The sequence below is a fragment of the Streptomyces sp. NPDC043812 genome (assembly GCF_056436245.1).
In genome coordinates this window covers 424,629-482,299 of record NZ_JBWKCY010000001.1, presented here as the reverse complement: position 1 = coordinate 482,299, position 57,671 = coordinate 424,629, and the positions used below count along the sequence as shown (strand labels likewise).

General features: G+C 71.1%; 47 protein-coding genes (2 of these 47 cut by a window edge). 17 read left to right on the top strand and 30 right to left on the bottom strand.

Annotation, left to right across the window (positions count from 1 at the left end; translation table 11 throughout):
* Window positions 1–2,882, bottom strand: partial view of an alpha-N-acetylglucosaminidase gene (locus AC067Z_RS02210; protein WP_478787492.1) — the 5' portion only. 238 nt of this gene lie to the left of the window's left edge; only the first 2,882 of its 3,120 coding nucleotides appear in the window; the start codon lies at window positions 2,880–2,882; the stop codon falls past the left edge of the window.
* Between the two features lie 103 nt (window positions 2,883–2,985).
* Between AC067Z_RS02210 and AC067Z_RS02205 the strand changes: the two genes are divergently transcribed.
* Window positions 2,986–3,507: a hypothetical protein gene (locus AC067Z_RS02205; RefSeq protein ID WP_478787491.1), complete on the top strand. Its 522-nt coding sequence runs from the start codon at window positions 2,986–2,988 to the stop codon at window positions 3,505–3,507.
* Between the two features lie 154 nt (window positions 3,508–3,661).
* On the opposite strand, the gene AC067Z_RS02200 is transcribed toward AC067Z_RS02205, so the two are convergent.
* From AC067Z_RS02200 to AC067Z_RS02190, 3 genes are all read right to left on the bottom strand, one after another.
* On the bottom strand, window positions 3,662–5,236 hold the full coding sequence (locus AC067Z_RS02200; protein WP_478787490.1) for a DUF1996 domain-containing protein: 1,575 nt from the start codon (window positions 5,234–5,236) through the stop codon (window positions 3,662–3,664).
* 234 nt (window positions 5,237–5,470) lie between these two features.
* Window positions 5,471–6,118, bottom strand: coding sequence for a LuxR C-terminal-related transcriptional regulator (locus tag AC067Z_RS02195; RefSeq protein WP_478787489.1), 648 nt, complete (start codon window positions 6,116–6,118; stop codon window positions 5,471–5,473).
* Window positions 6,103–7,368 carry a sensor histidine kinase gene (locus AC067Z_RS02190; protein WP_478787488.1) on the bottom strand — a complete coding sequence of 422 codons (1,266 nt, stop codon included), beginning with the start codon at window positions 7,366–7,368 and terminating at the stop codon, window positions 6,103–6,105. Before AC067Z_RS02190 ends, AC067Z_RS02195 begins: the two co-directional genes overlap by 16 nt.
* A 226-nt stretch (window positions 7,369–7,594) precedes the next feature.
* Between AC067Z_RS02190 and AC067Z_RS02185 the strand changes: the two genes are divergently transcribed.
* Window positions 7,595–9,709: an MMPL family transporter gene (locus AC067Z_RS02185; RefSeq protein ID WP_478787487.1), complete on the top strand. Its 2,115-nt coding sequence runs from the start codon at window positions 7,595–7,597 to the stop codon at window positions 9,707–9,709.
* A 504-nt stretch (window positions 9,710–10,213) separates the two neighbouring features.
* Here the strand turns inward: AC067Z_RS02185 and AC067Z_RS02180 are convergent.
* Window positions 10,214–11,209, bottom strand: coding sequence for an NAD-dependent epimerase/dehydratase family protein (locus AC067Z_RS02180; protein WP_478787486.1), 996 nt, complete (start codon window positions 11,207–11,209; stop codon window positions 10,214–10,216).
* A gap of 204 nt (window positions 11,210–11,413) precedes the next feature.
* Here AC067Z_RS02180 and AC067Z_RS02175 point away from each other — a divergent pair, with 204 nt between their 5' ends.
* A complete protein-coding gene (locus AC067Z_RS02175) occupies window positions 11,414–11,956 on the top strand; it encodes a hypothetical protein (RefSeq protein ID WP_478787485.1) in 543 nt (180 codons plus the stop codon).
* 46 nt (window positions 11,957–12,002) lie between these two features.
* Window positions 12,003–13,418: a PepSY-associated TM helix domain-containing protein gene (locus AC067Z_RS02170; protein ID WP_478787484.1), complete on the top strand. Its 1,416-nt coding sequence runs from the start codon at window positions 12,003–12,005 to the stop codon at window positions 13,416–13,418.
* 25 nt (window positions 13,419–13,443) lie between these two features.
* Here the strand turns inward: AC067Z_RS02170 and AC067Z_RS02165 are convergent, their stop codons facing one another.
* The 3 genes from AC067Z_RS02165 to glnII all read right to left on the bottom strand — a co-directional run bounded on the left by AC067Z_RS02165 (window position 13,444) and on the right by glnII (window position 16,543).
* Window positions 13,444–14,001, bottom strand: a complete 558-nt coding sequence (locus AC067Z_RS02165) for a winged helix-turn-helix domain-containing protein (protein ID WP_478787483.1) — start codon at window positions 13,999–14,001, stop codon at window positions 13,444–13,446.
* Window positions 14,002–14,265: 264 nt separating this feature from the next.
* Window positions 14,266–15,261, bottom strand: coding sequence for a DUF6891 domain-containing protein (locus AC067Z_RS02160; protein ID WP_478787482.1), 996 nt, complete (start codon window positions 15,259–15,261; stop codon window positions 14,266–14,268).
* Window positions 15,262–15,523: 262 nt separating this feature from the next.
* Window positions 15,524–16,543 (bottom strand): glutamine synthetase, encoded by a 1,020-nt coding sequence (gene glnII, locus AC067Z_RS02155; RefSeq protein WP_478787481.1) that lies wholly within the window; start codon window positions 16,541–16,543, stop codon window positions 15,524–15,526.
* Between the two features lie 273 nt (window positions 16,544–16,816).
* Between glnII and AC067Z_RS02150 the strand changes: the two genes are divergently transcribed.
* Entirely contained in the window at window positions 16,817–17,728 is a 912-nt protein-coding gene (locus AC067Z_RS02150; RefSeq protein ID WP_478787480.1) for a Gfo/Idh/MocA family protein, read from the top strand.
* Between the two features lie 183 nt (window positions 17,729–17,911).
* On the opposite strand, the gene AC067Z_RS02145 is transcribed toward AC067Z_RS02150, so the two are convergent.
* Both AC067Z_RS02145 and pdxR read right to left on the bottom strand, forming a co-directional pair.
* Window positions 17,912–18,598 carry an RlpA-like double-psi beta-barrel domain-containing protein gene (locus AC067Z_RS02145; protein WP_478787479.1) on the bottom strand — a complete coding sequence of 229 codons (687 nt, stop codon included), beginning with the start codon at window positions 18,596–18,598 and terminating at the stop codon, window positions 17,912–17,914.
* Window positions 18,599–18,773: 175 nt separating this feature from the next.
* Entirely contained in the window at window positions 18,774–20,174 is a 1,401-nt protein-coding gene (pdxR, locus tag AC067Z_RS02140; RefSeq protein WP_478787478.1) for a MocR-like pyridoxine biosynthesis transcription factor PdxR, read from the bottom strand.
* Between the two features lie 47 nt (window positions 20,175–20,221).
* Between pdxR and AC067Z_RS02135 the strand changes: the two genes are divergently transcribed.
* Entirely contained in the window at window positions 20,222–20,704 is a 483-nt protein-coding gene (locus tag AC067Z_RS02135; RefSeq protein WP_478787477.1) for a carboxymuconolactone decarboxylase family protein, read from the top strand.
* A gap of 45 nt (window positions 20,705–20,749) precedes the next feature.
* Here AC067Z_RS02135 and AC067Z_RS02130 read toward each other — a convergent pair whose 3' ends face one another.
* Window positions 20,750–21,112: an arsenate reductase family protein gene (locus tag AC067Z_RS02130; RefSeq protein WP_478787476.1), complete on the bottom strand. Its 363-nt coding sequence runs from the start codon at window positions 21,110–21,112 to the stop codon at window positions 20,750–20,752.
* Between the two features lie 122 nt (window positions 21,113–21,234).
* On the opposite strand from AC067Z_RS02130, the gene AC067Z_RS02125 reads away from it, so the two are divergent.
* Complete coding sequence (locus AC067Z_RS02125; protein ID WP_478787475.1) at window positions 21,235–21,501, top strand: hypothetical protein; 267 nt, start codon at window positions 21,235–21,237, stop codon at window positions 21,499–21,501.
* Here the strand turns inward: AC067Z_RS02125 and AC067Z_RS02120 are convergent.
* Both AC067Z_RS02120 and AC067Z_RS02115 read right to left on the bottom strand, forming a co-directional pair.
* Window positions 21,489–22,358 (bottom strand): MOSC domain-containing protein, encoded by an 870-nt coding sequence (locus AC067Z_RS02120; protein ID WP_478787474.1) that lies wholly within the window; start codon window positions 22,356–22,358, stop codon window positions 21,489–21,491. The two genes, AC067Z_RS02125 and AC067Z_RS02120, sit on opposite strands and share 13 nt — an antisense overlap.
* A gap of 32 nt (window positions 22,359–22,390) precedes the next feature.
* Window positions 22,391–22,846 (bottom strand): hypothetical protein, encoded by a 456-nt coding sequence (locus tag AC067Z_RS02115; RefSeq protein ID WP_478787473.1) that lies wholly within the window; start codon window positions 22,844–22,846, stop codon window positions 22,391–22,393.
* Between the two features lie 220 nt (window positions 22,847–23,066).
* Between AC067Z_RS02115 and AC067Z_RS02110 the strand changes: the two genes are divergently transcribed.
* The 4 genes from AC067Z_RS02110 to AC067Z_RS02095 all read left to right on the top strand — a co-directional run bounded on the left by AC067Z_RS02110 (window position 23,067) and on the right by AC067Z_RS02095 (window position 27,568).
* Entirely contained in the window at window positions 23,067–23,816 is a 750-nt protein-coding gene (locus AC067Z_RS02110) for an ankyrin repeat domain-containing protein (protein ID WP_478787472.1), read from the top strand.
* Between the two features lie 146 nt (window positions 23,817–23,962).
* Window positions 23,963–24,832 carry a HalD/BesD family halogenase gene (locus tag AC067Z_RS02105; protein ID WP_478787471.1) on the top strand — a complete coding sequence of 290 codons (870 nt, stop codon included), beginning with the start codon at window positions 23,963–23,965 and terminating at the stop codon, window positions 24,830–24,832.
* A gap of 64 nt (window positions 24,833–24,896) precedes the next feature.
* The gene (locus AC067Z_RS02100; protein WP_478787470.1) at window positions 24,897–25,742 is read left to right on the top strand and encodes a class I SAM-dependent methyltransferase; all 846 of its coding nucleotides are present in this window, start codon (window positions 24,897–24,899) and stop codon (window positions 25,740–25,742) included.
* 20 nt (window positions 25,743–25,762) lie between these two features.
* Window positions 25,763–27,568 carry a choline/carnitine O-acyltransferase gene (locus AC067Z_RS02095; protein ID WP_478787469.1) on the top strand — a complete coding sequence of 602 codons (1,806 nt, stop codon included), beginning with the start codon at window positions 25,763–25,765 and terminating at the stop codon, window positions 27,566–27,568.
* A gap of 238 nt (window positions 27,569–27,806) precedes the next feature.
* Here AC067Z_RS02095 and glnA read toward each other — a convergent pair whose 3' ends face one another.
* Window positions 27,807–29,216 (bottom strand): type I glutamate--ammonia ligase, encoded by a 1,410-nt coding sequence (gene glnA, locus AC067Z_RS02090; protein WP_478787468.1) that lies wholly within the window; start codon window positions 29,214–29,216, stop codon window positions 27,807–27,809.
* Window positions 29,217–29,436: 220 nt separating this feature from the next.
* Here glnA and AC067Z_RS02085 point away from each other — a divergent pair, with 220 nt between their 5' ends.
* On the top strand, window positions 29,437–29,904 hold the full coding sequence (locus AC067Z_RS02085; protein ID WP_478787467.1) for an RDD family protein: 468 nt from the start codon (window positions 29,437–29,439) through the stop codon (window positions 29,902–29,904).
* Window positions 29,905–29,986: 82 nt separating this feature from the next.
* On the opposite strand, the gene AC067Z_RS02080 is transcribed toward AC067Z_RS02085, so the two are convergent.
* The 4 genes from AC067Z_RS02080 to lipB all read right to left on the bottom strand — a co-directional run bounded on the left by AC067Z_RS02080 (window position 29,987) and on the right by lipB (window position 33,116).
* On the bottom strand, window positions 29,987–30,694 hold the full coding sequence (locus AC067Z_RS02080; RefSeq protein WP_478787466.1) for a DUF4191 domain-containing protein: 708 nt from the start codon (window positions 30,692–30,694) through the stop codon (window positions 29,987–29,989).
* A gap of 18 nt (window positions 30,695–30,712) precedes the next feature.
* The gene (locus AC067Z_RS02075) at window positions 30,713–30,922 is read right to left on the bottom strand and encodes an SCO2195 family GlnR-regulated protein (RefSeq protein ID WP_478787594.1); all 210 of its coding nucleotides are present in this window, start codon (window positions 30,920–30,922) and stop codon (window positions 30,713–30,715) included.
* Between the two features lie 259 nt (window positions 30,923–31,181).
* Window positions 31,182–32,183, bottom strand: coding sequence for a lipoyl synthase (lipA, locus tag AC067Z_RS02070; RefSeq protein WP_478787465.1), 1,002 nt, complete (start codon window positions 32,181–32,183; stop codon window positions 31,182–31,184).
* A 123-nt stretch (window positions 32,184–32,306) separates the two neighbouring features.
* Window positions 32,307–33,116: a lipoyl(octanoyl) transferase LipB gene (lipB, locus tag AC067Z_RS02065; protein WP_478787464.1), complete on the bottom strand. Its 810-nt coding sequence runs from the start codon at window positions 33,114–33,116 to the stop codon at window positions 32,307–32,309.
* Window positions 33,117–33,356: 240 nt separating this feature from the next.
* Between lipB and AC067Z_RS02060 the strand changes: the two genes are divergently transcribed.
* Window positions 33,357–34,805, top strand: coding sequence for a regulator (locus tag AC067Z_RS02060; RefSeq protein WP_478787463.1), 1,449 nt, complete (start codon window positions 33,357–33,359; stop codon window positions 34,803–34,805).
* A gap of 73 nt (window positions 34,806–34,878) precedes the next feature.
* Here AC067Z_RS02060 and AC067Z_RS02055 read toward each other — a convergent pair whose 3' ends face one another.
* The 4 genes from AC067Z_RS02055 to AC067Z_RS02040 form a co-directional block, all read right to left on the bottom strand.
* A complete protein-coding gene (locus tag AC067Z_RS02055) occupies window positions 34,879–37,095 on the bottom strand; it encodes an alpha-L-fucosidase (protein ID WP_478787462.1) in 2,217 nt (738 codons plus the stop codon).
* Entirely contained in the window at window positions 37,092–39,350 is a 2,259-nt protein-coding gene (locus AC067Z_RS02050) for a family 20 glycosylhydrolase (protein WP_478787461.1), read from the bottom strand. Before AC067Z_RS02050 ends, AC067Z_RS02055 begins: the two co-directional genes overlap by 4 nt.
* Before the next feature lie 191 nt (window positions 39,351–39,541).
* On the bottom strand, window positions 39,542–40,888 hold the full coding sequence (locus tag AC067Z_RS02045; RefSeq protein WP_478787460.1) for an NAD(P)/FAD-dependent oxidoreductase: 1,347 nt from the start codon (window positions 40,886–40,888) through the stop codon (window positions 39,542–39,544).
* A 202-nt stretch (window positions 40,889–41,090) separates the two neighbouring features.
* A complete protein-coding gene (locus AC067Z_RS02040; RefSeq protein ID WP_478787459.1) occupies window positions 41,091–41,990 on the bottom strand; it encodes a TIGR01777 family oxidoreductase in 900 nt (299 codons plus the stop codon).
* A 35-nt stretch (window positions 41,991–42,025) separates the two neighbouring features.
* Between AC067Z_RS02040 and AC067Z_RS02035 the strand changes: the two genes are divergently transcribed.
* Window positions 42,026–42,520: an N-acetyltransferase family protein gene (locus AC067Z_RS02035; protein ID WP_478787458.1), complete on the top strand. Its 495-nt coding sequence runs from the start codon at window positions 42,026–42,028 to the stop codon at window positions 42,518–42,520.
* 15 nt (window positions 42,521–42,535) lie between these two features.
* Here AC067Z_RS02035 and AC067Z_RS02030 read toward each other — a convergent pair whose 3' ends face one another.
* Window positions 42,536–43,057, bottom strand: coding sequence for a DUF4240 domain-containing protein (locus tag AC067Z_RS02030; RefSeq protein ID WP_478787593.1), 522 nt, complete (start codon window positions 43,055–43,057; stop codon window positions 42,536–42,538).
* A 140-nt stretch (window positions 43,058–43,197) separates the two neighbouring features.
* Between AC067Z_RS02030 and AC067Z_RS02025 the strand changes: the two genes are divergently transcribed.
* Window positions 43,198–44,115 carry an SDR family oxidoreductase gene (locus AC067Z_RS02025; RefSeq protein WP_478787457.1) on the top strand — a complete coding sequence of 306 codons (918 nt, stop codon included), beginning with the start codon at window positions 43,198–43,200 and terminating at the stop codon, window positions 44,113–44,115.
* On the opposite strand, the gene AC067Z_RS02020 is transcribed toward AC067Z_RS02025, so the two are convergent.
* The 7 genes from AC067Z_RS02020 to AC067Z_RS01990 form a co-directional block, all read right to left on the bottom strand.
* Entirely contained in the window at window positions 44,106–45,098 is a 993-nt protein-coding gene (locus tag AC067Z_RS02020; protein WP_478787456.1) for a helix-turn-helix transcriptional regulator, read from the bottom strand. The genes AC067Z_RS02025 and AC067Z_RS02020 overlap by 10 nt on opposite strands.
* Before the next feature lie 19 nt (window positions 45,099–45,117).
* Window positions 45,118–45,936: a MerR family transcriptional regulator gene (locus AC067Z_RS02015; RefSeq protein WP_478787455.1), complete on the bottom strand. Its 819-nt coding sequence runs from the start codon at window positions 45,934–45,936 to the stop codon at window positions 45,118–45,120.
* Window positions 45,937–46,038: 102 nt separating this feature from the next.
* Window positions 46,039–48,705, bottom strand: coding sequence for a pyruvate dehydrogenase (acetyl-transferring), homodimeric type (aceE, locus tag AC067Z_RS02010; RefSeq protein ID WP_478787454.1), 2,667 nt, complete (start codon window positions 48,703–48,705; stop codon window positions 46,039–46,041).
* Window positions 48,706–49,255: 550 nt separating this feature from the next.
* A complete protein-coding gene (locus AC067Z_RS02005; RefSeq protein WP_478787453.1) occupies window positions 49,256–49,879 on the bottom strand; it encodes a GntR family transcriptional regulator in 624 nt (207 codons plus the stop codon).
* Window positions 49,880–49,994: 115 nt separating this feature from the next.
* The gene (gene sucB / locus AC067Z_RS02000) at window positions 49,995–51,728 is read right to left on the bottom strand and encodes a 2-oxoglutarate dehydrogenase, E2 component, dihydrolipoamide succinyltransferase (protein WP_478787452.1); all 1,734 of its coding nucleotides are present in this window, start codon (window positions 51,726–51,728) and stop codon (window positions 49,995–49,997) included.
* A gap of 54 nt (window positions 51,729–51,782) precedes the next feature.
* Window positions 51,783–53,171: a dihydrolipoyl dehydrogenase gene (gene lpdA / locus AC067Z_RS01995; RefSeq protein WP_478787451.1), complete on the bottom strand. Its 1,389-nt coding sequence runs from the start codon at window positions 53,169–53,171 to the stop codon at window positions 51,783–51,785.
* Window positions 53,172–53,488: 317 nt separating this feature from the next.
* A complete protein-coding gene (locus tag AC067Z_RS01990; RefSeq protein ID WP_478787450.1) occupies window positions 53,489–55,003 on the bottom strand; it encodes a leucyl aminopeptidase in 1,515 nt (504 codons plus the stop codon).
* A 323-nt stretch (window positions 55,004–55,326) separates the two neighbouring features.
* Here AC067Z_RS01990 and AC067Z_RS01985 point away from each other — a divergent pair, with 323 nt between their 5' ends.
* Both AC067Z_RS01985 and pelF read left to right on the top strand, forming a co-directional pair.
* Window positions 55,327–57,369 (top strand): hypothetical protein, encoded by a 2,043-nt coding sequence (locus AC067Z_RS01985; RefSeq protein ID WP_478787449.1) that lies wholly within the window; start codon window positions 55,327–55,329, stop codon window positions 57,367–57,369.
* A gap of 89 nt (window positions 57,370–57,458) precedes the next feature.
* On the top strand, window positions 57,459–57,671 hold the 5' portion of the coding sequence (gene pelF / locus AC067Z_RS01980) for a GT4 family glycosyltransferase PelF (protein WP_478787448.1). The gene runs 1,254 nt beyond the window's last position; only the first 213 of its 1,467 coding nucleotides appear in the window; it begins with the start codon at window positions 57,459–57,461; its stop codon lies beyond the right edge, outside the window.

The following is a 57,671-nucleotide window of genomic DNA, read 5'->3' as shown; positions in this document are numbered from 1 at the left end:
CCCGTGATGCGCCGGTAGGTGTCGAGCGTGCCGTCGCCGTTCGTGTCGTACGACAGCACCACACCCTGGCCCGGCGTCACCGCCAGGTTCAGGAAGCCCGCGTCCCCGGGCTTCGCGAGCGAGTTGCGCACCACGATGCCCGAACGCGCCCAGGAACCCGTGTTGTCCTGCGCGTCCACGCGCAGGAGCACACTCGTGCCCGCGCGCAGAGCGCCCTCGCGGTAGGCGGTGCCGAAGTGCGTGGTGCCCCGCCACAGGTCGTTGCCCGCGCCGTTGATCGCGAGGCGATCGCCCACCTGCCCGAACACGGCCGAGTTGGACGTGAACGTGCGCCACTCGGGATCCAGCGGCGAGGCCAGATGCACACTGCTGCGCTGCCTGACCGCCACCCGCTCCGCACCCTGGGGCCCGTACTGGGTGCGCAGGGCGTAGGGCATCGCCACCAGTGGTTCGGTCAGCGGCTCGTCCGGCGCCGTCACCCGCCAGGAGATCTCGCCGCTCCCGCCGGCCGCCACACTCGGCAGATACGTCGCCCCCTGCGCCTCGGCGTCCAGCCCGGTCAGCTCGAAGTCCACCCGGCCCGTGGCCCGCAGGCCGTTGAAGTTGCGGAACGTGGCCGTCACCGTGCCCGTGCTCCCCGGCGTGAAGGCGGGCGGCTCCACACGTACGGACACGAAGCCCTGGTACGGCGCGGACGCCAGGGTGTCGTACACCCGCCGGGCCGTGCGGTACGCGTCACCGATGGGCCGCACCGGATAGGCACGCCGGTCCTTCGTCCACGCCTCCTCCACCGGGTACCAGTCGAAGGACTTCGGCGCCCGGCCCTCGGCCAGCGCGGCGGCCTGCTCGGCCAGATACGCCTCCCACTGCGGGACATGGACGTCCGCCAGGAGCCCCTGCCAGTCCCGGTTGGCGTAGTTGCTGAGCTCGTTCGCCGCCGGACGGTCCGCCCAGGTGGTGACCAGCGCACGGGCCGTGCGCTCCAGCTCCACCGCCTCGTCGGGGCTCGTGGCCAGCCGCTTCGCGTCCTCCAGCCACGGCCCCAGCAGGAACGAGCGGTGGCAGCCGGCCATCGTGTCGCTGAGCCGCATCAGCTTCAGCCACAGCGTCGTGATCGCGCGGAACGTGTCCACGTCCTTGTCGAGGTGCGCCGCCCGCAGCGGCAGTTGCAGCGTACGGGAGCGGTTGGCGAGCGCCTGGCGCGCCAGATCGGTCAGATCGTGGAGATACGCGTCGGAGTCCCGCAGCGGCGGCCGCACGTCCAGCAGGGCGGCGAAGGCCTTGTCGAAACCCGCCGGGTCGAAGGCCGTGCCGATCGCCGACGTGAGACTCGGACGTCGGGAGAATAGGGAGTCGTACGGGCGGCCGTCGGTGCTGGTCAGCCTGTACGCGGTCGCCGCCAGCGCGGCGAAGGCAGCGCGCGCCGAGCGGTCGTCGGCGCCGTAGCGGACGTGTGCGTACTCGGCGAACCAGGCGTCCCGGTCGATCTTCTCCTCCCGCCAGGCCAGTTCGCTGAAGAGCTCCAGCGCCGCGGGGTCCCGCTCGGCGGCCTCCGGCATGTACGCGGTGCCCACCAGCGCACTGCCCGGCTTGTCGCGCCACGCCGTGAACTTCTCCGTCCACCGGTCCGTGTTCGCACCGATCGTCGTACGGCCGCCGAAGTTGGGGATCGTGCCGAACGCGTACGGTGCGCCGCCCCACTCGGTCTCCCGGTCGGTGACCGTGTCCAGATCGGACAGACCGTCGACGATCAGGATCCTGTCCGTGTCGATGGCATCCAGCAGCGCCGGGCGCGGATTGGACTGCCACCCGAGGATCACCCACGTCGCACCCGGACGGGCCTTGTGCAGGGATGTCTCCACCGCGCGGGCCGCGTCAGGGACCGGCACGTCGCCGGCCGTGCCGCCCTCGTGCAGCAGGTCCATCTTGAAGTGGTCGATCTCGCCGAACAGGTCCGCCTGGTGCCGGTAGAAGGCTGCGGCGACATCGGCGAAGGACTGCGTGCGGGGGTCGAGCCAGTCGGGGCGGCGCAGACCGTTCCAGGTGCCCTGCGGGATCACCCGGGCATCGCCCGGATTGCGGGCGACGAATCCGTCCGGGACGGTGCCGAAGTAGCCCGGCAGCACCGGATGCATGCCCAGCTCGCGCATCCGGTCCGCGATGCGGCGGCCGAGATCCGTGCGCCGCTCGATCAGCGCCGTGGACATCGGGCCGCCGTACTCGCTCATGTTCTGAAGCAGCCACCACGGCTGGTGCGAAGGCGCGGGCAGCCAGGTGCGGGCCTCGGTGTCCGAGTAGCCGAAGTCCATCAGCAGCCGGTGGTAGACGGCCTCCTGGCCCGGTGTCACCAGCACCTCGTTGCAGCCGTGCAGGGCCAGCACGTCGAGCAGCCGTTCCCAGCGCGGCCAGTCCGCGTACGGGGCGGTGTAGCCGTCGTGCGTGTCGTTGTACGCGAACCGGTGGGCGACCGTCGCCGCACGCTCCAGCGCCGTCCGGGGCTTGGGCAGCCGGTTCGGCAGGTCGAGCTGGGAACCGGACCAGGAGATGTGTGCCCGGCAGACGTACTTGAGGTACCAGTGCACCCCGGTCAGCAGGACCGCGGCACTCGTGCCCGCCACCTCGATCCGGCCGGTGGAACCGGTGACCCGGAACCGCTCGGCGCCGGTAAGCGTCCGCAGCGTGAACTGGTCGGCGTGCCCCGGCAGAAGCCGCCGCAGCGCCGCCCGGGCGGCAGCGGTGGCTTCGGCGGCGGCGGGCGCCTGAGGCGCGGCTGCGGGGGCGGGGACCGCGGCGAACGCCGCGGTGGAGGGTCCGGCGAGAGCCGCACCGGCTCCGACGGCTCCTGCGGTGCCCAGCAGCGAACGTCTCGACAGCTCGGTCATCAGCGCTCCTTCGTGTTGCTCCAGCGACAACAGGTGAGTGCGGAGCGCACGTTACTAGCGGTTCGGGGTTCACGAAGAGGGGGCGGGAGGGCACCATGGCCGGATGCGGACGAGTAACAAGACCAGCACGTGGCGGGCGGCCCGGACAGGATTGGCAGTTGTGGTCCTGACCCTGGCGGCGGCCTGCGGTTCCGGCGCAGACGACGACGGGCGTGTCGAGGACGGCAAGGGCGCGAAGGCGCCGAAGACCGCGACCGGGAGCCTGGAGGACATCGCGCGCCAGGCGGAGTGCGAACCGAACATCCAGACGGACGCGGCCGAGCTGCGCCAGGCGAACTGCAAGACCGGGGACGGGAGGTACGTCCTGGCGACCTTCAGCACCGACCGCGGTCAGCGCGAGTGGATCAACGAGGCCAACGACTACGGCGGCACCTACCTCGTCGGGCGCAAGTGGGTCGCGGTCGGCGACGCAAAGGTGGTCGACGCGCTGCGGGGCCGCCTCGGCGGCACGGTGGAGACCGGCGCCGACCACCACTCGGGCGGCGGTGCAGGGACCGAGGAAGGCTCCGAGCACGACGGTTCCGAGCACGACGGCGAGAACCACGAAGGGCACCACGAGGGCTGAGCACACCTGACCGAAGGACCCGCAGGGCCGGTCCCGGGAAACCGGGCCGGCCCGGAAGGGGCCCTGCACCACGCGCGTCCGCATGCGACGGGGCCGTGGCCCCCTGGAATCTCCAGGGGGCCACGGCCCCGTCCGCGCCCGTGGCCTCAGCGGCTCACTGGCACTGGCGTCCCTCGTTGATGCAGTCAACGACCTCGTTCATCAGGTTCTCGTCGAAGACGTTGATGAAGTCACCGTGGTCGGTGATCGGCTTGTGCAGCTGCTCGGGGAACGAGTCCACTGCGAACACCGAGGAGTTCTGCCCGTCGAAGACCGGCGGCGGCACGTCGTAGACGATGCGCTGCACGAGCTGCGGAATGGCCTGGAAGCCGTTCCCGCAGTTGCCGTTCTCGTCGGCGAAGGCGACATGTGTGCGGTGGTTGGCGCTGTCCGTGTTCTGGCCGTCCCAGCAGCTCTGGAACTTGAAGGACCGCACCACCTGGCTGCCCTGCGGGCAGATCGGGTACTTGTCCTTCAGCTGACGGTCCTCGAATCCGGTGCAGCTCCACGACGCGTTCGCGTTCGCGTCACCGTTGACGAACGCCTTCGCGTCGCCGGTGATGATGCGCAGGAACTTCGGCATCGCCGTGACCTGGCTCTGGGGATTGCCGACGAACTGCAGCGTGACCTCGGACGGCGTCTGGATCTCGCCGACGTTCTGGTCGTTGCCGCCGCCGTCCGCATTGGCGTCGTTCTCGTCCTGGCCGTTCTGCAGGCGCAGCACGGGCCAGTAGTAGGTCGACTGGTCACCCTGGTTCTGGCAGGTGGTCTCGCCGTTGGCAAGGTCGTCGTCGCTGGCGAAGGCGTCATTGGCCTGGTTGCCCACGTAGTCGTGCATGTGGTGCGCGCCGTTGGCCACGCCGGGGGCGACGATGACGTTGTCCGGGTTGAACTTGCCGTTCTCGTTCACGCCGCAGTTCGTCGTGAACGTTCCCTGGGAGCCACCGTTGCCGTTGTCCTGACCGTCGACATTCGGCTGGACGTCCTCGATGTTGACGAAGTCGCCCTGCTCGGGGCCGTTGCCGGCCTGACCGCCGTTGCCGTTCTGGTCCCCGCCGTTGTCCCCGTTGTCCTGACCGTCGCCGTTGTCCTGGCCGCCGTCCTGGTTCTGACCGCCGTCCTGGTTCTGGCCGTCGTTGTCGCCGTTCTGGTCGCCTCCGTTCTGGTCCCCGCCGTTGTCGCCGTTGTCCTGACCGTCGCCGTTGTTGTCATCGGCGCGGAGGGCGCACGGTGCCATCTGTTCGAGGCCCTGAGGGCGGTCGCCGGACCGGTCGAGCATGGCGACGATCCGCTGGATGATGACCGTACGTTCATTCTTCAGCGGGGTGAGGATCTGGTTCTCGCCGAAGGTCCGGTCGGCCTCGATCCGCTCCTTGTTGTCGGCGAACCGCTGATAGGCCGTCGTGATCTGGCTGTCCAGCGTGGCGAGTTCACGGTCGACCGCGAACCGCTCCTGATCGGGGACCTGCTGAAGCGAATTGCCCACGTCGGGACAGTCGATGGTGGACATCGACTGGCCCGCCGCACGGGTCTGGTTCTGCTGTCCGTCTTGCCCGCCCGGCCACCAGCCTTCGCCTGCGGAGGCGTACGTATTGGCCGCTACCAGCCCGCCCCCGCCCAGGATCAATGCGGCCGAGGCGGCAATCGCCCTGTTGGCCAGCGTCGAGCGTTTTCTCGTATTGCGTCCCATGGAACTCCTCTGCTTCGTTGCCGGGGGAGTGGTGGGTTGCGGGGGTGTCCGGCAGATCCTGGCCGCGGAGGCCCTGATCCGCCGAACGCCTCCTTAGGGGGGTCCCGGCAGAGGGAGAAGCGCGTCGTTCCATACGGGAGTGGCTCGTGGGACGTTCAAACCGCGCAATGATTCGTAGAATTATCCAGCGGCAAAACGGTGTGATGCGGCGGAAGCCGGACGGAGCATGTGTGGTCAGCCGTGGTCCAGGTAGGCCAGCACCGCAAGCACCCGGCGGTTGTCGTCGTCCGACACCGGCAGGCCCAACTTGGCGAAGATGTTCGACGTGTGCTTGGCCACCGCCCGCTCCGTGACCACCAGTTGCGTGGCTATCGCCGTGTTCGAACGGCCCTGGGCCATCAGCTCCATGACCTCCCGCTCGCGTGGCGTCAGCCCGCCCATCGGCTTGTCCTGGGAGCGGCGCGTCAGCAGCTGGGAGATCACCTGCGGGTCCATCGCCGTGCCACCCGCCGCGACGCGGCGCACCGCGTCGACGAACTGCTCCGCGTCGAAGACCCGGTCCTTCAGCAGATAGCCGACCCCGCCGTTGCCGTCCGCCAGCAGTTCGCGTGCGTACAGCTGCTCCACATGCTGGGAGAGCACCAGCACCGGCAGCCCCGGCCGCGCCCGCCGCGCCGCCAGGGCGCACTGCAGGCCCTCGTCCGTGTGCGACGGCGGGAGCCGGACATCGACCACGGCGACGTCCGGCTCCAACTCGGCGAGAGCTCTGGTCAGTTCCGGGCCGCTCTCCACGGCCGCGAGGATCTCGCAGCCGAAGGCCTCGAGCATGCGCACGAGACCGTCGCGCAGCAGGAACAGATCTTCGGCTAGGACAACGCGCAAGGGATCTCCATGGTGACCATGGTGGGACCGCCCGCGGGGCTGCTGACGGCCAGGACGCCGTCGAATGTACCCAGTCGCCGTTCGATACCGCTCAGCCCCGAGCCCGCACCGACGGCCGCACCGCCGTTGCCGTTGTCCGTGACCGAGATGCGCACCGCGCCGGCCGCGTAGCTGATGTCGACCCAGATGCGATCCGCCCCCGCGTGCTTGACCGCGTTCGTCAGGGACTCGCTGACCGCGAAGTACGCGGCCGACTCGACCGGTGCGTCCGCACGGCCCGGCAGCTCCACGTCCACCTCGGTCGCCACCGGCAGCCGCAGTGCCAGCGCCTTCACCGCGTCCCCGAGACCGCGCTCGGCAAGCACCGGCGGGTGGATGCCGCGCACCAGGTCCCGCAGCTCCGTCAGCGCCTCCGCCGACGACTCCCGCGCCGTGGCGACCAGCTGCTTGGCCTGCGCCGGGTCCTTCTCGATCAACGCCTCGATCGTGCCCAGGCTCATGCCCATCGCCACCAGCCGCGCCTGCGCTCCGTCGTGCAGATCCCGTTCGATGCGGCGAAGTTCGGCGGCCGAGGAGTCCACGGCGTCGTGCCGGGTCTCGGTCAGTCGGTCGATGCGCTGCTCCAGCTCCTCCGCACGGCCGGAGTCGAGGACGGCGGCCGCGATACGGAAGTGGGTGCGGACGAGGAGCGGGTTGACGTGGAGCGCGAGAACCATCCAGGCCACGCCGAGGCCGGCGGCCAGGTTCGCCGTGGTGTCGCTGCTGACCGGCAGGAAGGTGTACCAGTAGGTGCCGCCGGCGTCGACGATCGGCTCCCAGAGCCCGGCGGCGAGCAGCAGGCCGAAGATCCCCTCCAGGATCAGCGACGGCGCGAGCAGCGCCACGATCGCACCCGCGGTCATGTCGGCGAACAGCCACTGCATGTCCCGCCAGGTCGCCGGATCCTTCAGCATCAGCGAGCAGCGCTCAACCTGCCCGGTGATGCCGCCCCGCATGTCCTTCGGAAATGGCCGGTAGCGGACGGGAATGCGTACCTCCGACCATTGCGCCGCCAGCAGCCGACGGCGGTTGGCGTGTGCCCGCACCAGGGTCAGCAGATGAGGCGTGGTGAACACACCCACACCGATGACGATGAGTGCGATCGACACCGTCGTCAGGACGAAGAGCACGATCGAACCGATCAGTGCCGTCAGCGCCAGCGCCATGCCTTGTGCGCCGGCCGCTATCGATGCGCGCGCCTTCGTGATCATCGCGGGTTCCCCTCGTCGTCCTGCCGTCGGTCTCGGGGACCAGTGTGGCGGCCGGTGATCGGCGGCCGCACTGGCTCCGGCCACCGGACAGGGGTGTACCTGGCTACACCCCCTCCCTGTCGCCCTATGGCTCCCGTACAGGGGTGCTCGACGGCTGTGGCGGTGATCCACCGATTCCTAGCGTCGTACTCGACATATTCGGTGCTCACCTCTGGGGGCGAAAGCCATGAGGCACAACCTCGCGGCACGTATTGGTGTGTGGAGCGCACACCATCGCAAGACGGCCATCATCGGTTGGCTTCTGTTCGTCGTGCTGGCCACGACCGTCGGCGGCGCATCCGGCATGGTCGAGATGTCCGAGTCCGAGCAGGGCACGGGCGATTCCGCGCGGGCTGTGAAGATCCTGGACGACGCCGGCCTCGACGAGCCCGCCGGTGAGCTCGTCCTGGTCAGCGCCGATACGGCCGGCGGCTGGAAGGCCGCAGCCCGTGAGTTGACGGCGGCGATCGAGAGGACCGGCGAGACGCAGAGGATCGAACCCCCGCTGCCCTCGAAGGACGGCCGCCAGGGGCTGGTCCGGTTCGAGATCAAGGGCGACTCCGCGACCGCCGCGGACCGGGTGCAGCCCGTGCTCGATGCCGTGAGGGAGACGGACCGGGCGCAGGACGGCGTCGAGGTGCACCAGTTCGGGCAGGCCAGTGCCGAGAAGTGGCTCGGTGACCTGCTCGCCGAGGACTTCAGGAAGGCCGAGTTCACCGCGGTGCCGCTGGCGCTCGGCATCCTGCTGGTCGCCTTCGGCGCGGTCGTCGCCGCCCTGCTGCCGGTCGGTCTCGCCCTCACCGCGTGCATGGCCGCGTTCGGGCTGCTCACGCTCGCCAGCCACCAACTGCACCTGTTCCAGACCACGTACTCCGTGATGTTCCTGATGGGGCTGGCCGTCGGCGTCGACTACTGCCTCTTCTATCTGCGGCGCGAACGCGACGAGCGGGCCGCCGGGCGTGACGCCGAGACGGCGCTTCGGATCGCCGCCGCCACCAGCGGGCGGGCCGTACTGGTCTCCGGCGTGACCGTGATGCTGGCGATGGCAGGCATGTTCCTGTCCGGGCTGATGCTGTTCAAGGGCTTCGCCCTCGCCACGATCCTCGTCGTTCTCATCGCGATGCTCGGTTCGGTGACCGTGCTGCCCGCGCTGCTGGCGTGGCTGGGAGACCGGATCGACGCCGGCCGCATTCCCTTCCTCAACCGCCGCCGCCGGAAGGGCGTCCACGAGAGCGGTGCGGTCGCGGGCGCGGTCCTGCGCCCCGTCCTCGCCCGGCCCCGGCTCTTCGCCTTCGCCTCGCTCGCGGTGCTCGTGGTGCTGGCGGCCCCGGCGGTGGGCATGAAGACCGAACAGCTGGGCATGGAGAAGCAGTTCGGCTCCGACGCGGCGCTGACAGTCGCGTACGAGAAGATCACCGGCGCGTTCCCGGGCGGACCGGAGCCGGCGCGCGTCGTCGTCAGGTCCGACGACATCGACGGCGCCGCGATGCGATCGGCCCTGGGCCGGTTCCCCGACGTCACCGTCCACCGGGCACAGGGCGTCGCGCAGTTCGACGTACGCCTCGCGGGCGACGGAAGCGACGGCCGCTCCCGGGCCGCCCTCACGGACCTGCGGGAACGGCAGCTGCCTGCGGCCTTCGAGGGCACGGGCGCGCAGGTGTACGTGGGCGGTCAGCTCGCCGAGTCGGTCGACTTCAACGACCAGCTGAAGCGTGGCATCGTGCCGGTGTTCGCGTTCATCACCGCCGTGACGTTCCTGCTGATGATGGTCTGCTTCCGTTCGTATGTGATCGCCGTGACGTCGATCCTGCTCAACCTGCTGTCCGTGGCGGCCGCGTACGGAGTGATGGTGGCCGTCTTCCAGCACGGCTGGGGAGCGTCCCTGCTGGGCACGGAGGCGGTCGGGGCGATCGAGAGCTGGATGCCGCTGTTCGTCCTGGTGGTGCTGTTCGGCCTGTCGATGGACTACCACGTGTTCGTGGTCTCCCGGATCCGCGAGGCGCGGCTCCACGGCGCGGACACCCCCGCGGCGATCCGTGAGGGCATCCGCCGCACGGCAGGCGCGGTGACAGGTGCGGCGGCGATCATGGTCGCGGTGTTCGCGGTGTTCGCCACGCTGTCGATGCAGGACATGAAGCAGATGGGCGTGGGCCTCGCGGTGGCGGTCCTGCTGGACGCGACGGTGGTGCGGATGGTTCTGCTGCCGTCGGTGATGGCGCTGCTGGGGGAACGCAACTGGGGCCGGCGTGACCGGCCGACGTCCGCGCCCACGCCGCCGGAGCGGGCACCCTCGTTGGCCTGACGCACGCGGTCCGGCCGGGCGGGGGGGCCGGGGCCTGGGTGGGTGCGGGTGCGGGGGTCTCTGGAGGGGGGTGCCCGGACTGCTTTCCCGTACTTGCGTCGCACCAGACTCACGACGCCTTACGTCCGGGCACCCCCCTCCTGCGACCCCGTCCCCCTCACGCCGGACTCAACCGTTGCGGCCGGTCGTCGCCCCACGGGCAGGAGTGGCTCCCCGTAGGGGGCGGGTGCGGACAGCCGCCCACGGGGAGGGAGCGAGACGACCGGGCCGGGGAGGGGGACGTGCAGGGGGCGTGTTCGGGACGTAAAGCGTCGTGAGTCTGGAGTGACGCAAGTAAGGGAAAGCAGTCCCGGACATGCCCCCGGAGCGGCACCCGGACGCCACACCACCCGGACCCTGTCACGCCCAAGCGCGCACCCGGACGCCGAACCGTCACGCCCTCGCACACGCCCATCACGCCCACGACCCGGCCACGACCGGCGGCGTGACCCGGTCGCCGCCCGCTCAAGAGCCCAGTACAGCCGCCTCCCGCTCCGGCGACAGCCCCACCGACGGTCGATCCGGCCGTTGCGGCGCGGCGCCCGGCAGCGAACGCAGCCACTCCCACGTGTCGCGGACCGTCTCTGCCGAAGGGCGGCATCGCAGACCCGCCGCCACCGCGCGGCCCACGCCCAGACCGTGCAGCGCCCCGTGCATCTCGGGGAGTTCCGCCGCCGGGATCCAGATCGGCAGCTCGTTCCAGGGTTCGACGCCCGCCGCCAGCACCACGTCCGCCGGTGTCCACCGCAGCCGCGCCGCCGATCCCGTCACCGCCACGCAGGCGTCCAGGAGTTCCCCGATCGTCGTGTGGCCCCGCTCGCCGACCACGTTGTACGGGCCGCTCAGGCCGCGTTCCGCCGCGTCCAGTGTCCACTCGGCCAGGTCGCGGACGTCGATGTACTGCAGGGGCGTGTCCCGCGGGCCCGGCGCGAGGACGTCCCCGCCGCGGGCGATGCGGCCCAGCCACCACGGCATGCGGCCGATGTTCTCCCACGGGCCGAGGATCAGACCGGATCGCACCAGCAGCGAGCGTGCCGCGCCGAAAGCGTCGAGCACCGCCAGCTCACCACCCCGCTTCGCCTCCGCGTACGGAACGTCGTCCGCGTCCGGCGACGCCTCCACCAGGGGCGCGCTCTCGTCGTACCCGGCCGCCGGCGGCCAGGCGTACACCGAGCAACTCGACACGTAGACGTAGCGACCCACGCGGCCCGTCAGGAGCCGTGCCGTGTCCCGTACCGCCGACGGCGCGGCCGACCAGGTGTCGACGACCACGTCCCACTCCCCGTCGGCCAGGGCCGCGAGCCCCCCGTCGGCCGTGCGGTCGCCGATCAGATCGGACACGCCGTCCGGTGCCGCATGCCGTCCGCGGTGGAAGACCGTGACATCCCACCCGCGCGCGAGCGCCGACTCCGTCACGGCACGCCCCGCGAACTCCGTCCCACCCAGAATCAGAAGTCTCATGATCGTGACTGTGCCTCACGGCGCCGCGTCCCGGGGGGCGCTTCAGCTGTGCGGTGAAAACGCACGCTCTGGGCGTAACCCCCGGTCACTCTCCCGGACCTGCCACGAGGATGGCAGCATGTGCCGACGATGACGGATGCCCGGTCGCCGATGCGCGCCTTTCGGGCCGCGCTTTTCGCGGCGGTGGCCGTCACGTTGGCCGCGATGGGGCATTCGTCCCTGTCTGCGCATGACATCCCGCCCGCCGCGCTGCTCGCCGCGCTCGGTGCGACCGCCGCGGCCGGGTGGCTGGCGGCCGGCCGACGGCGCCGCGCGGGGTCCATCGGTGCGGGCCTGCTCGCGGTCCAGGGCGTGCTGCACCTGCTGTTCCAGGGTGCGGGTCCGGCCGAGCGGCACCATCACGCGCACCACGACCGGTTCGACACCGCTCAGACCGCGGCAGACACCTTCGGTACCGGTATGACCACCGTCCACCTTCTGGCAGCCGCGGGCTGCGCCCTGTGGCTGGCGCACGGCGAGGCCGCGTTCTTCCGGCTCGCGCGCACCGTGCTCGCCTTCGCGTTCACCCCGCTGCGGCTGCTGCTCGCCGTCGTACGGCTGCCCGAGCAGCAGTCCTCCGTGTGCCGCACGACCGCCGCGTACCCCGCGCGCCGCCCGACCGGAGCCGTCCTCGCGCACACCCTCGTCCGCCGTGGCCCGCCAGGATCCGCCGCCCCCCGTGCCACGGTCCCCGGAGCTGCTGTCTGACCTGGGGCCGAGATCCCCCATGTCGACATCAACTCAGAGGACCGCCATGTCCATTGACGCCCCCAGCAAGGGCACCACACCGGAAGCCGGCGCGAGCACGCCACCCGCCGGACGGGGTGCTCTGCGCCCCCTCCTCCTGCGTCTGCACTTCTACGCGGGCGTGCTCATCGCCCCGCTGCTCCTCGTCGCCGCCGTCAGCGGCCTGCTCTACTCGCTCGCGTTCCAGGCCGAGAAGATCGTCTACGACCACGAGCTGCGCGTCCCCGTCGGGGAGCGTTCCCTGCCGCTCAACGAGCAGGTCGAAGCGGCTCGCAAGGCCAACCCCGACGGCACGGTGACCGCGGTGTGGCCGTCGTACGAGGACGGTGCCACCACCCGCGTCCTGATGGCATCCCCCGAGGTCGAGGAGGACAAGTCCCTCGCCGTCTTCGTGGACCCGTACACCGCGGAGATACGCGGCGAGCTCCCCTCCTACGGCAGCTCCGGCGCGCTCCCGCTGCGCACGTGGCTCTCCGAATTCCACGCCGATCTGCACCTGGGCGAATTCGGCCGCCACTACAGCGAGATGGCCGCCAGCTGGCTGTGGGTCGTCGCACTGGGCGGGCTGGTGCTGTGGTTCGGACGCCGACGCCGTACCCGGCGGGCCCTGATCCTGCCCGACCGCAGTGCGACAGGACGGCGCAGGACGCTGTCCTGGCACGGCTCGGTCGGCCTGTGGGCCGTCACCGGTCTCGTCCTGCTCTCCGCCACCGGCCTGACCTGGTCGCGTTACGCGGGCGAGAACATCGACGCGGTGCAGACCCAGCTCGGTGGCGCCACCCCCACCGTGTCGGCCGCGCTCGAACCGGGCGGCGGCAGCGGCGGCGGGCACGAAGGCCACGGCGACGGCGGCCACGGCACGCAGCACGAGGGCGCGGACATCGGCATCGACAACGCCGTCGCGGCTGCGCGCGGCTACGGCGTCGACGGCAAGGTGGCGGTGACGCTGCCGGCCGACGGCAACGGCTACATCGTCAAGGAGACCGACACCCAGTACCCGGTCCACCTCGACTCGGTCGCCGTGGACCCGGCCGACGCACGCGTCATCGGCGAACTCCGCTTCGAGGACTACCCGTTGCTCGCCAAACTGACCCGCTTCGGCATCGACGCCCACATGGGTGTCTTCCTCGGCCTGGTCAACCAGCTCGCGCTCGCCGCGCTCATGGTGGCGCTGATCCTGCTCATCGTGTGGGGCTACCGGATGTGGTGGCAGCGCAGGCCCACGAAGGAGCGCACCCTCACGATGGGCCGCCCGATGCCCCGCGGCGCCTGGCGCAAGGTGCCGCTGACGGCGCTGCTGCCGCTCGCCGCGGCGACCGCGCTGGTGGGCTGGTTCGTGCCGATGCTCGGTATCAGCCTGCTGGTGTTCCTGGCCGGCGATCTCGCGCTCGGCGCACTCGCGAAGGCGCGGGCCCGGACCTGACGCGGATCCGGACCCGCCCGCCGCTTCAGGGCGTGTACTTGTAGCCGACCCGCCGCACGGTCTGGATCGTGCGGCGGTGCTCGGCGCCCAGCTTGCGGCGCAGCCGGGCGACGTGGACGTCGACGGTCCGGCCGTCCCCCACATGCCCGTAGCCCCACACCGTCGTGACCAACTGGTCGCGGGTGTGCACCCGGTGGGGATGCGCCACGAGATGCGCGAGCAGCTCGAACTCCAGATAGGTCAGATCCAGCGTCTGCCCGTTCACCTGAGCCGTGCGCCGCACGGAGTCGATCAGCACGGGGCCGTCGGCGGGCTGTCCCTGCTGCACCTGCGGGACGGCAGCCGCGAGCGGCGGCTGCTGATCCGCAGGAACGAGCACGAGGTACCCGACCATCGGCGGCCGGCCCGGCAGCGTGGGCAGCGTGTGCGGGGGAGCGGGCAGCCACGTGGCACCCGGCGGAAGGAAGTCGGCGACGTCGACGACCTCGTCACGGTCGACAGCACGCAGTCGGTGTCGGCCCGCGGGGACGGGTCCGGGAACGGTCGCAGCGGGTACGGCGGAGAAGGTACGGGTGTTCGCCATGAGAGGTCAGCTCTTTCGCGCGGGAGGCAGTCGGACGTGGAAACGTCGTGCGCGCTGGCCGAAGACCGGGTGGAACGGCTTTAGAGGGCCTGCGCGTTCACCGCGCGGCAACACACCCGGTCGAAGTCGTGATGCTGCCGGGAAGGCCAGAACGGCTCGAGGTCGCTGCGACCTGTCGCTGTGTGCTGATGGATGCTGGCCATGGCCCTATTGAACCAGACCCGCGGCGGCCGCAGGAGGCCCCTCTCGTACCTTGGGACGTGATCAATTCCATGGCCGAGCGCTTTCGGCCACTCGTCCCGGCAACCTTTTGCGCCAGTTCAGCGGCGTGACCTCGATCGCGCAATGTGCGGTGCCGTCCCACTGCGTGCACAGACCGGCCTCCTCCAGCGCCGCCACGACCTCGCGCCCGATGCCCACGGTGACGGCGTCCGGACCGTCGAGTCCCTCGAACCCCCCGAAGTAGAGCACCAGTCCGTGCCCGGCCACCGCCCTGTCCGTGCACTGGCTGTGGAAGTAGACGAAGCCACGCGCCCCCTCCGCCGCCTCGTCGCCGATCTCGGCATTGCCGCACGTGGCACAGCAGGTGAAGTTCTCACGGGCGGTGATGCCGCTTCTCTCCAGCGCCTCGAACGCGCCGGTGAGCCGCTCCGGGTCGGTCGTCCCGGTCCACTCCGCCTGCTCGGCCGACCGCTCGTGCCACAGCCGCTCGACGAACGCATCCACGTAGCCGTCGGGGACGGACAGCCCTTCCCCGTGCTCGACCCACTCGTCGGCGGCATCGAAGACGTCGGGGTAGGAGTGGTATCCGCTGTCGACCAGCCCGCGGACGTACTCCTCGAACCTCTCCAGCACGTCATCGGGCAGCGCGGCGAGCCGCTGCGCCCCATCAGCGGGCCCTGAGCCCGGGGCGGCCGCCGGCTCCGGCCCGGCGTCCAGGTCGACCGGGACCCACTCCAGCCCGGCGTCCCACCCCGCTTGCTGCCGCGCCCAGCGCGCCATCACATCCGCGGCCTGCTGCGCATCGGCGACCCGCACCCCGAAGTGCCGCTCGGGCGAACCGTCCCGGTGCTCCAGTCGGTAGTCCCCGCCGCGCTCGTGCCACACCTGGATGTACCGGTCCGCCTCGCCGGTGATCGGCTGGACGACCAGGAAGCGGTTCCCCTTCGCGCCTATCTCCTGCGTCAGCGCGGCGAGGCGCTCCGCCGTGATCCGGGCATGGCTCTGCCCGGTCTCCGTGTCCACCGTGATCGCAAGCATGACGTCACCGTGCCACAGGCCACCGACAACGCTCCCGGTCCATCCCCGCCGGCGACTCCCGGCGAGCGCCCTCGCCCCGCCGCCCCCGTCTCGCGGCTTCGGGACGTCAACAGCGGTTCGAGGCCCGGCAGGAGCGCCGACTCCGCAGCCCCGAGCTCGCCCGCGCAGCGCAGCACCCGAAGCACCCGCCGCCGCGGGCGCCCCACGGCAAAGGGGGCGTCCGCCTCTTCGGCGGACACCCCCTTCACGGAGCAGTCGGTGCTCAGACCTGGCCGGCCTTCTCCAGCGCCGAGCAGCAGGTGTCCACCAGCAGGCGGGTCACCACGTACGGGTCGACGTTCGCGTTGGGACGGCGGTCCTCGATGTAGCCCTTGCCGTCCTGCTCGACCTGCCACGGGATACGGACCGAGGCGCCGCGGTCGGAGACGCCGTAGCTGTACTCGTTCCACGGGGCGGTCTCGTGCAGACCGGTCAGACGGTCGTCGATGCCGGCGCCGTAATTCTTGACGTGGTCGAGCGGCTTGGAGCCCTCGCCCAGCGACTCGCACGCGGTGATGATCGCGTCGTAGCCCTCGCGCATCGCCCTGGTGGAGAAGTTGGTGTGCGCGCCGGCGCCGTTCCAGTCGCCCTTCACCGGCTTCGGGTCCAGCGTCGCGGAGACCTTGAAGTCCTCGGCGGTGCGGTAGAGCAGCCAGCGGGCCACCCACAGCTGGTCCGCGACCTCGAGCGGCGCCAGCGGGCCGACCTGGAACTCCCACTGGCCCGGCATGACCTCGGCGTTGATGCCGGAGATGCCCAGACCCGCCTTGAGGCAGTTCTCCAGGTGCGCCTCGACGACGTCACGGCCGAAGATCTCGTCGGCGCCGACACCGCAGTAGTAGCCGCCCTGCGGAGCCGGGAAGCCACCGGCCGGGAAACCGAGCGGACGCTCGCCGTCGAAGAAGGTGTACTCCTGCTCGATGCCGAAGATCGGCTCCTGCGCGGCGAACTTCTCGTAGACCTCGGCGAGCGCGGCACGCGTGTTGGACTCGTGCGGCGTCATGTCCGTGTTGAGGACCTCGCACATCACGAGGACGTCGTCGCCGCCGCGGATCGGGTCCGGGCAGGAGAAGACCGGCTTGAGCACCCGGTCCGACGCGTGGCCCTTGGCCTGGTTGGTGCTGGACCCGTCGAAGCCCCAGATGGGCAGCTCGGCGCCGTCCGTCAGTATCTTCGTCTTCGAGCGAAGCTTGGCGGTCGGCTCGGTGCCGTCGATCCAGATGTACTCAGCCTTGAAGGTCACGGGGCCTCATCCTTTGCGGGTGCAGCGGTATGCCGCGCAGCTTCGCAATTCACGATTTCCCGGCCGTTGCCCGTTTGTGAACCCCACGTTACGCAGGAAACACCCTGCTCCGGGCCCGCGTGTCAGGTCGGCCGCGAGGACCGTCCGGTCCTCGCCGCCTCCCGCCCCGCCGTGACGCCCCGCGGGCCGGCGGGCGTCGTCGTATACGGCTGTCATGCCCTCGCCGCGGGCGAACGCGGGCCGCGGGCGGGCGTGCCGGGCAGACTGGGGTGCATGACCAAGCACCTGCGTATCGGACTGCTCGGCGCCGGCCCGTGGGCCGGGATGACCCAGGCGCCCGCGCTCGCCGGACATCCGGACGTCGTCTTCGGCGGGGTGTGGGGGCGCCGGCCCGAGGCCGCCGCCGCGCTCGCCGACGCCCATGGCACGACCGCGTTCACCGGCGACGACGGCATCGACGCGCTGTTCGCCTCGAACGACGCCATCGCGTTCGCGGTGCCGCCGGACGTCCAGGCCCCGCTCGCGGCGCGCGCGGCCGCGGCCGGCTGCCACCTGCTGCTGGACAAACCCGTGGCGACGAACGTGGCCGCGGCCCGGGAGGCGGCGCATGCGGCGGAGGAGGCGAAGGTCGCCTCCGTCGTCTTCTGCACGCTGCGCTTCGCTTCCGACACGGCGCCGTGGATCGCCGAACAGACCGCGACGGGCGGCTGGTTCACGGCCCACGCCCAGTGGCTCAACTCGCTGTACGCGCCCGGCGGGGACAACCCGTTCGCCGCGTCACCGTGGCGGCGGGAGAAGGGCGGCCTGTGGGACGTCGGCCCGCACGCGCTCTCGGTGCTGCTGCCCGTGCTCGGCGATGTGGTGGAGGTGACCGCCGCCCGCGGGCCCGCGGACACCACGCATCTGGTGCTGCGGCACACGACCGGGGCGTCCAGCACGGTGACGCTGGGGCTGGGGGCGCCGGTGAAGGCGGCGGGCGTCACGCTGGCGCTGATGGGGGAGCACGGCAGGGCCGAGCTGCCCGAGGGGTGGGGAGATCCGGTGGGCTCGTTCCGCACGGCGGTCAACGAGCTGCTCGGGGTCGTACGGACGGGGCGAACGCATCCGTGCGACGTGCGGTTCGGGCTGCGGATCACCGAGGTCCTGGCCGAGGCGGAGGGCAGGCTCGCCGCGACGGCGCGGTAGCGGTGGAGCAACTGTTTGGGGCACGCAGTGCAGGACGGTGCCGTCGAACGCTTCCGAGTGTGCGGCTCGGAAGCAGCGCTCCACCTGGGACAGAGGGAGGGGAGCGCGGACGGGCACCGTCCTGCATTCACGGCTTCGGCCGGACCGGCGACAGTGGACGGGGCGCCGGTCCGGCCGCGCCGGTCAGCCGACCCGCTCGATCCGCGCGTTGCGGATGAGGAACTTGCCGGCCTCGCGGACCTGCTCGAAGGCCGCGTTGTTCAGCAGGGCGCAGCTGCCGGACACCGAGGTCACTTCGACGGTGGTGGACTTGTTGTTGTCCAGGTTGGTCACCTTCAGCTGGGTGCCGACGGGGAACTCGCTGCTGGAGGCGGCGGGAGCGCCGCCCTCGCCGGACAGGGTGACCGTCGAGCCCGCGCAGACGACCTCGCCCGCGGCGCCGCCGCCCGCGTTGCCGCCGGCCTCCTCACCCGCGCCTGCTTCCTCACCGGCGCCGGCCTCCTCGCCGCCTGCCTGGCCGCCTTCCTCGGCGGGCGGCGCCTGCTCGGCAGGCGGTGCCTGCTCGGCCGGGGGCGCGGCCTGGTCGCCGCCGCCCGCTCCGGCGTCACAGCCGGCCGCCTCCTGCTGGACCTTGATCTGGGCGATCACCGCCTGACGGTTGGCGATGCGCGCTGCCGACTGGGCGTCCGGGTTGGCCTGTTGGCCGGCGATGAAGTTCTCGTTGTTGCGAATCGCCTGGGCGAGCCCGTCACAGGCCACCGATGCATTGCTTGTCCCGGTCATGACAATCGCAGTGCCGCCGACCATGGCCGCAGCGCCGACGAGGAGGGCGATCTTCTTCTTGCCGCTGAGGGTCTTCTTGCGAGACACGTAAGGGCTCCTGTCCCCGGCCGCGGGGGCGACCGGATGGTTCCTTGTGCCCTTACGTACGAGTAGCCATCGGCATCTGCTCACCGGCTTCACGCGCCTCTTCCTTAACTTTCCTTAAGGTGCGCGCAGTTCAGGCACGGTGACCGGTCACTCGGGCTTCAGGCACGGTGACCGGTCACTCGGGCGGCAGGGCGCGGCACAGCGCGTCCAGAGCCCCCGCGTACAGATGCTCGGGCGGGGTCGCGTACCCGACCACGAGCCCGTCCCGCGCCGCACCCCCGTACCCCGGATGCCGGTAGTCGGCCAGTCCCTCCACCCCCAGCCCCTGCCACGCAGCCGCCTTCACCACGGCCCGCTCGCTGCCCTCCGGCAGATCGAGCACCGCATGCAGCCCGGCCGCGATCCCCGACACCCGTACCTGCGGTGCCCGCTCGGCCAGCACCGACACCAGCCGGTCGCGCCGCCGGCGATGCCTCTGCCTCATCCTGCGCACATGGCGGTCGTACGCCCCCGAGGCGATGAAGTCCGCGAGTGTGAGCTGCTCGGTGGCGCTCGCGAACTGCTCGCGTTCGCCCTTGGCCGCCACCACGTCGCCGACGAGCTCCGCGGGCAGCGCCATCCAGCCGATCCGCAGCGTGGGGGACAGGCTCTTGCTCACCGAGCCCATGAAGACGACCCGGTCGGGGGCCAGGCTCTGCAGGGCGCCCACCGGCTGCCGGTCGTAACGGAACTCGCCGTCGTAGTCGTCCTCCAGAACCAGCCCGCCACCGGCGCGGGCCCAGTCCACGACCGCCGCCCGCCGCGCCGCATGCAGCGGCCCGCCGGTCGGGAACTGATGCGCAGGTGTCAGCAGGACGGCATCCTCGTGCCCCAACGCACCGACATCCGCGCCCTGTTCATCCACGGTCAGCGGCACGGTCCGCACTCCCTGACCCGCGAGCAGCCCGCGATGGAACGGCAGCCCGTACGCCTCCACACCCCAACGCCCGCCCACCACCTGTGCCATCAACCGCAGCGCGTGGGCCGTGCCCGAGCAGACGACGATCCGTTCCGGCGCCGTCCGTACCCCGCGCACCCGCGCCAGATACCCGGCCAGCGCTTCCCGGAGCTCCGCCCGGCCGTGCGGATCCCCCGGCCCGAAGGCGTCGTGCGGCGCGTTGTTCAGCGCCCGCCGGGCCGATGCCAGCCACGCGGTCCGCGGGAACGTCGACGGGTCCGGCTGCCCCTGCACCAGGTCGTGGACGGGCCGCTCGGGACGAGCGGGCGTACGCGCCCGGCGCACGGGTGGGACGGACGCCGCCCGCTCGGCCACCCGCGTCCCCGACCCCTGGCGCGCGGTCAGCCGGCCCTCGGCGACCAACTCGGCGTACGCGTCGGCGACGGTGTTGCGGGCGATCCCCAGGTCGGCGGCCAGCGAACGGTACGGCGGCAGCCGGGTCCCCGGCGCGAGCCGCCCGCTCTCGATCGCCTCACGCAGCGCCCGCATGAGCACGGCCCGCCGACTGCCCGCCCCGGTCAGCTCCAGATGCAGATCGGCGCCGAGCCGCTCCGCAAAATTGACCCATGATTCCGCCACAGAAATGCACCCTACAACCGGTCGCCCGGCATCATAGATTCGTTCCCATGACGACGACGCAGACCACTCAGCCCGCCCCCACCGCCTCCCGCATCAACTTCGCCAAGCTGGCCCCGAAGGCGTTCCGCGCCGTGATCGGCCTGGACGCCGCGGCGCGCGAGGGCCTGGACCCCACCCTCGTCGAACTGGTCCAGATCCGCTCCTCCCAGCTCAACCACTGCGCCTACTGCCTCCATATGCACACGGGCGACGCCCGCAAGGCAGGCGAGAGCGAGGAGCGCCTGCACATGACCGGTGTCTGGCGTGAGGCCCCCCACTTCTTCACGGAGAAGGAACAGGCGGCCCTCGCCCTGACGGAGGCGGTGACGCTGGTCGCGGACGCCGGAGTCCCGGACGCGGCCTACGCCCGGGCGGCCGCGCACTTCGAGGACGCGGAACTGGGGCAGTTGCTGGCCCTGATCCTCACGATCAACACGTGGAACCGCATCGCCCTGGCAACGGGCAAGGTGGCGGGCACGGACGAGCGCTGACGGGCGGCGCTGCCGCGCGAGGACGGGGCCCTTGGTCAGCCGGGGTCAGCCCCGCCCCATCGCGTCCCGTACCGACTCCTCCGTGCGTCCCACCACCGCGGAGCCGTCGTCGGCCGTGATGATCGGCCGCTGGATCAGCTTCGGGTGCTGGGCGAGTGCCGTGATCCACCGCTCGCGCGAACCGGCGTCCCGCGCCCACTCCTTGAGCCCCAGCTCCTTGGCGACGGCCTCGCCCGTGCGCGTGATGTCCCACGGTTCGAGCCCGAGCCGGCCGAGCACCTCGCGGATCTCGTCCTCGCTCGGAACGTCCTCCAGATAGCGGCGCACGGTGTAGTCGGCGCCCTCCGCGTCGAGGACGGTGAGGGCGCTGCGGCACTTGGAACAGGCGGGGTTGATCCAGATCTCCATGCCGTACACCGTACCGCCCGGGGATCCCTCAAACACCGCCTGGCCAGGGCCGATTGTCAGTGGGCGCCCGTAGAATGGACAGTAGTTCGGGATGGTCCCGCCACCGCGCCAGGAGGTTGCCGATGGCCGTTGCCACACTTACGACGAAGCCCTTGATCCCTGTTCAGAAGAAGCCGCTCCCGGCCGGACAGCCGCGCGAGTGGTACGTCTCGCACAACCGTCGTCTGAAGGCCATGCGTCTGACGATCGCCCTGCTCGACTCCGGCGTCTACCACCCGGCGACGGCCGACAACCGCCGCATACGGGCGACGGCCGAGCGCATCGGCGTGCATGCCCCGTCCGACACGACGTGCCGGATGGTCCGCGCGCTGATCCGCTACGGCCGCTGAGCACCGGGTGGGGCGCCGTCCGGGCGCCCCACCTGTCCGCCCACCGTCACCTCATCGCCCACCGCGAGTTCACCACCACGCACCACGGCGGCCTTCATGCCGAAGCTGACCTTGTTGTCGTACGCGGGCTCCCGCCGGTACGTGGCGAGCGTACGGACCGGCTCGGGCCCGGCGCGCAGCCCGGTGAGCTGGTCCACCAGCGGCACTGCGCAGCGCATTGCCCTTACGGCATAGGCGAGTTGCACGGTTTTGATGTCCAGGCGCCGCATCTCGTCCTCGGCGTGCGGGGCGTCGCACCCCGCCAGCACGATGTTGGCCCTGAAGCGGTCCATCGGCACCGGGGTGCCGCCCCGGGCCTCGATCCGTGCGTTGAGCCCGTCGAGCGACGCCTGCGACACGACGAGCACGGCGTGCGCGTCGGCGAACGCCACCTTGCCGGGCGTCTCCCCCCACCCGTCCCGGTCGAATCCCTCGGGCACCCGCACCAACCGTGACTTGGCCCCCAGCACCTCGGAGAACCACTCGGCGACCGCGTCCCCCTGGTCCACGCCGTGACCGATCGCCTTGTCGAACATGCTCACCGGCCGCAGCTCCCCCTCCGCGGCCACGTCCAGCACCAGGTCCTCGACCCCGCCCGCGGCGAGCCGCAGCACCCGGCCCCCGTCCGCGACCGCCGGCCGGATCGCGGCCATGGCCGGCAGCGTGCGCTGACTGCGGAACGAACCGTCCGCGGCGTCGACGACCATGAAGGTCCGGTCGTGCTCCAGCCCCGTGCTGCCGACCGAAGCGGCCCCCACACCGGTCCCGGCACAGCCCTTGACCGGGTAGTACGTCAGTGTCTGCACGGTGATCCCCATGGTCGGCGATCGTAGTGCCCGTTGTCTTCCGCTCAGCGCCCGATGCAGGTGGCGGAGGCGAAGGCCCCGGAGGCGGTGGCGGTCCTGGCCGGTCCGTCGTCGATCGTGACCCGGCAGGTCGCGCTGCCGCCGTCCGCCCCGACCGTGACGACGAGCGAGCCGCTGTTCTCCCATCCGGACGCCCTGATCTCCTTGCGCCACGGCAGGGACGTCACCCGCTCCTGCTCGGTGGCCGGATCGCCCTTGCTCCAGACGGAGTACACGACAGTGACCTCGCGTGCGTCACCGGTGACCTCGTACGAGGCCCTGACGCTCCTGTTCACCTCGTCGGAAACGTCGCTGGCCACGAGACCGACGGCGGCCATGCAACCCCCGACGAGCAGAATGAGCACCCCGAGCACGATCCAGAGCCATGTCCGGCGCTTCTTCCCCGACGGCTGCGGCGGCACGGAGGAGTGCCACTGCGGGCTTTTGTTCGCTTCGCTCATGACTCCAGCGTCGGCCTCCGGCGCGGCGCCCGCGACCCGGTGCACAAGTGGCCGGGAAAACACTGCGCGGCTGCCCGTCCGGCCCTGATCCGAACGGAAGAGCCTAGGCTGGGAGCGTTTCGGCGACGGTGGACGGCGCCGCGACGACACGTCCGCCGGGGAGCTCCCGGCGGCCCCCGGCCACCCGTCGCCACCCGTCCGAGCCCAGGAGCAACTGCCCGTGCAGACCCTCGACTCCCACGACCCCCTGGCCGTCGCCGTCACCGACGCCATCCGCACCGGCGACCTCCCGGCCCTCCGGGCGCTGCTCGACGAGCATCCCGGGCTGGCCGCCGCGCGGATCGAGGAGCGCCGGGAGGGGTGCGGGCCCGGCAGCCGGAGCCTGCTGCACATCGCCACCGACTGGCCCGGTCACTTCCCGAACGGGCCCGAGGTCGTCGCCGCCCTGGCCGCCGCCGGGGCCGATCCTGACGCCCGCTTCTCCGGTGCCCACGCCGAAACGCCCCTGCACTGGGCAGCCAGTTCGGACGACGTCGCCGTCCTCGACGCGCTCGTCGCCGCCGGCGCCGACATCGAGGCCGACGGAGCGGTCATCGGCGGTGGTACGCCGCTGGCCGACGCCCGCGGGTTCGGCCAGTGGCGGGCAGCCCGCCGCCTGCTCGCCCACGGCGCCCGCACCACACTCCAGGACGCCGCCACGCTGGGTCTCATCGACCAGGTCCGCGGGTACCTCACCGCCCCCGAACCACCCACCCCCGAGGACATCACCCGCGCCTTCTGGGGCGCCTGCCACGGCGGCCGGCTCCCCACCGCCCAGCTGCTCCACGAGCACGGTGCGGACATCGACCGGGTCGGCTGGGACGACATGACACCGCTGGACGTCGCCCGGGCCCAGGGCGCCGACGACGTCGTCCGATGGCTGCGCGGGCAGGGCGCGGCCTCACGGGAGGACGACCGGCCCGCCCCGTGACACTTCCGGGGGCAGTGTGACGTGTCACAGACAATCTGGCGGCGCTGTGGGAGCTTCAACTCAGTTACCAGTCAGTTGAGTTACTGAAGAGCCGAGGTGGGGGCAGGACACCTCGGAACGGTCTGCCCGCACGTGGAGAGGATCGAGTGAGCTCTTTGGAAGCCGCAACCCTTGACCGGGTCGTCGACACCGCCCGCTACCCCCTGTCGGAACTCGACAGCGCCGAGGGCCGCGCCGTGGTGTCCCGTGCCCGGCGTGAACTGTCCGCCCTCGGCTGCACCGTGCTGCCGGACTTCATCCGCCCGTCACTGCGCGACACCCTGAGCCGCGAGTGCTCGGCCATCGCCCCCCGGGCGCACTTCGAGACCGAAACGGTCAACGTCTACAACATCGCGGTGGACGCGGAACTGCCTGACGACCACCCCGGCCGGAAGACCTTCGAGCGGGGCAACGCCTTCGTCGCCCGCGACCGCATCCCCGCGGACGCCCTCATCAGCCGCCTGTACTCCGACGAACTGTTCCACCGGTTCATCGCACTCTGCTTCGGACTGCCGGAGCTGTACGAACTCGCGGATCCCCTCTCCGGGCTCGTGCTCAACGTCGTCGCACCGGACATGGAACACCCCTGGCACTTCGACACCAACGAGTACACGGTGAGCATGCTCACCCAGCAGGCCGAGGCCGGCGGCGCCTTCGAGTACTGCCCGGGCATTCGGTCCGCGCGCGACGAGAGATTCGACGACGTCCGGGACGTGCTCGAAGGCCGGGGCGGGGCACTCGTCCGCAGCCTCCCCCTGCACCCCGGTGACCTGCAGCTGTTCAAGGGGCGCTACTCGCTGCACCGGGTCAGCCCCGTCCGGGGCCGCGTCGCACGCCACTCCGCGATCTTCGCCTACAGCGAGCGCCCCGGCGTCGTCGGCAGCGTGGCGCGCACCCGGCAGCTCTTCGGCCGGGTGCTGCCCGAGCATCTGGCGGCCGAGGGCCGGGCCGTCAGAGGCGATGCGCTGCTGGACTGACCGACCGTACGAACCGGCAGCCGCCGTCTTTTCCCACTCTGCGATCCACGGAGGAGTAAGCCCTGTGCGTTTCGACGCGACCGGGAAAGTCACGCTCGACCACATCTACACACAGCCCGATCCCCGCGCCTACTTCGGACTGCTGCGCCCACTCGGCTACTGCGTTCCGCAGCAGGCGAAGCCCTACTTCGCGAAACTCGTCAACGAGTACCGGGAGGCCCGGCACGTCAGGGTGCCCCATGTGCTGGACATCGGCTGCTCGTACGGAATCAACGCCGCACTGCTGAAGTACGACGTGACCATGGACGAGCTCTACGCCCGCTACGACGACGAGGACCTCGACGGAAAGAGCCGCGCAGACCTGCTCCTCCGCGACCGGGAGCTGTCCCGCTCGCGCCGGCCCGCTCGGCGCATCCGTTTCACCGGCCTCGACACCTCCCACAGCGCACTGTCCTACGCGCACGAGGCCGGGTTCCTCGACGACGCGGTGCACGCCGACCTGGAGGCGAACGAGCCCACGCCACGACAGCGCGCCCAGCTCGCCGGGGCGGACCTGGTGATCTCGACGGGCTGCCTCGGCTACGTCACCGAGCGGACACTCGTACGGGTCGTCGAGGCGCAGGGCCCCCGGCGGCCCTGGATGGCGCACTTCGTGCTGAGGATGTTCCCGTTCGACTCCGTGGAGCAGGCGCTGGCGGGACTGGGCTACCGCACCATCCGTGTCGACGAGGTGTTCAAGCAGCGCCGTTTCGCCTCCCCGCAGGAACAGGCGCGCGTACTCGAGAGCATGTCGGCCGCAGGAGTGGATGCGAGGGGCCTCGAAGCGGAAGGCTGGCTCTACGCACAGCTCTATCTTTCCCGCCCGTACGGCACCCCAGGTACCGACGATCCGAATCGAGAGCAGAATTGAAGACCAGTCAGGATGCAGCGGTGAACGCCACCTTCGCCCAGGAGGCCGAACTGCCGAGGGTGCCGCTGCCCACCCTGGAAGCCAGCTGCGAGAGGTTCCTCGCCTGGTGCGCGCCGCTGCTGACCGAGGACGAGCGGGCGGCGACCGAGGCAGAGGTGGCCGCCTTCCTGCGACCCGGTGGCCCCGGCCGGGTCCTGCACGGGGCGCTGGAGGAGTACAACGCCACGGAGGGCGTGCACAGTTGGCTCGACACGTTCTGGCCGTACCGCTACCTGGGCCGTCGTGACCGGATCGCGCTCAACGCCAACTTCTTCTTCCTGTTCAAGGACACCGGCAGGCCCCAGGTGGAGCGGGCGGCCGGGCTCATCGCCGGGGCCCTCGACCACAAGCGGCAGCTCGACGAGGGGCTCGTCGCACCCGTGGTGCAGCGCGGAGCGCCCCAGTCGATGGTGCAGAACAAGTTCCTGTTCTCCGCCACCAGGATCCCCGGCGCACAGCAGGACACCGTCCGCGCACCGTACACCGACGCCTGGCCGGGTCCGTCCGACGCCCGTCACATCGTGGTGTTCTTCCGGGGCCGGATGTTCCGGCTCGACGTCATCGCCCCCGACGGCGTCCCGCACGCCCTGGACGACCTGGAGGCGGGGCTGCGCGCCGTGATGAAGGCAGGCGACGAGCCGGCCGGCGCGGACACCTCGGTGGGACACCTCACCACCATGGCCCGCGCGGAATGGGCCGCGGCCCGTGCCTCCCTCGTCGCCCGCGACCCCGGCAACGCCGAAGCGCTCGACACGGTCGAGACCGCACTGTTCTGCGTCTGTCTGGAGGACTTCGCGCCGGAGAACACCCAGGACGCCTGCGACCAGCTGCTGTACGGCGACCGCGGCAACCGGTGGTTCGACAAGGCCGTGTCGTTCGTGGTCTTCGCCGACGGGCGCGCCGGTATCAACGTCGAGCACTGCGAGCTGGACGGCACCACCATCCTCAGCTTCACCGACGCCCTGCTCACCACCCCCGCCGAGGAACACTCACGCCGGTCCGGGGCCCGCTCCCAGGGGCAGCCCGCCCTGGAGCCGGTCGTGTTCGCGCTCGACGACGCCCTGCGCGCGCAGGTGCGCTCCGCCGCCGACGCGTTCGCCGCGTACGGGCGCAACACTGCCACCACCACCGTGTCCTTCGAGGACTTCGGCAGCAGTGCGGCCAAGGCTCTGGGAGTGTCGCCGGACGCGTTCGTGCAGGTCGCCTATCAGCTGGCCCACCAGCGCGCCAAGGGCCGGCTCGGTGCGACGTACGAGTCGATCGCGACCCGGCAGTACCGGCACGGGCGGACCGAGGCGATGCGCGTCGTCACCCCCGAAATGCTCGCGTTCGTCGCGGCGATGGACGACCCGTCGGCGGACACCGGTCGCCGGCAGTCCGCGTTCCGTGCCGCCGCCGAGGCGCATGTGGCGCGTGCGAAGGAGAGCCAGGCCGGCCAGGTGCCCGAGCAGCACCTGTGGGAGCTGGAGCTGATCCAGAAGCGGCGCGGGGCGGAGCTCGGGGTGGACGAGCAGCCCTCGCTGTACCGGACGCCGGGCTGGCTGACGATGCGGGACGACTATCTGAGCACCAGCTCCGCGCCGTCGGCCAACATCCAGTTCTTCGGCTTCGGCTCCACGAGCAGCCGGTGCATCGGCGTCGCGTACGTGCTGCTGCCCGAACGCTTCAACCTCTACCTGAGCACCCCGCTGCCGGTCGCCGACCAGATGCACGCCTTCGCCGGCCACCTTCGCGAGGCGGTCGCCGAACTGCGCGACCTGCTGGCGCCCGCGCGGTCCGAGGACTGACCGGCGCACGCAATGGACCGTCGGCCGTGCCCTCCGGGGGGAAGGGCACGGCCGACACCCGTGGTACCGCCCGACGCCTCGGGGCCCGTGCCCGGGACACCGCAGGAGGCGAATCCGGCCGGGACATGATGCGGCCGGGAAAAAGGCCGTCGGCCGTGCCTTCCGGTGAGGGAAGCGCACGGCCGACGGCCCACAGACGGCCCAGGCGAGCGGAGACCCGCTCTGACCTGCGGCGATCTTAGATGTCGAAGTACAGCTCGAACTCGTGCGGGTGCGGCCGCAGCTGGATCGGCGCGATCTCGTTCGTGCGCTTGTAGTCGATCCAGGTCTCGATCAGGTCCGACGTGAAGACGCCGCCCGCCTGCAGGTACTCGTTGTCCGCCTCGAGGGCGTCGAGGACCGCCGGGAGGGAGGTCGGGACCTGGGGGACGCCCGCGTGCTCGTCGGGGGCCAGCTCGTAGAGGTCCTTGTCGATCGGCTCCGCCGGCTCGATCTTGTTCTTCACACCGTCCAGGCCGGCCAGCAGCAGCGCCGAGAACGCCAGGTACGGGTTGGAGGACGGGTCCGGCGCGCGGAACTCCACGCGCTTGGCCTTCGGGTTCGAGCCGGTGATCGGGATACGCATCGCCGCCGAGCGGTTGCGCTGCGAGTAGACCAGGTTGACCGGGGCCTCGAAGCCGGGGACCAGGCGGTGGTAGGAGTTCACCGTCGGGTTGGTGAAGGCCAGCAGCGACGGGGCGTGCTTGAGGATGCCGCCGATGTAGTAGCGGGCGGTGTCCGAGAGGCCCGCGTAGCCCTGCTCGTCGTAGAAGAGCGGGGAGCCGCCCTGCCACAGCGACTGGTGGACGTGCATGCCCGAGCCGTTGTCGCCGAAGATCGGCTTCGGCATGAAGGTCGCGGTCTTGCCGTTGCGCCAGGCGACGTTCTTCACGATGTACTTGAAGAGCATCAGGTCGTCGGCCGCGGCCAGCAGCGTGTTGAACTTGTAGTTGATCTCGGCCTGGCCGGCGGTGCCGACCTCGTGGTGCTGACGCTCGACCTGGAGGCCGACGTTCTCCAGCTCCAGGGAGATCTCGGCGCGCAGGTCGGCGAAGTGGTCGACCGGCGGGGCCGGGAAGTAGCCGCCCTTGTAGCGGACCTTGTAGCCCCGGTTGTCCTCGACCGCGCCGGTGTTCCAGGCGCCGGCCTCGGAGTCGATGTGGTAAAAGCCCTCGTTCGCGGCGGTGTTGAAGCGCACCGAGTCGAAGACGTAGAACTCGGCCTCGGGGCCGAAGTACGCGGTGTCCGCGATGCCGGTGGAGGCCAGGTACGCCTCGGCCTTCTTGGCGATGTTGCGCGGGTCGCGGCTGTACTGCTCGCCCGTGATCGGGTCGTGGATGAAGAAGTTGATGTTCAGCGTCTTGTCGCGGCGGAAGGGGTCCAGCCGGGCCGTCGACAGGTCCGCGCGCAGCGCCATGTCGGACTCGTGGATCGCCTGGAAGCCGCGGATCGACGAACCGTCGAAGGCGAGCTCGTCCGCCGGGTCGAAGGCCGTCGCCGGGATCGTGAAGTGCTGCATGACGCCCGGAAGGTCGCAGAACCGGACGTCAACCATCTTTACGTCGTTGTCAGCGATGTACTTCTTGGCCTCGTCGGCGTTCTGGAACATCCAACTCCTCCTACTCCCACCCGGGGGAGGGGTGGGGTTGCAGCTCGTCCGTGCGGCCAGTGCGGTGGCACACGCTGGACCCGACCATAGGCAGACCGGATTTCTCAAGCATGACCCATTTGTTTCGGAGAAGTTAACCGGCACGAGTGCTGGCCATGGACGGAGGCCGTGCGGGCACCCGGGCCGAAGTGATCGAAAGCGGGCGCAGTACCGTGGACCGGTGGACAAGAGGCAAGCAATCGGATCATGGCTCTCCGGGCCCCGCGCAGCGGCCGAGGACATGGGCGTCGACTTCGGACACCGGGGCAAGCGGCTCGGTCTGCCGGAGTCCGGACCGGGCTCCGTCGCCCCCCTCGGGCGGCGCTTCGGCGCACTGTTCCTCGACTGGGGACTGTGTGTCCTGATCGCATACGGACTGTTCGCAGGCAGTAATCAGCAGGCGACGTCCAATCGGGCCCTCGTCGTCTTCCTGGTCATGAGCCTGCTGACCGTCGGAACGGTCGGGTTCACGCCCGGCAAGCGGCTGCTCGGGCTGCGCCTGATCTCCGAGGACGGCGGCCGGCTCGGCTTCGGCCGCGTCGTGGTGCGCAGCGTGCTGCTGTGCCTCGCCGTTCCCGCGCTCGTGTGGGACCGCGACGGCCGAGGACTGCACGACCGCCTCGCGCGCGCCGTCCAGGTCAGGATCTGATCGCCGGACGGCGCGAAGGACAGAACGAAGGAGGGGGCGGCCGGGATGTCCGGCCGCCCCCTCCTTCATGCCTTCTTCGGCGTCAGCGCATCTTTCCGCCGCGCGGCATCCGCATGCCCTTCGGCATCGGACCCTTCGGCAGCGGCATGTTGCTCATCAGGTCGCCCATTGCGCGCAGTCGGTCGTTGGTCGACGTGACCTGCGGGCCGGAGAGTACGCGCGGCAGCTTGAGCATCGTGGTGCGCACCTTCTGCAGGGGCACCTGGCCCTCGCCGTCGCCCACCATGATGTCGTGCACGGGGACGTCCACGACGATTCGGTTCATCTTCTTCTTCTCGGCCGCCAGCAGCGACTTGAGCCGGTTCGGGTTGCCCTCGGCCACCAGCACGATGCCGGCCCTGCCGACCGCGCGGTGCACGACGTCCTGGCTGCGGTTCATCGCGACCGCGGGGGTCGTGGTCCAGCCGCGTCCCACGTTCTGCAGGACTGCCGCGGCTGCGCCCGGCTGGCCTTCCATCTGCCCGAAGGCGGCCCGCTCCGCGCGGCGGCCGAAGATGATCGCCATCGCCAGGAACGCCAGCAGGAAGCCCAGGATGCCCAGATAGATGGGGTGGTCGATCAAGAAACCGATCGCGAGGAAGACACCGAAGGTGACGATTCCCACAGCCGCGAGGACAAGACCGATCTTCGGGTCGGCCTTTCGGGTCATCTTGTACGTGAGGGCGATCTGCTTCAGTCGCCCTGGATTCGCAGCAGCGTCAGCGCTGTCTGAGTGTGCCTTCCTCGCCATACCTGAAGTTTACGTGGCCTATGAAGTGCGGGCAGCCACGGCCTCCAGAACGTGCTCGGCCTCCACGCGGTCCTTGGCCCGGCGGCGGTCCTCGAGGACCGCGGTCCATGCGTTGCGGCGGGCCGTGCGCTGGCCGCTGCCCAGCAGCAGGGCCTCCATCGCGCGCAGGGCATCGGTGACGGACGGGATGGCCGTGGCGATCACGGGACGTACCGGCGGGGCCTGCAGGGTGGACGACATGGTGGAGGTTCCCCCTCGGGGCGGGTCTCGATGAGTGGGAGCTGTGCGTGCATCTAGCGTCACTGTTCGGTGTTACCAGTGCGTGACCGGGCGGTCAAACGCGGATGAAGCACCGATGGGTGCGCCGAGAACGTCCGGCGCACCTCCCGTGAACGCCGGCGCGGCCCGTACCCGCCCCCGACCTGCGGGGAGGGTACGGGCCGCGCCCAACCGGCCATTACTGGCCGGTAATTACTTGTGCCTGAATTCACACAGTGCCGGTCGCGGCCACGGCCGCCTGCTCTCCGGTGCCGCGCTCCGTGCCGACCGCGTAGCGCCGGTCCATCGCCTGCTGGAACAGCCGGCCCGCGCGGTACGAGGACCGCACCAGCGGACCCGACATGACGCCGGAGAAGCCGATCTCGTCGGCCTCCTCCTTCAGCTCCACGAACTCCTGCGGCTTCACCCACCGCTCCACCGGGTGGTGGCGCACGGACGGGCGCAGGTACTGCGTGATCGTGATCAGCTCGCAGCCGGCGTCGTGCAAGTGCTGCAGCGCCTCGCTGACCTCCTCGCGGGTCTCGCCCATGCCGAGGATGAGGTTCGACTTGGTCACCAGCCCGTCCTCGCGGGCCTTGGTGATGACCTCGAGGGAGCGCTCGTAACGGAAACCGGGGCGGATCCGCTTGAAGATCCGCGGCACGGTCTCGACGTTGTGCGCGAGCACCTCGGGGCGCGAGGAGAAGACCTCGGCCAGCTGCTCGGGGACCGCGTTGAAGTCGGGGATCAGCAGCTCGACCTTGGTGTGGCCGCCCTCGCGGGCCGCGGTCATCCCGTGGATCTGGCGCACGGTCTCCGCGTACAGCCAGGCGCCACCGTCCTCCAGGTCGTCGCGGGCGACGCCGGTGATGGTGGCGTAGTTCAGGTCCATCGTGACGACGGACTCGCCGACCCGGCGCGGCTCGTCACGGTCGAGCGCCTGCGGCTTGCCGGTGTCGATCTGGCAGAAGTCGCAGCGGCGGGTGCACTGGTCGCCACCGATGAGGAACGTGGCCTCGCGGTCCTCCCAGCACTCGTAGATGTTCGGACAGCCGGCTTCCTGGCACACGGTGTGCAGGCCCTCGCTTTTGACGAGGCTCTGCATCTTCGTGTACTCGGGGCCCATCTTCGCCCGGGTCTTGATCCACTCGGGCTTGCGCTCGATGGGGGTCTGGGCGTTGCGGACCTCCAGGCGCAGCATCTTGCGTCCGTCGGGTGCGACTGCGGACACGACCGGCTCCCTACAGCTTCGATTCTTCGGCGAACACCAGGGTACGCCCGTTAAAAGTGCGGCCTTACGTACGGCCAACCCGTGGCCCGAGGTGCGCATTCCCCGGGCCTGTGGACCATGGCGTCAGGCGGTCACGGGCGCGGTCTCGCGCTCGATCACCCGGGGCCGCGGTTCCGCGCCCTCGAGCACCTCCCGCAGATGCCTCTCCAGCACGGGCAGCACTTCCTCGATCGTGACGTCGCGGCCCAGCTCGTTCGCGAGCGAGGCGACGCCCGCGTCGCGGATGCCGCACGGCACGATCCTGTCGAACCAGGTGTTGTCCGGGTTCACGTTCAGCGCAAAGCCGTGCATCGAGACACCCTTGGCGATCCGGATGCCGATCGCGGCGAGCTTGCGGTCCTCGCGGCGCTGGCCGGCGTTGGACGGCGCGTACTCCGGGCCGTTGAGCCGCGGGTCGAACTCGTCGTCCGTCAGCCTCGGGTCGAAGTCGAGCGACAGCCCTCCCAGGGCCGGACGCTCCTCCACCGGGTCGCCCAGCACCCACACCCCGCTGCGGCCCTCCACCCGGCTCGTTTCCACGCCGAACTCGGCGCAGGTGAGGATCAGCGCGTCCTCCAGCCGCCGCACGTGCGCGATCACGTCCACCGGGCGCGGCAGCTTCAGGATCGGATAACCGACGAGCTGGCCGGGGCCGTGCCAGGTGATCTTCCCGCCGCGGTCCACGTCGATGACGGGAGTGCCGTCCAGCGGGCGCTCGCTGTCCTCCGTGCGCCGCCCCGCCGTGTAGACCGGCGGGTGCTCCAGCAGCAGGCAGGTGTCCGGGATCTCGTCCGCGAAGCGGGCGGCGTGGATCTCGCGCTGCTTCTGCCATGCCTCCTGGTACTCGACGGCGTCGCCGCCGAACCCCAGTCGGACGAACCGCAGCTCACTCACGGCTGTGCCTCCCTCGAACTTCGCCCAGCAGTAATCCGGGCCCACGCCACTGTACGGCGGCCCGGAAACCGGCCGCCGGGCAGGTCGTACCCGTCAGCGCCGCTGTCAGTGCCGCCGTCAATCCTCACACGATCGGATGAATGTGGGGCGAAGGCGGCGGAATGGGCCGGGTGGGCCGCTAAATTCGCGCCGTTCCATGTGGGCTGCTCCCGGCCCGGAAGGCAGGAGACCCGACAGCTGATGACGGAACGAGCCCCCCAGCGCACCCCCAACCGACAGCTCGCCGCGCTCATCGCGGAGGCGGGCTTCTCCCATGCAGGGCTCGCCCGCAGAGTCGACCAGCTCGGCCTCGAGCACGGCCTCGACCTGCGCTACGACAAGACGTCCGTGACGCGGTGGCTGCGCGGCCAGCAGCCACGCGGCACCACCCCGGCACTGATCGCCGAGGTGTTCACCCGCCGGCTCGGACGCCGGCTCTCGGCCCAGGACCTCGGCCTCGACGCCTGCGCGCCGGTCTACGCGGGACTGGAGTTCGCCGCCGCTCCCGAAGAGGCCGTGGACATCGTCAGCGGGCTGTGGCGCAAGGACTCCGGCAGCCATGCGGAACTGCGGAAGATCGCGTTCACCCCGGCCGGGCTCGTGGTGCCGAGCCGGGACTGGCTCATCGGGCGTGCCGACGAACGGGTGGGCAGGGGGGATGCCGCGCACAGCGGCTCGGGCCGCGTCCCTCTCCAGGGCCCCCGCGTCTCGGTGCCCCGGCAGCGCGGGACCGACCGGGGGCCGGGCCAGAAGGTCTCCGGAGGAGACATCGCCGCCCTGCGCTCCGTCGGCGAGCTGTTCCGCGCCCTCGACCACGCCTACGGCGGCGGGCACGCCCGGCAGGCCCTGGTGCGCTATCTGGAGCACGAGGCAGAACCGATGCTGCGCGGCACCTACGGGGAGGTGCTGGGCCGCCGCCTGTTCGGCGCCGCCGCCGACCTGACCCGGCTCGCCGGCTGGACCTCGTACGACATAGCGGCCCACGGCCTCGCCCAGCGCTACTTCGTGCAGGCGCTGCGGCTCTCGCAGGCCGCGGGGGACAGGGCGTACGGCTCCTACGTCCTGGTCACCATGAGCCGCCAGGCGGTCTACCTCGGGCACGGCCGGGAAGCGGTCCAGCTGACCCGCGTCGCGCAGCAGGGCGTGGGCTCGTCCGCGCCGCTGCTGTTGCAGGCCATGCTGAACGCGGCGGAGGCCCGCGGCCACGGAGTGCTCGGCGACGCGCGCGCGTGCAACGCGGCCCTGGCCCGGGCGGAACGGGCCCTGGATGCCGCACGCCCGGGCGACGACGTACCGCCCTGGGCGCGCGTCTTCGACGAGGCACAGCTGGCGGACGAGATCGGGCACTGCCACCGCGATCTCCAGCAGTACCGCTCGGCGGTCCAGCACGCCGAACGCTCGCTCCAACTGCACGCCCCGGCATTCGCCCGCAGCCGCCTGTTCTGCCGGGTGGTCCTGGCCTCGTCCCGCCTGGGCCTGGGCGAACTGGAACTGGCGTGCGCGCTGGGTGCCGAGGCGGCACTGCAGGCGTCGGAGATGCGGTCGGCAAGGGCGTCGGAATACGTCCGCGAGTTCGAACGCCGCCTGGAGCCGTTCCGCGACGCAAGCCCGGTCCGCACCTACCGCGACCGGGTCGCGGCGCTGGGCTGACGGAGCCCCCGGCAGGGCTGACGAAATCAGCCCCGCCGGGGTCGAGGGACATCGCCGAGGGCGTACGCAGGGCCTACCCCCGCGCCCCCCTCACCCGTACCTCCGCCAGCGACAGCGGCTGTGTCCCCGACGCCAACTGCACCCGCACGTGTCGCGCCTCCGTCCCCGCCGGCAGCGCCACCGTCGTCGGGCGCCCCGCCTGCGCCGTGACGTGCACGGCCGTCACCCCCGGCGCCGAGCGGGCCTCGTCCAGCGAGTCCGCCGTGATCGGCGCCCCGGACGCCAGCACCCAGAAGTCCTTCAGCCGGTCCGCGCAGCAGTCCGTGCGGTTCCACACCTCCACCTCGTCGACCCGTGCGCTCGCGCCCAGGTCCACCTGCCACCACGCCTGGTCCGACGGCTCCGCGGTGTGGGTCACCGAGCCGTTGCCGAAGGCGCCGTCCGTGTTGCCGTCCACGGCACGCGACGCGGGCGCGTCCCACGCCGTCGACTTCTGCGCGGCCGGACGGCCTTGAGCCAGGTTCGGCCGCGCGACCGTGACCGTCACCTTCGTCGTCGTGGTGAGCCGGCCGTGCCGCAGCGTGATGTCCAGCGTGTACCTGCCCGGCGCGGTGGAGGCCGACGGGGTGAGCGTGAACGGAACCTTCGCGTCCGCGCCCGGGCCGAGCGGCCCGATGCGCGCCGAGGACGGCGTGACCGTCCAGCCCTCGGGCGCCGTCAGCCGCAGCCGGGTCGAAGGGGCCGTCCGGCGGGCGGTGTTGGTGACCGTGAGGTCACCGTCCGCCGTACGTCCCGGGTTCACCTCGCCGGGCAACTGCGTGCGCGTGCGCACGAGGCTGTTCACGCCCGGCGTGGTCACCTTGAAGACGTACGCGTGTTTCCCCGTCTCCGCCGGTGTCCGCACCACGACCCGGCCCTGCGCGTCCCGCTTCCACCGCAGCGGTCCGGCGTCCGAACCGAGCAGCGTGATCCGCGAGTCCGCGGTGACCGGGGTGTCGGAGCCGAGCGTGAGCTCCTCGCCGGGCCACTTCAGGGCGGTCGCGTACAGGGTGCCGTCCTTGACCGTGTAGCGGATGTCGTCGCCGCCGGACGGCTCCTCCGCGTGGTGCCAGTACGTCGTCCCGTAGATCGCCTCGCCGTTCGTCCGCAGCCACGTCCCCATGTCCAGCAGCCGCTGCCGCTGGATCTCCGGGATCGTGCCGTCGCCCCGCGGGCCCACGTCCAGCAGCAGATTGCCGTTCTTGCTGACGATGTCGACGAGCGAGTCGACGAGCTGGTCGGAGGTCAGATGGTCCTCCTCCGGCTCGTTCTGGTTGTAGCCGTAGGAGTGCGCGATGCCGCGGCTCGCCTCCCACTTGTCGGGGTCGATGTCCGCCTTCACCGTGTACTCGGGCGTCTGGAAGTCGAGTTCGGTCGAGTCCAGCGCACCGGTCTCGATCTTGCAGCGGTTGGCGACCGCGACCTCCTTCGGCCTCGGCCGGTTCTTGGCCTTGTTGTAGTAGTCGGCGAGGACAGGCGCGGTCTTCCAGTACGAGGCGGGCTTCTCCCACTGCCCGTCGCACCAGAGGATGTCGGGGTCGTACTGGTCGATCAGCTCGCTCATCTGCGGAGCCATGTAGTCACCGACGTAGTCGCCGACGGCGGGGGCGCCGGTGTACGGCACAGGGGCGCCGGTGTACGGGTTGGTGGCCGGGCGGCCGGTGTAGGCCGGGTTGTACCACTCGTAGAGCGAGTAGTAGAAGCCCGCCTTGAGCTGCTCGCCCGGGCGGCCCTTGCGGGCCGCCGCGAACAGTTCGCCCGCGAGGTCGCGCTTCGGACCGAGGTCGACGGTGTCGCGCCCCGACACCTTGCTGTCGTACAGGGCGAGTCCCTCGTGGTGCTTGGAGGTGAGCACGAAGTACTTCGCTCCGGCGTCCTTGAACAGCTTCACCCAGTCGTCCGGGTCGTACTTCTCCGCCTTCCACTGCCCGATGAAGTCGTCGTAGTCGGCGTCCGTGCCGTAGGTCTCGCGGTGGTGGGTGTTGGTCGCACTGCCGCGGGAGTTCATGTAGTTCCAGTACCACTCGGCGTAGCTCCCGCGTGGACCCCAGGCGGGCACGGAGTACGCGCCCCAGTGGATGAAGATGCCGAACTTGTCGTCCTCGAACCACCGAGGTGTGGGATGGCTGTTGAGCGAGGGGACGGTGGCTTCGTAGTCCGGTTCGCGTTCCGTGTCGTCGGCGGTGGCCGGCGGGGTCAGGAGCATTGCTGCGCAGGCGGCGATGGCCGCCGCTGTCGCGGTGCGTCTCACGGTGCATCCCTTCGGAAGAGGTCGCGGACCTGGGTGGGGCTCAGCGCCTCGTCCCAGGTGAGGAGTTCGTCGAGATCGCCGCGCAGGCCCGCCTTCTCGGTGCCGAGGGAGCGCAGCGGCAGCGGGACGGACGCCTCGGTGGTGCCGACGGGCTCGCCGTCGGCGTACAGCGTGGTGCGGCCCGGCTCGGCCACCCAGGTCAACTGGGTCCAGCGGTCGAGCGGAAGCGTGTACGGGAAGGAGTGGTCGGCGCTGCCGTACCGCGTGATGCCGACGCGCCCGGTGCCGTACTGCATGAGCTTGAGTGCCCCGGCCTTCGAACTGAGCAGCACCTGGTCGGCGGTGCGGGCGGTGGGGCGTACCCGCACGGACACCGTCCACGGTTCGGCCGCGTCGAGGCCGCCGAAGCCCACGCCGTCGCGGTCGTGGTCGAAGCGCCAGGCACCGCCCTGTGCGCCGCCGCCGGTGACGGGCGTCGGGTTGTTGATGATGTACGACGTGCCGGGCAGGCCGCCCGCCGTGTCCTCGGCGAACAGGGTGTTGCCGGGACTGCCGGCGTACGTCCAGCCGCGCGGGTACGGCGCCGGGTCGAAGGTCCAGTGGTGGCTGGGCCTGCCGTCGTCGCTGCGCGGTGAGGCGGGGGCGGGGTGCAGCCCGGCGGGGTCGCCGACAAGAGCGGCGCGGGCGCGGAAGGCGTCGAGGCCGTCGGGCGTGGGGCCGGCGTTCCAGGCGCGGTCGGCGAGAATGGCGCGGGCGCCGGCCATGTGCTGCTCGAAGTAGCCGTCCCGGGACCAGAAGTTGTAGTCCGCCCAGTTGACGAGGCCGGAGCCGAGCATGTCGGGGGCGGTGCTGGGGGCCCAGGTGTCGTACATCCACGGTTCGTCGGGGTACTTGTGGTGGTAGTTGTTCGGGGTGACGTAGAACGGGCCGATAGCGATCTCGTCGTGGCCGGGGACGGCCGGTTCCGCGCCCGTGCCCTCCCAGGTGATGAAGACGACGCCGGCGTGGACGGTCTGCTGGGGGGCGGTCATGTGCTCGGAGCCGTTGTAGACGGCGGTGCGCCTGCCGTGCGAAGCGACCACGTCGTCAAGGGTGTTGATGTACCGGTTGAGCAAGTCGCCGAGCGTGGTCACGCCGGGGTCGGCGGCCAGGAAATCCTTGACGCGCGGGCATGCGGCCAGCTGCCCGGGGACTTCCTCGGCGCCGATCGAGAACAGCGGCGCGTCGAACCAGCCCGCGAATTCGTCGACAATCGCCTTCGTCTTCCCGATCGCCTTCTCACTGGTCATGTCGATGATCCAGTCGGGGGTCAGGTGCGAGTGCGTGTGGGCGCCGGTGCAGGGGTCGGCGCCCGCACCGAAGCCGATGCCGAACGCCTCGCTGATCACGGTCGCGTGACCGGGGATCTCGAGTCCGGGCATCAGCTGGACGTGGTGCCGGGCGGCGAACGCCTTCAGATGCTCGATGTCGGCCCGGCTGTAGCTGTGCTCCGGGTCGGCGAGGCCGGGGAACTTCGGGCTGTGGAGCCGGAACCCCTCCGATTCGGACAGATGCAGGAAGAGGGTGTTGAGCTTCTGGTCGCCCATCCGGCGGATCAGGTTCTCGAGGTAGGAGATCTGCCAGTACTTGCGGCCCGCGTCGAGGTGCACGAGACGCACGGCCTGGGCCGGCCGGTCGGTGGCGCGGGCACGGGGCAGGGAGCGGTGGTCGGCGTCGGTGGCGCGGAGCAGTTGGAGCAGGGTGCGGGTGCCGTAGAACAGGCCGTGGGTGGAGGCGGCCTCGATCCGTACGGCACCGCTGCTGTCGAAGCGGTACCCCTCGGCGCCGAGGGCGGCTCCAGGGTCGCCGGTCGCGCCGGTGGCTTCCGCCGGGCCTGCGGTGAGGCGGAGGACGATGTCGCCCGCTCTCGGCCGTGCGGTGACCGAGCCGATCCTCGGCGTGAATCCGCTGGTCCTTCTGATCTCACCGCGCAGCTGCTGCGCGAGCTCCTGCACCGACTGGCGGGCGGGACCGGGGAGTTCGGCCCGCCCGGCGGGCAGCGCGGTCAGTGCGCGGGAGCGGGGGTCGAGGAGGATGCGGCTGTTCGGGGTGAGCGAGGTGGTGCCGCCGAGATCGGACCAGCCGGTGGGCCGGGGGACGACGTTCGGGGGTGGCGCCGTGGATGGCGGCGGCTCGGCAGCCGTGGCACCCGATGGAGCGATAGCTCCGATGACTAGGCTGAGAGCGAGGGTGAGAATGGGCGTGAAGCGTCGCACTACTGCCTCCCGGCATCAAGGGACACCGGGAACGTAGTGCTGGGTCAGACCTCTGACAAGAGAGAGGTAGGATGTATCTCTTGGACTTCTCGGCGGGTTCACCCGGCTTTCCGGTTCCGATCCGCGCGCTGCGGCGGCACCCCGGGGTGAGCAGGGTGGGGCGCGGGACGGTGGCGGCCGCCCCGCGCGTCTCAGGCGGCGGACCTCAGCGCCGTCGTTTCGCAGCCCGCCCGGATGCCGAGGTCCCTCAGGACCGAGGCCGCCGCCCTGCGGCCCGAGAACAGCTCGCCCTGCACGGTCGGTGTGTCACGGTGTCCACCGCACACGTACAGACCCGACAGCACTCGCACCGGTCGGCGCAGATCGTACGGCGGCAGCATCACCGGTACCGCCTGGGCGTCGTGATGGACCGCCAGCAACTCCCAGTCGTCCGTCGGTGTGCCGTACAGCGTCGCCAGATGCCGGCGCACCGCCCGGTCCGGATCCGAGGGGAGCACGCCCACGACCGCCGAGGAGATCAGCGCCCGGCCCTCCGGGGCGCGCGACGGGTCGACCTCGCTCATCACCGTCGTGTGCGACACGGGTCCCCTGCGGTCCGCGTCCAGAATCAGCGACGGATCGGTCAACGGCGGTTCGGGCGCCGTGTGGTGCACCACCGTCACCGGGCGGAACGACGGCACCCGCAGTCCCGGCAGCAGTTCGCCCGCCGTCCTCGCATCCGTGGCGACCAGGACGGAACGGCAGCCGATCTCACCGTGCTCCTGTGTCGTGACCCGGTTCACCGAGACGTCCGTGACCCGGACCCCCGTGTGGACGGTGCCTTCCGGCAGACCCCCGGCCAGCCGCTCCGACAGTACCGACGCGCCGCCCGCCGGTACGCACAGCCTGCCGCGCGCGTAACCGCGCAGCACCAGATCCGCGCAGCGGCTGGAGGTGGTCAGCTCCGGGTCGCTCAGCAGCGCGGACAGCAGGGGGCGCAGAAAGCCGTGCACGGTACGGGCCGGGAGGCCGCGTGCGTACAGGGCGTCCGCGGTGGCCCGCTCGGGGCGGGCCAGCACCCGCCGTACCGGCGTGCCCGCGAGCCGTGCCAGCGAGGCTCCCAGCCTCGCCTGGTCGAGCTGCCGTGGCCGAGGGGCGCTCGCGAGGGCGCGCGCAACCGTGAATGCTCCCCCCACGCTCCGGAGTGCGTGGGCCGACGCCCACCGCGTGCTCCCGACCTCGCCGGTCCGCTGCAGCCTTCCGTCGGTGTGCACGAGCACACCGGGTGAGAACAACCGCAGTTCGATGTCCCGGAGCGCGGTGATGCGGCGCAGTTCCGGGTAGGCGGTACTGAGCAACCGGCCGGCGCGGTCGAGCCGGAATCCGTCGATCTGCTCGGTGGCCGTCCGGCCCCCCACGACCGGGGCCGCCTCCAGAACCCTGACCGTCACTCCCGCGCTGATCAGCCGATGAGCCGCCGCGAGCCCGGCGATCCCGGCCCCCACCACGACGACGTCCGCCTGATCCGCCTGATGTCCCTGATGAGCGCTGCTGAGCACGTGCCCCTCCCCGAGGTCGGCGCGGCTGGTGGGGAGCTCATGCCCCCAACAGGCTCGAGAAATACCCGAGTTCGCATCGAGAGACTAGAAAGCCGCACCGCCGTCTGCAGTCGCGCACACCGCGGAGCACCGGGGCGCGGGGGCGCACACACCGCCCGGCGCCCCTGCCCCACCCCCGCGCCCCGCGTGTCGCCCCCGCGCTCTAGCGCAGCGCCGCGCCGATCGCGTCGTCGATGCGGGGGAACGCGAACGAGAAGCCCGACTCCAGCAGCCGTACCGGCAGCGCCCGCTGGCTGCTCAGTACGTCCGACGCCATGTCACCGAGCAGCACGCGCAGCGCCGGCGTCGGGACCGCGAACACCGCCGGGCGGCGCAGTACCCGGCCCATCGCCGCCGTCACCTCACGGTTCGTCACCGGTTCCGGTGCCGTCAGGTTCACCGCGCCGGACAGCGAGTCCGTGTCCAGGATGTGCCGCAGTGCCGCGATCTCGTCGTGCAGGGCGATGAAACTCCAGTACTGCCGGCCACTGCCCAGCCGACCTCCCAGGCCCGCCTTGAACAACGGGAACATCCGGCCCCACGCGCCGCCGTGCCGCGCCACCACCAGGCCGGTACGGGCGAACGCCGTCCGCACACCCGCCTCCTGGGCCGGGGCGGCCGCCTCCTCCCATTCCACACACACGCCCGGCAGGAAGCCGCCGCCCGCCGGCGCGTCCTCGTCCACCGGCCGGTCGCCGGTGTCGCCGTAGTAGCCGACCGCGCTGCCGCTGACCAGGACCCGCGGCGGGACGTCGAGCGCGGCGACGGCCTTGGCGATCGCCGCCGTGCCGAGCACCCGGCTGTCCCGGATCTCCCTGCGGTACGCCGCGGTCCAGCGGTGGTCGCCGATGCCGGCCCCGGCAAGATGCACGACACCGTCGCAGCCCGCCAGACCCGCCAGGTCCACGAACAGCCGGTGCGGATCCCATTCGACCTCGTCCCCGGCCTTCGCCGGATGCCGCACCAGGCGCACCACTTCATGCCCGTCCGTGCGCAGTGAGTGCACGAGAGCCTTGCCGATGAGCCCGCTCGAGCCCGTGACCGCGATCCGCATGAAACACATCCTGCCCCGCAGGTCGCTCGTGGCACAGTGGCGCCATGCCTCAGTCCTTCATACGACCTGCCCGCAGCTCCGACGGACTTGCCCTCGGCGCGCTCGACCACGACACCTGGTCCCCGATGCACGCCGTCCTGCCGAGGCCCGAGCCGGGCCGCAACCCGTTCGCCGAGACCATCGGCCCGGAGGGGATGCTGCTCGCCGAGGACCCCGACGGGACGCTCGTGGGCTACATCCGGGTCGTGCCGCCCACCTCCCTGCCGTGCAATCAGCATGTGCGTCAGATCCAGGGGCTGGCCGTGGCCGAGCGGGCACGTGGCAGGGGCATCGGCCGCGCCCTGCTGCGGGCGGGATGCGACGAGGCACGCAGCCAGGGGGCGACCCGGATCACCCTGCGCGTCCTTGGCCACAACAAACCCGCGCAGGCCCTGTACGAGTCGGAGGGATTCGTGGTCGAGGGGGTGCTCCCCGGGGAGCTGTATCTCCAGGGCACGTACGTGGACGACGTGCTGATGGGCCGCAGCCTCATCGGCTGAGGTCAGCAGCCGTCCTCACAGTGCGCCGAAACGCTCCCACAGCCGTGGGAAGCGAGCCGCCAGTGCCATGTCGTCGTCGAAGTCGAACGGGGTGCCGGCCGGCTCCGCCGCCTGCACGGGGATGCCGAGATCCGGCGAGTCCGCACCGGTCAGCTGCTCGTACGCCTCGTCCGCCGCGTACCCCAGCTCCTCGCCGTCCCCGTCGATGTCCTCGTCGAACTCCTCCAGCAGGTCCGCCAGCGAGTCGGGATCGTGCACCCCACCTTCGAAGACCTCCCGGCCCTGACCGATGAGCCAGCAGCGGAAGTAGTCGAAGGCGTCGTCGCTCGCGCCGCCGAGCAGCACGGCCGCGGCTCCCCACAGATCCCAGGTGTACGCCCTGTTGTAACGGGCCTCGAAGTGACGGGCGAAGTCGAGAACGGAGTCGGGGTCGAGCCGCAGCAGCCGCTCCACGAGCAGCTCGGCATGGTCCTCGGGGTCGCCCTCGGCGGCCTCACGGGTGCTGTCGATGATCTCCCAGAACTCCGTCTCGTCCATCACGGGACAAGCATCGTGGCTGGCGCAGGGCCGCGCACGCGGAGCCGGGAAATGCGGCTGTTTCGAGATGAGCGGCCCACGAGAGCGATGGCGCGCAATGTCGGACAGAAGATGTCGGGATTCCGTGGGACGGTCGGCCCATGACGACGAACGAACCGCTCGAAGGAAAGATCGTACTGGTGGCGGGCGCGACCCGTGGCGCGGGCCGCGCCATCGCCGTGGAGCTCGGCGCGGCGGGTGCCACGGTGTACGTGACGGGGCGCACCACACGTGAGCAGGTCAGCGAAATGGGCCGGCCGGGGGAGACCATCGAGGAGACCGCCGAACTCGTCACCGCCGCCGGCGGCGAGGGAATCGCCGTCCCCACCGACCATCTGAGGGCCGACCAGGTCCGGGCACTGGTCGAGCGCATCGACGGCGACCACGGCCGTCTCGACATCCTCGTCAACGACGTCTGGGGCGGCAACTTCCTCCTCGACTTCGACACCAGGATGTGGGACGTCGACCTGGACCGAGGCCTGCGGATGCTCGACCTGGGTGTGCGGACGCACATCATCACGAGCAGCATCGCGCTGCCCCTGCTCGTCCGCGAACCTGGCGGCCTCGTCATCGAGGTCACCGACGGCACGGCCGAGACCAACCGGGACTTCCGCGAGAACTTCTACTACGACCTCGCCAAGAACGGCCCGATCCGGATGGCGTACAACCTCGGCGAGGAACTGAAGGGCGTCGGCTGTGCGGCGGTGGCGGTCAGCCCCGGCTTCATCCGGTCCGAGGAGATGCTCGACATCTTCGGCCTCACGGAGGAGAACTGGCGCGACGGCATCGCGAAGCAGCCGCACTGGGCGCTGTCCGAGACCCCGGCATACATCGGCCGTGGTGTCGCCGCCCTCGCCGCCGACCCCGAGCGGGCCCGCTGGAACGGCCGCTCGCTGGACAGCGGCGCTCTGGCCAAGGAGTACGGCCTGACGGACACGGACGGAAGCCGCCCGGACGTCTGGTCGTACATGCTGGCGGAGAAGGCGGGCGAGACGCCGGCGCTGGAGGACTACCGCTGACCGGTGTCCGCCGGTCCCGGCCCGTACAGCTCGCGCATCCGCGCCGCCGCCTGCGCACAACGCTCGCGCAGCTCCAGCGGCTCCAGGACCTCCACCTCCGGGCCCAGGGAAAGGAGTTGGGTGTACGCCACGTCCAGGGATTCCACGGGGAGCGTGAGCGTCACCCGGCCCTCGGCGTCCGGAGGTGGCGCAGCCGCGATCGCCTCCTGGGCCGCCGCGCGGTCGGTCACGAAGGGCAGACGGCGGGCGCCCGCCTCCGTGGCCCGCAGGACCACCTCCGCACGGAGGATGGAGCGCGCGAACTGCGCCGCGCGCTCCGCCCAGAAGCCGGGCAGATCGAAGTCCTCGTCCCGGGCGAAGACGTCCCCCTCCCCCTCCACCGACGCGAACCGGTCGATCCGGTACACCCGGAACACCCCGTCCGCGCGGGCACACAGATACCAGACGCCCGCCTTCAGCACGAGGCCGTACGGATCCAACTCCCGCTCCACCTCGGCATCCCGGCGGCGGTACGCCACCCGGATCCGCCGGTCGGACCACACCGCCTCCGCGATCACCGGCAGCAACGGCGGAGTCTTCGGCTCCTGGTACCAGCCGGGCGCGTCCAGATGGAACCGCTGCGCCGCGGAGTCCGAGGCGTCCCGAAGGGAGGGCAGCAGCGCCGCGGACACCTTCAGACGTGCCGCGGACGCCGCGTCCTCGAGGCCCATGTCCCTCAACGCGCCCGGCAGTCCCGACAGGAACAGGGCCTCCGCCTCGTCGCGTCCGAGGCCGGTGAGCCGGGTGCGGTACCCGCCGATGAGCCGGTAGCCGCCGGCCCGGCCCCTGTCCGCGTACACCGGAACTCCGGCCTCCGACAAGGCGAGCGCATCCCGCGTGACGGTCCGCTCGGACACCTCCAGCTCCTGCGCGAGCTCGGCCCCGGTCATGGAGGGCCGCGCCTGCAACAGGAGCACCATCTTGATCAGCCGGGCGGCACGCATGCCCCCATCATGGCGCAGCTCAGGCCAACGGTACCTGGAGCTCCGTCACCCACTTCTGTTTGTCCGGCGGGCACTCGAGACCGACCTCACGGGCGTAGCCGGCCGAACGATGGCCGCCTGCGTCGATCCAGCGGGCCAGGTTCTGCTCCGTGGACATGATGGTGTCCATCGGCCCGCGGTGCACGATCGTCGCCGCCCGCTCGACGGCCGGGAGGTCGACGATCTCGAAGTCCTGGCCGGCGGCCGGATCGGCGGCGACGGTGCACCCGGCGTGCACCAGGACCGCGCCGTCGCCCTCGGGGGCGTCCTCGTAGTAGGCGATGCCCGGTCCGGTCGGCGTGACGCCGGCCGCGTTCAGCCGCGCGAACAGCTCGTCGTACAACGGGTAGATGGCCGGGCCGATGTGCTCGGGTGCGTAACTGGCGGCGACGGCGGACAGTTCGGCGATCCGCACCGCCGGGATGCTCTTGATCATGACGTCCTGGGTGGGCATGCGCCCCTCGCTCTCGATCGACCGGAGCCTCGCCTCGACCTGCGCCAGCCTGGCGGCCGCCGCGGCCATCGACTCCTCCAGCTCCGCCTGCCGCAGCTTGAGCATCCCGCGCAGCTCCTCCGTGGTCACCTTCTCCTCGAGGATCTCCTGCACCTGCTGGAGCGTGAAGCCGAGATCCTTGAGGGCGATGACACGGTTGAGCTCTGCGAGCTGTGCCGCGGTGTAGTGGCGGTACCCGCTGAACGGGTCGGTGTGGGCGGGACGCAGCAGCCCGATGGCGTCGTAGTGACGCAGCATGCGGGCAGATACGCGGCCGTGCCTGGCGAAGTCTCCGATGGTGAACATGACGTCTCCCAGTGCACGGGTTCACACGGTGTCAGGGTCAAGCATCGCCCATGAGGAAACCCCCGGCGGCCGAAGCCACCGGGGGTCATCCGCTCCTCGCGCCTACAGGCCGTAGCGCTCGCGCGCCTCCTTCACGGCCGAGGCAGGGACCTCGCCGCGCTTCGCCAGCTGGGCCAGCGCCGCGACCGTGATCGACTGGGCGTCGACCCCGAAGTGGCGGCGGGCGGCGTCACGCGTGTCCGACAGACCGAAGCCGTCCGTGCCGAGCGACGACCAGTCCTGCTCCACCCACTGGCTGATCTGGTCCGGCACCTGGCGCATCCAGTCGGAGACCGCGAGCACCGGGCCCGGAGCGCCCTCCAGAGCCTGGGCGACGTACGGGGTGCGCTGCTCGCCTCGGAGCAGGGCCTCGTCCGCCTCCAGGGCGTCGCGGCGCAGCTCGCCCCAGGAGGTCGCGGACCACACGTCGGCGGCCACGTTCCAGTCGGCTGCCAGCAGCTCCTGCGCCTGGAGCGCCCAGTGGATCGCCGTACCGGACGCGAGCAGCTGGAGCCGCGGTGCGTCCGCTCCCGCCGAGCCCTCCTTGAAGCGGTACAGGCCCTTGACGATGCCTTCCTCGACGCCCTCCGGCATCGCGGGCTGAACCTTGGGCTCGTTGTAGACGGTGAGGTAGTAGAAGACGTTCTCCGCCTCGGGGCCGTACATCCGGCGCAGACCGTCCTTGACGATCACCGCGATCTCGTACGCGAACGCCGGGTCGTAGTTGAGCGACGCCGGGTTCGTGGACGCGATCAGATGCGAGTGGCCGTCGGCGTGCTGCAGGCCCTCGCCCGTCAGCGTCGTGCGGCCTGCGGTGGCGCCCACGATGAAGCCCTTGCCGAGCTGGTCGGCGAGCTGCCACATCTGGTCGGCAGTGCGCTGCCAGCCGAACATCGAGTAGAAGATGTAGAAGGGGATCATCGGCTCGCCGTGCGTCGCGTACGACGTGGACGCGGCGATGAAGTCCGCCATGGCGCCGGCCTCGGTGATCCCCTCGTTGAGGATCTGGCCGTCCTTGGCCTCCTTGTAGTACATCAGCTGGTCGCGGTCGACCGGCTCGTACGTCTGGCCCAGCGGCGAGTAGATGCCGGCCGAGGGGAACAGCGACTCCATACCGAAGGTACGGGCCTCGTCCGGGACGATCGGGACCCAGCGCCTGCCGGTCTCCTTGTCCCGCATCAGGTCCTTCACCAGGCGGACGAAGGCCATGGTGGTGGCCATCTCCTGCTTGCCGGAGCCCTTGTGCAGGGCCTTGAACGCGCGCTCCTCCGGCTCGGGCAGGGCGACGGCGTGCACCCGGCGGGCCGGGGCGGGGCCGCCGAGGGCCGCGCGGCGCTCCTGGAGGTAGCGGACCTCGGGGGAGTCCGCGCCGGGGTGGCCGTACGGCACCAGGCCGTCCTCGAAGGCGCTGTCCGCGATCGGGAGTCCGAGCAGATCGCGCATGCCCTTGAACTCGTCGGTCGTCAGCTTCTTCATCTGGTGGTTGGCGTTCTTGGACTCGAAGCCCTTGCCGAGCGTGTAGCCCTTCACCGTCTGCGCGAGGATCACGGTCGGCGCGCCCTTGTGCTCGACGGCAGCCTTGTACGCCGCGTACACCTTGCGGGCCTCGTGGCCGCCGCGGGAGGTGTAGAAACACTCGGCGATCTTCGCGTCGGTGAGCAGCTTGGCCAGCTCGACGAGCGCGGGCTCGGCGCCGAAGAAGTGCTCACGGATGTACGCGACGTCGCGGGTCGCGTACGTCTGGAACTGGGCGTCCGGCACCTCGCGGAGGCGGCGGACCAGCGCACCCGTCGTGTCGAGCTGGAACAGCTCGTCCCAGGCGGATCCCCAAAGGGATTTGACGACATTCCAGCCGGCGCCGCGGAACTGGGCCTCCAGCTCCTGCACGATCTTGAAGTTGGCGCGGACCGGGCCGTCGAGACGCTGCAGGTTGCAGTTGATGACGAAGGTCAGGTTGTCCAGCTGCTCGCGCGAGGCGAGGGCGAGTGCCGCGGTCGACTCGGGCTCGTCCATCTCGCCGTCGCCGAGGAACGCCCACACGTGGGAGTGGGAGGTGTCCTTGATCCCGCGGTTGTGCAGGTAGCGGTTGAAGCGCGCCTGGTAGATCGCGGAGAGCGGGCCGAGGCCCATGGAGACGGTGGGGAACTCCCACAGCCAGGGCAGCCGCCGCGGGTGCGGGTACGAGGGGAGGCCGTTGCCGCCGGCCTCCTGGCGGAAGTTGTCGAGCTGCTGCTCGCCGAGGCGGCCGTCGAGGAAGGCGCGGGCGTAGATGCCGGGGGAGGCGTGGCCCTGGATGTAGAGCTGGTCGCCGCTGCCGTCGCCCTCCTTGCCGCGGAAGAAGTGGTTGAAGCCGGTCTCGTAGAGCCAGGCCGCGGAGGCGAAGGTGGCGATGTGGCCGCCGACGCCGTGGCGGGAGCCGCGGGTGACCATGGCGGCCGCGTTCCAGCGGTTCCAGGCGGTGATACGCGCTTCCATCGCCTCGTCGCCGTCGAAGCCGGGCTCGGCGGCGGTCGGGATGGTGTTGACGTAGTCCGTCTCCAGCAGCCGGGGCAGGGCGACGCCGGCCTTCTCGGCGTGCTGGAGGGTGCGGCGCATCAGATACGCGGCGCGGTGCGGGCCTGCATGCTCCGCGACGGCGTCGAGGGACGCCGCCCACTCGGCGGTTTCCTCGGCGTCGCGGTCCGGGAGCTGGTCGAGCTCGCTCGGAAGCTTGCCTACGGGGTCGGTCATGATCGCCGCCTTCCGGACAGGAGGGGGGTGGAGAAAGGGGGTGCCGCGTCTGGCAGGACAGGGCGAAGGGTTGGGTGAACCCGGGGTCGACTGTAAGCCTCTGATCGATGATCGATCAAAGTCTGGGAGAAATTGGCATCCGGTGCCGCAAAAGTGGGCACGCGGTGCCGGGGTGAATGGTGACTTTCCGGACACCCTGACGCGAGCGGTCCGCCCGGCAGGGGGCTGGTGGTGGGTGCGGGTGCCGGGGCCTCCGGAGGGGGATACCCGGACTGCTTTCCGGTACTTGCGCTCCCCTGCTCACGACGCCTTCTTTCCGGACACTCTGCCCGGGCGGGAGGCCGACGGTGGGTGCGGGGGCCGGGGCCTCCGGAGGGGGGTGCCAGTCCCGGACATGCCCCCGGAGCGGCACCCGGACGCCACACCACACGGACCCCGTCACACCCAAGCGCGCACCCGGACGCCGAACCGTCACGCCCTCGCACACGCGCATCACGCCCACGACCCGGCCACGCCCGGCAGCGTGACCCGGTCGCCGCCCGCCCAAGGGCTACGCGCGCGGCGCGCAGCCCAGTACGTGCGCCTTCACCAGCGCGCCGATCTCCGGGTCGCGGCGGCGGAACGCCTCCACCAGGTCCTGGTGCTCCTCCGCGTACGACTTCTGCACCGTGCCCAGCCAGCGGATCGACAACGCCGTGAAGACCTCGATCCCGAGGCCCTCCCAGGTGTGCAGCAGGACGCTGTTGGCCGCGGCCCGGACCAGTTCCCGGTGGAAGGCCACCGTGTGGCGGACCTGCCCCGCGGAGTCGCCCGTCCGGTCCGCCTCGTAGAGCGCCGCCACATGCGGCTCCAGGGCCGAGCAGTCCTCCGCCAGCCGTCCGGCGGCCAGTTCGGCGGCGATCTGCTCCAGGCCCGCCCGGACCGGATAGCTCTCCTCCAGGTCGGCGGCCGTCAGATTCCGCACCCGTACACCCTTGTTGGGCGCCGATTCGATCAGCCGCAGCGACTCCAGCTCGCGCAGCGCCTCGCGCACCGGCGTCTGGGAGACCTCCAGTTCGGTCGCGATACGGCGCTCGACGATCCGTTCTCCCGGCTTCCAGCGGCCGCTGACGATCCCCTCCACGATGTGCTCGCGGATCTGATCGCGCAGCGAGTGGACGACGGGGATGGTCATGGAGCGCTCCTTAAAGCCGCGTTGACCTGTGACCCCTAGACAATACGGCGGCGCCCCCGTCGGGAAGTACTCCCAGCGGGGGCGCCGTCGGTGAGGCTGATTACAGCCGCGTGCCTCAGAGGCCGAGCTCGACCTCGAACTCGCCCGCCTCGAGGATCCCCTTGACAGCCGTCAGGTAGCGGGCGGCGTCGGCGCCGTCCACCAGACGGTGGTCGTAGGAGAGCGCGACGTACGTCATGTCGCGGATCGCGATCGTCTCGCCGAGGTCCGGGTGGTTCACGACCACCGGACGGCGGACCGTGGCACCGATGCCCAGGATGGCGACCTGGTTCGGCGGCACGATGATCGTGTCGAACAGCGCACCGCGCGAACCGGTGTTGCTGATCGTGAAGGTCGCACCGGCAAGGTCGTCCGGCGTGATCTTGCTGGCGCGCACCGCGCCCGCGAGCTCGGCGGTCTTCTTGGCGATACCGGCGAGGTTGAGGTCGCCCGCGCCCTTGATGACCGGCGTCATCAGACCCTTCTCGGAGTCCACGGCGATGCCGACGTTCTCCGAGTCGAAGTACGTGATGGTGCCCTCGGCCTCGTTGATCCGGGCGTTGATGACCGGGTGGGCCTTCAGCGCCTGGGCGGCGGCCTTGACGAAGAACGGCATCGGGGAGAGCTTGACGCCCTCACGTGCCGCGAACGCGTCCTTCGCCCGGGCGCGCAGCTTCATCAGCTTGGTGATGTCCACCTCGACGACCGAGGTGAGCTGGGCCTGGTCGTGCAGCGCCTTCATCATGTTGTCGCCGATGACCTTGCGCATGCGGGTCATCTTGACCGTCTGACCGCGCAGCGGGGACACCTCGAGCTTCGGCGCCTGCGCCGCGGCCGGGGCGGCAGCGGCGGCGGGAGCCGGGGCGGCGGCCTTGGCGGCCTCCGCGGCGGCGATGACGTCCTGCTTGCGGATACGGCCGCCGACGCCGGTGCCCTTGACCGATCCCAGGTCGACACCGTTCTCGGCGGCGAGCTTGCGGACCAGCGGGGTCACGTACGCGTCGCTCGCCTCGACGGCGGCGGGAGCGGCGGGAGCCGGAGCAGCGGCGGCCGGAGCCGGAGCAGCCGGAGCCGGAGCGGGGGCCGCGGGGGCGGCAGGAGCCGGGGCGGCAGGCGCGGGAGCCGGAGCCGGAGCAGCCGGGGCCGGAGCCGCGGCAGGAGCCGGAGCGGCAGCCGGGGCCGCGGCCGGAGCCGCACCCTTCGCGCCGATGACGGCCAGCTTGGCGCCGACCTCGGCGGTCTCGTCCTCGCCGACCACGATCTCCAGCAGCACACCGGCGGCCGGGGCGGGGATCTCGGTGTCGACCTTGTCGGTGGAGACCTCGAGCAGCGGCTCGTCCTCGGCGACCTCTTCGCCGACCTGCTTCAGCCAGCGGGTGACGGTGCCCTCGGTGACGCTCTCGCCGAGCGCGGGCAGGACGACGTCGGTGCCGGACGCTTCGCCGGCCGGGGCCGCGGGGGCCTCGGCGGCAGGCTCGGGAGCCGGGGCCGCCGGAGCCTCCTGGGCCTCCTGGGCCGGGGCTGCGGGGGCCTCGGCCTGAGCCGGGGCGGGGGCCGCAGCCGGCGCACCGCTGCCGTCGTCGATGACGGCCAGCTCGGCGCCGACCTCGACGGTCTCGTCCTCGGCGACCTTGATGGAGGCCAGGACACCGGCGGCCGGGGCCGGGATCTCGGTGTCGACCTTGTCGGTGGAGACCTCGAGCAGCGGCTCGTCGGCCTCGACGCGCTCGCCCTCGGCCTTCAGCCAGCGGGTGACGGTGCCTTCGGTGACGCTCTCGCCGAGCGCCGGAAGGGTTACGGAAACCGCCATGGTTTCAGTTGCTCCTTACGAATGGTGCGGAAGTGGTCGTCGCGCCCGGACTGATCAGTCGTGGGAGTGCAGCGGCTTGCCGGCCAGGGCCAGGTGGGCCTCGCCGAGGGCCTCGCTCTGCGTCGGGTGTGCGTGGATGAGCTGCGCGACCTCGGCCGGCAGAGCCTCCCAGTTGTAGATCAGCTGCGCTTCGCCGACCTGCTCGCCCATACGGTCACCGACCATGTGGACGCCGACCACGGCACCGTCCTTGACCTGGACGAGCTTGATCTCGCCCGCGGTCTTGAGGATCTTGCTCTTGCCGTTGCCCGCGAGGTTGTACTTCAGGGCGACGACCTTGTCCGCACCGTAGATCTCCTTGGCCTTGGCCTCGGTGATACCGACGGAGGCGACCTCGGGGTGGCAGTACGTCACCCGCGGCACGCCGTCGTAGTCGATCGGGACGGTCTTGAGACCGGCCAGCCGCTCCGCAACCAGAATGCCCTCGGCGAAGCCGACGTGCGCGAGCTGGAGGGTCGGGACCAGGTCACCGACCGCGGAGACGGTGGGCACGTTGGTCTGCATGTACTCGTTGACCAGGACGTAGCCGCGGTCCATCGCGACGCCCTGCTCCTCGTAGCCGATGCCCTGCGAGACCGGGCCGCGGCCGATGGCGACCAGCAGCACCTCGGCCTCGAAGGTCTTGCCGTCGGCGAGGGTGACGCGCACACCGTTCTCGGTGTACTCGGCCTTCTCGAAGAAGGTACCCAGGTTGAACTTGATGCCGCGCTTGCGGAACGCGCGCTCAAGAAGCTTCGAAGAGTTCTCGTCCTCGACCGGGACCAGGTGCTTGAGGCCCTCGATGACGGTGACGTCGGTACCGAAGGACTTCCACGCCGAGGCGAACTCGACGCCGATGACGCCGCCGCCGAGGATGATCGCGGACTGCGGGACACGGTCCAACTTCAGCGCGTGGTCCGAGGAGATGATGCGGTTGCCGTCGATGTCCAGGCCCGGCAGGGACTTCGGCACGGAGCCGGTCGCCAGCAGGACGTGGCGGCCCTGCACACGCTGGCCGTTGACGTCGACGGAGGTGGGGGAGGACAGCCGGCCCTCGCCCTCGATGTAGGTCACCTTGCGGGAGGCGACCAGACCCTGCAGGCCCTTGTAGAGGCCGGAGATCACGTCGTCCTTGTACTTGTGGACGCCGGCGATGTCGATGCCCTCGAAGGAGGTCTTGACACCGAACTGGTCGGCCTCACGAGCCTGGTCCGCGATCTCACCGGCGTGCAGCAGTGCCTTGGTGGGGATGCAGCCGTTGTGCAGGCAGGTGCCGCCGAGCTTGTTCTTTTCGATCAGTGCGACGTCCAGGCCCAGCTGAGCTCCGCGCAGCGCCGCAGCGTAACCGCCGCTACCGCCACCGAGGATCACTAGGTCGAAAACGGTGCTGGCGTCGTTCGCCACGTCACGTCCTCCATGCATGTGCGCCGTTCGCCGGTCGTCGATGACCGGGCGGCGGCTGGTGTTCGGCCGCTTAGTCTTCGGCCCTGTGGTGGGGGCCCTGTCCTGCCGAGAACCCATCTTTGCACTTGTTGCCGGGAGGCGGGACGCGGGGCCGGGGCTTGAGATGGTGAGCTTGAGCGCTTTTACGGGTTACCGGGTCGTAGCCAACGCCCGGAAGCGGGGCGTTGTTCCCGGGGGCGGTGAGGCTGCGGGTGCGGCCTCACCGGCGGGGGTGCGCGCCGCAGGAGCAACGCGCACCCACCAGGGGGCCGGGGATGCTAGCCCAGGTCGCCCGCCGCCGTGCGCTCCGCCAGCTTCACGAGCGTGCGGATCGCCGAACCCGTGCCACCCTTCGGCGTGTAACCGAACGGTGCGCCCTCGTGGAACGCCGGGCCCGCGATGTCCAGGTGGGCCCAGGTGATGCCCTCGCCGACGAACTCCTTCAGGAACAGGCCGGCAACCAGGCCGCCGCCCATCCGCTCGCCCATGTTCGCGATGTCCGCGGTCGGCGAGTCCATGCCCTTGCGCAGCTCGGCGGGCAGCGGCATCGGCCAGGACGCCTCGCCGACCTCCTCGGCGATCTCGTGGATCGAGGTGCGGAACGCGTCGTCGTTGGCCATGATGCCGAACGTGCGGTTGCCCAGCGCCAGCACCATCGCACCGGTGAGCGTCGCCACGTCGACGATCGCGTCCGGGTTCTCCTCCGACGCCTTCGTCAGTGCGTCGGCGAGCACCAGCCGGCCCTCGGCGTCGGTGTTGAGCACCTCCACCGTCTTGCCGCTGTACATGCGCAGCACGTCGCCGGGGCGGGTCGCCGAGCCCGACGGCATGTTCTCGGCGAGCGCCAGCCAGCCGGTGACGTTCGCCTCCACGCCGAGGCGGGCGGCCGCGACGACCGCCGCGAACACGGCGGCGGCGCCGCTCATGTCGCACTTCATCGTCTCGTTGTGGCCGGCCGGCTTGAGGGAGATGCCGCCCGAGTCGTAGGTGATGCCCTTGCCGACCAGCGCCAGGTGCTTGGCGTCCTTGGAGTGCGTGTAGGAGAGCTTCACCAGGCGCGGCGGGTTCTGCGAGCCCTGGCCGACGCCGAGGATGCCGCCGAAGCCGCCCTTCAGCAGCGCCTTCTCGTCCAGCACCTGCACCTTGATGCCGTGCTCCTTGCCGGCGGCGGAGGCCACGGCGGCGAAGGCCTCGGGGGTGAGGTCGTTCGGCGGGGTGTTGATCAGGTCGCGGGCGCGGTTGATCTCCTCGGTGAGCGCGGTCGCGCGCTCCGCTGCGGCCTTGAACGCCTTGTCGCGCGGCTTCGCGCCGAGCAGCGCCACCTCGGCCAGCGGCTTCCTGCCGTTCTCGTCGGCCTTCCCCTGGTAGGCGGTGAAGGCGTACGCGCCGAGCAGGGCGCCCTCCGCGATGGCCTCCGCGTCCTCGACGGCCTCTATCGGCAGCGCGAACGCGGCCTTCTTCGCACCGGTCAGCGCGCGGGCCGCGGTACCGGCCGCGCGGCGCAGGGCCTCGGGGTCGTACGCCTCGTCCTGCTCGGGCACCGGGCCGAGGCCGACCGCCAGAACCACCGGAGCCTTGAAACCGGACGGGGCGGGAAGCTTGGTCACCTCGCCCTCGCCACCACTCGCGCCGAGGGTCTCCAGGACGGTGGCGAGCTTTCCGTCGAACGCCTGGTCCACGGCCTCTGCGCCCGGCGCGACGACCGGGCCCTTGGCGCCCTTGGCCACACCGACGACGACGGCGTCGGCGCGCAGCGTCGCCGCGCCGGCAGTGCTGAGAGTGAGAGCAGTCACGGTGGTGAAATCTCGCTTCCGTTGAGTTCCGGGGCCGCGGGGCCGTGAGGCCGTTGGCCGTCGCACGCGATGGATCCGCATCCCATGCCGCACCAGAGCCTACGCGCGGTCATCCGTCTCGCTCACGGCGGCGGCGATTCACTCGTCCGTGGTGTCTCTTTCATGTTTGGCCCGGAGGGTGTGAGAGCTCGGCCACACTCGCCCCATTCGGGCAAGGGGGCGCGGTGCTCCTTTGCATCATCTCCACAGATCCTCCGCGCGGATGAGCCGTGCGCGGAGGGTTCGGCGACGCGCCCGGGGAGGGCGCGCAAGGGGGGAATCACATGGAGTTGCACGGACCACGTGCGGGCAGAGCCGCCGCGACGGCCGTCGCCGCCGCGATGCTGGCCACGGTCGTTCCGGCAGCGGCGGCGGCCGCGCCGACGCCCCGTGTCGATCTGACCGTTCTCGTCGTCGACGACGGCGGCGGCGCGGTCGACGCGATCGTCTCGGAGCTGCAGAGCACGGGCGTGCCCCACCGCACACTCGACCTGACCGACCCCGGCCGCCCGAAGGTCGACGCGGCGTTCCTCAGTGACACCGTCGACGGCCGGCCGCGCGCCAGGTACCAGGGCGTGGTCGTCCCCGACGAGGACCCGTTCGGAGCGGACACCGGGGCCGGCGCGGCGGAGAACGCCGCCCTGTTCGCGTACGAGAAAATGTTCGGGATTCGTCAGGTCGACGCCTACACCTGGTCACATCCGGGCGTGGGGCTGGAGTACGTGGACAACGGCGGCTACGCCGGGGCTCTCGACGGCGCCGCGAGCGCGGTCACCGCGGCCGGCCGTTCCGGGCCCTTCGGCTATCTCGACGGGCCGGTCGCCTTCGAGGACAACTCGCCGCTGGTGACGGAGAGCTACGGCTACGCGGGCAAGCCGCGGGAAGGATTCATCAGCTACCTCGACGCACCCGTCGGCGACGGCACCGCGCGCGGCAGCCTGATCGGCGAGTACACCCACGACGGCCGCCGCGAACTGGTGGTGACATTCGCGTACAACCGCTACCAGCGGCAGTTCCGGGTGCTGGCCCGCGGCATCGTCGAATGGCTCACCCAGGGCGTCCACCTCGGCCAGAGCCGCCAGTACCTGTCCGTGCACGTCGACGACGTCTTCGCCCCCGACGCCCGCTGGGACACCGCACGCAACTGCACCCCCGGCGACATCGACTGCGTCGGCGGCGGCGAGGAGACCGCCCCGATCCGCATGACCGCCGCCGACGCCCAGTACGCCGCCGCCTGGCAGCGCACCGCCGGGTTCACCCTCGACATGGTGCACAACGCCGGCGCGGGCGAGGAGTGGAAGGCGGAGCACGGCGGCAGCGACCCGCTCACCGACCGGCTGCTCGCCGACCGGGCGCAGTACCGCTGGATCAACCACACCTTCACCCACCCCTTCCTGGGCTGCGTGCAGGACGTGTCCACCGTGCCCTGGCAGTGCGCGAAGGACACCGCGGGCAACACTCTCTGGACGAGCCGGGCCGACATCTCCGCCCAGATCCGCGACAACCACAACTGGGCCGTGCGCAAGGGCCTCTCCGTCGACCGCAGCGAGCTCGTCACCGGTGAGCACTCCGGACTGAAGACCCTGCCGCAGCAGCCGGCCGACAACCCCCACCTCGCGGGCGCCCTCGCCGACAACGGCGTCAAGTGGGTCGCGAGCGACAACTCCCGCGAGCCGCAGCAGCGCCCGGTCGGCGCCGCGCAGACCGTGCCGCGCCACCCGATGAACGTCTACTACAACGTGGGCACCGCGGCCGAGATGGCCGACGAGTACAACTGGATCTACGCCTCCGCCGCCGACGGGGGCAGCGGAGTCTGCGAGACCAACCCGGCCTCCACCTGCCTGGCCGAACCGCTGGACACGGCCACCGGCTACGGCTCGTACATCGTGCCGCAGGAGGCACGCACCGCCCTCGGCCACGTCGTCGCCAACGACCCGCGCCCGCACTACGTCCACCAGTCCAACCTCGCCGAGGAGCGCATCCTCTACCTGGTCCTCGACAAGGTTCTCGCCGACTACCGCGCCCTGTTCGCCGACGACACCCCGATCGTCAACCCGCGCCACCGGGACGCGGGTACCGAACTCCAGCGGCGCGCCGCTTGGAACAAGGCGCTCACCGAAGGCAGGGTCACCGCGTACCGCATCGGCGACACCGTCACCGTCAAGGCTCCGTCCGGTGTGACCGCGCCCGTCACCGTGCCCGAGGGCACCCGCAAGCAACTGCTCCTGACCACCGCGGCGTTCGGCACCGCCTACGCCGGGGCGCGGTCCGCCTGGACCACGCCCGAACTGCTCCAGTCGGCGATCACGCTGAGGCTCCCGTCGTAACGGGGCCGGCAGGTGCGCTCCGGCCCGACCCGCCGGAGCGCACCCCGCAGCCCGACCACTCGCCGATCGCTGTCCTGGGGGGACGAACCATGCCGAGCTGTGGCCGCCATGTCACGCTGCTCACCGAAGGCACCTATCCACACGTCCACGGCGGCGTCTCCACCTGGTGCGACCAGCTCGTGCGCGGCATGCCGGAGGTCGACTTCCAGGTCGTCGCCCTCACCGGCAGCGGGCGCGAACCGGTCACCTGGGAGCTGCCGCCGAACGTGTACCGCCACACCTCGTTCCCGTTGTGGGGGCCC

Excerpts from the sequence above, each read along its gene's own strand:
- AC067Z_RS02205 (WP_478787491.1), top strand. The coding sequence starts at position 2,986 with ATGCGGACGAGTAACAAGACCAGCACGTGGCGGGCGGCCCGGACAGGA.
- AC067Z_RS02200 (WP_478787490.1), bottom strand. The coding sequence starts at position 5,236 with ATGGGACGCAATACGAGAAAACGCTCGACGCTGGCCAACAGGGCGATT.
- AC067Z_RS02190 (WP_478787488.1), bottom strand. The coding sequence starts at position 7,368 with ATGATCACGAAGGCGCGCGCATCGATAGCGGCCGGCGCACAAGGCATG.
- AC067Z_RS02185 (WP_478787487.1), top strand. The coding sequence starts at position 7,595 with ATGAGGCACAACCTCGCGGCACGTATTGGTGTGTGGAGCGCACACCAT.
- AC067Z_RS02180 (WP_478787486.1), bottom strand. The coding sequence starts at position 11,209 with ATGAGACTTCTGATTCTGGGTGGGACGGAGTTCGCGGGGCGTGCCGTG.
- AC067Z_RS02175 (WP_478787485.1), top strand. The coding sequence starts at position 11,414 with ATGGGGCATTCGTCCCTGTCTGCGCATGACATCCCGCCCGCCGCGCTG.
- AC067Z_RS02170 (WP_478787484.1), top strand. The coding sequence starts at position 12,003 with ATGTCCATTGACGCCCCCAGCAAGGGCACCACACCGGAAGCCGGCGCG.
- AC067Z_RS02165 (WP_478787483.1), bottom strand. The coding sequence starts at position 14,001 with ATGGCGAACACCCGTACCTTCTCCGCCGTACCCGCTGCGACCGTTCCC.
- AC067Z_RS02160 (WP_478787482.1), bottom strand. The coding sequence starts at position 15,261 with ATGCTTGCGATCACGGTGGACACGGAGACCGGGCAGAGCCATGCCCGG.
- AC067Z_RS02150 (WP_478787480.1), top strand. The coding sequence starts at position 16,817 with ATGACCAAGCACCTGCGTATCGGACTGCTCGGCGCCGGCCCGTGGGCC.
- AC067Z_RS02135 (WP_478787477.1), top strand. The coding sequence starts at position 20,222 with ATGACGACGACGCAGACCACTCAGCCCGCCCCCACCGCCTCCCGCATC.
- AC067Z_RS02130 (WP_478787476.1), bottom strand. The coding sequence starts at position 21,112 with ATGGAGATCTGGATCAACCCCGCCTGTTCCAAGTGCCGCAGCGCCCTC.
- AC067Z_RS02125 (WP_478787475.1), top strand. The coding sequence starts at position 21,235 with ATGGCCGTTGCCACACTTACGACGAAGCCCTTGATCCCTGTTCAGAAG.
- AC067Z_RS02120 (WP_478787474.1), bottom strand. The coding sequence starts at position 22,358 with ATGGGGATCACCGTGCAGACACTGACGTACTACCCGGTCAAGGGCTGT.
- AC067Z_RS02115 (WP_478787473.1), bottom strand. The coding sequence starts at position 22,846 with ATGAGCGAAGCGAACAAAAGCCCGCAGTGGCACTCCTCCGTGCCGCCG.
- glnA (WP_478787468.1), bottom strand. The coding sequence starts at position 29,216 with ATGTTCCAGAACGCCGACGAGGCCAAGAAGTACATCGCTGACAACGAC.
- AC067Z_RS02080 (WP_478787466.1), bottom strand. The coding sequence starts at position 30,694 with ATGGCGAGGAAGGCACACTCAGACAGCGCTGACGCTGCTGCGAATCCA.
- AC067Z_RS02060 (WP_478787463.1), top strand. The coding sequence starts at position 33,357 with ATGACGGAACGAGCCCCCCAGCGCACCCCCAACCGACAGCTCGCCGCG.
- AC067Z_RS02040 (WP_478787459.1), bottom strand. The coding sequence starts at position 41,990 with ATGTGTTTCATGCGGATCGCGGTCACGGGCTCGAGCGGGCTCATCGGC.
- AC067Z_RS02035 (WP_478787458.1), top strand. The coding sequence starts at position 42,026 with ATGCCTCAGTCCTTCATACGACCTGCCCGCAGCTCCGACGGACTTGCC.
- AC067Z_RS02030 (WP_478787593.1), bottom strand. The coding sequence starts at position 43,057 with ATGGACGAGACGGAGTTCTGGGAGATCATCGACAGCACCCGTGAGGCC.
- AC067Z_RS02025 (WP_478787457.1), top strand. The coding sequence starts at position 43,198 with ATGACGACGAACGAACCGCTCGAAGGAAAGATCGTACTGGTGGCGGGC.
- AC067Z_RS02020 (WP_478787456.1), bottom strand. The coding sequence starts at position 45,098 with ATGCGTGCCGCCCGGCTGATCAAGATGGTGCTCCTGTTGCAGGCGCGG.
- AC067Z_RS02015 (WP_478787455.1), bottom strand. The coding sequence starts at position 45,936 with ATGTTCACCATCGGAGACTTCGCCAGGCACGGCCGCGTATCTGCCCGC.
- aceE (WP_478787454.1), bottom strand. The coding sequence starts at position 48,705 with ATGACCGACCCCGTAGGCAAGCTTCCGAGCGAGCTCGACCAGCTCCCG.
- AC067Z_RS02005 (WP_478787453.1), bottom strand. The coding sequence starts at position 49,879 with ATGACCATCCCCGTCGTCCACTCGCTGCGCGATCAGATCCGCGAGCAC.
- sucB (WP_478787452.1), bottom strand. The coding sequence starts at position 51,728 with ATGGCGGTTTCCGTAACCCTTCCGGCGCTCGGCGAGAGCGTCACCGAA.
- AC067Z_RS01985 (WP_478787449.1), top strand. The coding sequence starts at position 55,327 with ATGGAGTTGCACGGACCACGTGCGGGCAGAGCCGCCGCGACGGCCGTC.